Raw genomic sequence first — 50,300 nt, forward strand, 5'->3', positions numbered from 1 at the left:
GCGGGATCGGGGCACCCCGGCGGATCGCTCTCGGCCATCGATATCATCACGTAACTTGCCCATCAATTCTTCAACAAAAGCAAGATCGCCGAACTCTTTCACAGCCTCATCGAGATCGACAGGATTTTCTTCCCGCTCATCCCTTTTCTTATCGGAAAATGAGTCAGGTACGAATCCTTCTTCTGATTGTTCGGGGTAATCTGATGAAAAGGACATTTTTTTGCTCCGGACCCATGTACATACCGCACCTGTACATAGTGAAATTAAGCCAAAATTCTCACACCTGCAAGTGTTAATTGCATCCTCCGGTGTTTCCTGCCGTAACAGAGCGGACACTTTCCCCTTCGCGATACAATTATATCTGATTATATGATTTATGGAACGCGGATTTACACGGATCGGGCGGATTTACGCGGATTTGAAACTTATAAAATATCTTGGGGGGGTGTACTGTTGATAATTTCCAATAACATCATAAATAATATGTTATATCACTCTGCGTTTTGGGGGGAAATTCAGCTATTTATGAACTTCACGATTGAATGAAATTTCTCACAAATGCGAACTACTTCATTAACAAGGGAAATACCCTGGTCTTTCCGAGATAGTTTGCACACCTCTTCACGGTCAATCAGTTTTCTTATGGAGAAGTAGGGATATTGAAGACGATCTATAAGTGTTTCAAGATATTCGTAACTGCTGGAACCGATTTCACTGTGCCTCAAAGAACTCACTTCAATCTTTGAAATCAATCTATAATCATACACCATCGCCTGTATCTTTTTCCTTTCCTCGATTTGAATCCAAAGAGGATCATCCAGTTGAAGATCACTTAGAAGCTTTCTGAACTCGTCTTTGTTATTGCATACTTTTTCCTTAAGCTTATCGGTTGCAGATTTAAGCTCAACGTTCAAGAATACTTCAAGCCCTGCCAAATGAATAGCAATAGAAAGGTGCGCCCGTTGTTTGTATTCTTGGTCTTTTGGGCCAAAAGCAATCCATGAATGATTATGCTTTAGTTCAAGTCGACCGAGATCGTATCCATCATAAAAATGATCTAATTTATATAATTCTGGTTGGAGTACTTCACCGAAGCCCTGCATGGTATCGCGCACCCATTTTCGAATTTCTTCATCATCGTGAGCTATAAAATAGTCAAATACTTCAGGCTTGAAACCGGTAAACTCTGCCATACTGATATCCTCAAGATATTGTATAAACTGCGTTACCAACCATTTATTCTTGTCACTTAATTCAGGCAAGATACCAGCAAAAAATCGATGTACTTCTGCCCATTTTCGAACATCATCATGATCCTGCAGGTTTGGGTCGATTTGTAGTTTCTGACGGTGAAATCGCATCTGAACTGGGTCTAAATTCCCAACTACTTTACTTTCGATAAGGATAACATAATTGTCGCCGTAAATCCATGCATCTGGTCGGCTGTCTTCTCGGCTATCATTTTTGATGCCTTCTTTAATGTCTTTTCTATTGTCTTCTCTATCTGATATGTTTTCGCTTGTTGGTTGTTTTGCAGACTGTTCGGGGACAAGACCTAATAGAAGCTTTTTAGATTTCCCTTTTATTTTTGCATCACCAATTGTTTTGCGCTGTAATTCGAAATTCGTTTTCCCGATGGCGACAATGCCTAACCATTCTAAAAATTTTTGTAAAACTGTTTGACTGCAATGTTCCAGTACGTTTATCAGTGCTTTGGTTGTATTGTCTTCCAATTGCCGCTCAAACTCGGAATCTTCTTGCCTTGCACCTCGATAATAATAGAAAATGTTGTGATGAAAATCCGGCATGCTCAGGTTATCCAATCATAGAATGTTGTATACAGAACACACGGCATAACAAGTGTTTATACGGTTTCAATATAACACTTACCATGGTTCTGCCCGTCCGCATAACACGCACCTGTACCCTTCATCACAAGCTACCCATCAGGCTTTTTACGCCCAGTTCTCTTCGGTTGAGTACATGGGGGCCAAACCATCCTCATCCCCACCCAATGCGCTCCACAAATTCCTGGGCTTTTCGTGTTATATATCAATAAAGTAAAATTTATCCCCTGTCAAGAGAAATATGTTCAGTATGCAGTCACGGCTTTGCCCGGTATTGAAATACCGGTCTATTCCCGAAAAGTCCCTGTCGGGACTCATGAAAGCAGCTCTTTCCCTCTTTGTCCCTTTGTCTCTTTGTCCCTTTTCTTTCCCCTTCTGCCTTGTGCCTTATGCCTTATGCCTGTATTAAACTTTTCCGCGCAGCAAGTCCCTGGGGAGTCTTTTCGATGATTCCGAGGGCTATGAGGTCATAGACATCTCTCGTGAGGGTCTTGTATGTCCTCTTTGAATATGAAAGGGCAACATGCGGCAGCATCTGCTGGAGCATGGTCAGGGGCACCGGTTTGGATATCCGTGACAACTCGAGCGCAAGATACCGCCGACGGAGGTCCGCCGGGCTCGTTTTATCCCTGAAAACGTTATGAATGTAGTGCTCCCAGAGCGTTTCGGTCTGGTGCGTGCGGATGGTGGCGGTCAGGTCGATCAGAGAGTTTCTGAAGCCCTGCACCGCGTGCATGATGAACGGCTGCACCTTTCCCTCGGGGCTGCATGTCTTTTCGAGCTGGAGCTTGTATTCCGGGCGGTTTTGAGCGAAGTGTATGCTTATGAGCGGAGCCGCCGGAGCGGGAACGCCGGCTGCGGTGAGGATATGGAACTCCATGAGCTGAGCGGTACGGATGTTCGCGTCGCCGAACGGCCGTATCCATGCCATGTAGAGATGGGCGAGCACAGCCTTTAAAACGCCGTATATGACGCCCATGCCGCGGGGAGCTTCGAATGTGGCGCTTTCGAGCCAGCGGCAGAGGTTGTCGATGAGGTTTTCGCAATCTTCGGCGGGAGGCGGTTTGTACTGATCATCGCCGGAAACTCCGGGCGCAGTGCGGAATTCGCCGGGCACGATGTAATCGGGAAGAACGAGACGGTCGAGAGCGAGACGGTTATAATCCCTGATGATTTCGGGATTCAGGCCATCAGTATCGGAGACTGTCACGGTGTCGAGTATTCTCCGGTACCCTCTGACGATGTTGAGGCACTTCTGGGCTGCATGCATCTGCGAAGGTGGAAGGGTCAGCGCTCCGTTCATCAGCTGTATGACATGATCGACACCGAGCGACAGACTGTCGATGCCGGTCATGGCAAGTGCGCCCCGGGCGAGCGATACGGCTACGAGCGTGTCACGGTGTTCAGGGAGAAGAGGAGCATCCGCGGCGAACGTGCACATGGTTTTGCATTCTCCGAGCAAAACCCAGAGTTTCGCCGGTGCCTTGGACAGGTTTATGGTGAAGGTGATCCAGGGGTGGGACTGCTCGTACGCATGCATGGATGTCCTCGCTTATTTATGGAAAATCAATTATATGGGCTAAATATGTCCTGATATATGACTAAAATAAATGATCGCCAGGTTAATTTCAAGCATTTTCAGGAACACATGGAGGGTGGAAAAAAAGTGGATGTTCACGCATCCGATGAAGATGTATTATTTTTTTATACGAATAAATTATCGGGGATTCGTACCGGGCATTGACAGCTTATATTCACACATGCAGAAAATGAAAGGACCCACCTACCGGACAAACACGACCTTGCCGCGGGCGGAATGACTGCCTGCGACGAGACGGTAGAGGTATACGCCGCTGCCGACCAGCGCGCCGCCGGAATTTTTGCCGTTCCAAACCGTTTCGTGTCTTCCCGGGCTGACCATCCCGTCGAAAAGAACGGCGACTTCCCTGCCGAGAATATCGTATATCACCAGAGAAACCCGGCATTCTACCGGTATCTCGTAGCCGATGGTCGTTGCGGGATTGAACGGATTGGGATAGGGCGGATAAACCCTGAAAGACGAGGGAATCTGCTCAACATCGGTCGTGATGGATTCGTAACGGGCGGGAATCTTTTCACTTTCTCCCGTCATGCCTTCCGCGGATACCCAGTAAAAATAAAGCGTATCGTTGGAGAGGATACGGTCGTCAACAAATGAATTCACACCGGGTCCGACAGAGCCCAGCAGGATGGCATGCTGCTGTTCGGCTTTGGTCAGGGCTTCAGCGGAAGCGTATACGCTGATGGGTACAGGATTGGAGAACATGAAAGTCTGGGAACGGTAGATATTGTACTGCGTGACATACCGGTCGACAGCGGACAGGGTCCATGTGAGTTTCAGGCTGTATCCCTGGTCGCCGGGAACATCGGAGACGGTGACATCAGTCGGGGGATCGACAATATAGTCGAGGTGTATTGTCGTGGAAAAAACAGTGTTGTTCGAGGATTTATCGGTAACCTGTATCGAAACCGTATTATTCTTATTCAGGTCTTCGAGACCGGGTGTGCCCGACAGCTTTCCTTTCGCATCTATACTGAGCCATGACGGGGTGGTGAGCAGCGAATAAGTAAGCACTGAATCTTTTTCATCGACATCGCCGGCTATGACGGATTCCTGATATAAATGCCCGACACGGGCGTTTTTCAGTGTTTTCGTAAATATCACCGGGGAGGTGTTTCTCGATGAGGTCACCGTGAAAGCATAAGAACCGTAACCTCCGGAATGACGGTATACCTTGATGGTGGTCGCTTTGGTAAATGTGTAATACCACTCATACATGCCTTCAGTTTCCAAAACTTTTCGCGGGTCGCCGAGACCACAGCCGCATGTTTCGACTACTTCCACATCTATATCCACCGTCGGCTCGGAAACGAATTTATAGTAGAAATTGGCTGCCTCAGGTAATACAATGAGATAGTTATCGACCGAATCGACAACACCGCGGTTATAAAATCCAATAAAACCCGTATAGACAACATCTCTTTCGATTTGCACTGACTGGCCGGATTCATTATCCATTATTGTATCGCCGGTATAGCGGGCAGGGTTAATATATGAGGAAACCGTATAGAAACCGGAAGAGAAGTGTTTGGGGGACATCTTGAGATAATACGTTCCCGGTGCAAGGTGAGTATGATGGATTTTCTGTGCTGTGCCTTCCGGAAGCTCGGAACCGGCAAGGAGCGTCAAATCCACATCATACAGGCTCAGATCGATCACCAGAGTCGAATCCGATACGGTTGACAGCGAAAGCTCGCCGAACGATGGTAATCCGATTTTAAACCATACGGTCTGGAACATGACACCGGAGACGGAGCCGTCGAGCGGGAGGTCACGCGCTGTTCCGGGCGTATCCTGACTTTCAGCCGCTGCCGTAAACATGACCATCATACTCAATACAAGTGCCAGAAACAAATTTCTCGTTACCATTATTCAATACCCTTCAGATTTGTATATGATACCGTTCAGGATACCCTGTCCGGTTATTCGGACAGGGGGTAATCCATCATGATCCATTCCCTGATCCCGCCAAGCATATTATACATTTCCCTGAATCCGAGTTCCTGCATAATCTGCACCGCTCCGGCGCTCCGCGATCCGGCAAGGCAATAGACGAGATACATGTTGTTCTTATCGAGAGCATCGACATCGTTTTTAAATGTCTCCGATTTATAATCGATATTGATTGCCCCCGGGATATGCTCCGCATATTCGGCCGGCGTTCTTACATCGAGAATAACGAAGCGGGGATTTGTGTTGTTCTCCCCGATCATCGAATATGCCTGTCCGACAGTTACATTTTCAACTATCTGGCCGTAAAAAACAGCCCAGTACGGGTAGTGTTCCGATTCGAAGGCAATCGTGTGAGAAACGGTGTCGACCGTGCCCTTTTTACTGGTCCAGCGTACGCCATCCCAGTGAGCGGCAAAAAGATCGGTCTCCTCCGTATCCGCGCCGATTTTTGAGGGATCGTACGGCAGTGACAGCGTTTCGGCGCCGGTTACCGAAGCACCATGCAAATCAACGTTATATATGGAGCTTACAGGATGAAGATACGGGACAGCGTATTCGGGCGGCAGCAGTTCGGCGCTCAGGAATGTAACCGTGGTATCGTCAGTAAAAAAATTTTCGGAAAACACCACCCGCGCACCGTTCCCGAGCTCGATTTTTCCTCCCGCCGCCGCAGTAACCGTGGCGGATGTCCTGAATTGAAGAAGGGATACCGTGAAATCGAGGATATCCCCATCATTCATCGTAATTCCGCTCAATTCAAGGGGAAATAGTGCGTCGCCGGTTATTAAAACACGGAACGTTGGAGAATTTTCGGCGATTTTCTCTTGGTATTTCGGGGTTAGCTGATCCGGGAAAGCCTGCTTCGGCACAACCCCGCCGGTGGAAGGCACAACAGCCGATATGCCCTTCATGTCGCGGTTACCGCCATCGAGAAGCAGCATTTTCCTCGTTTTCATGAATCCGCCGCATGTAAGCCGGTATATATATACTCCGGCTCCTGCGCCGGTTCCCCTGTCATCCAGACCGTTCCATACTGCCATGTGCTCGCCGGGTGAATAATAATCATGGACGAGTGTCCGTATTTTCTGCCCGAGAACATTATATACGGAGAGCTCAACAAAACCGGGCCTTTCTAACGAAAACGGAATTGTCGTTGCCGGATTGAAGGGATTGGGATAGTTCTGATGTAAATCAAAATCCTCGGGAACAGCCGCCGTTTCAGCGTCCCTGTCCACGCCCGTCATGGTATCGGTAATCGTATATTTTCCGTTACTGTCGGTGACAGAGCTGTAATGAATACCGGTATTATTCTCATCGGTAAACAGGACAAGCGCTCCGGATACAGGATTGCCGTCCGGGAATGTTACCGTTCCCGTCACCGAGGCAAAACAGACCGATACGGTATATAACCATAATGCACCGAAAAACGATATGGCGCGAAGCCGCGGGATTCTCCGTTTCATGTGGTATTCCTCGTTTCATGTACAGATAATGATCTTTTCACAGCATAACAGGCTGCAATGAACAATATAAATAAAACATCCGTATATAAGAAACATATATCTGTTCAAGATATAATCTTTTCATGATTAAAAAAAGAACAATATTATAGTAATTCTATAGTAATTCTGATAATATTGAAAGGACAATCGGATTCTTTGCCCTCCGTACTCTCCACAATTCCGTTGTTAAAATCTTCAAATGTGAAGTTTTTCACAGAACGATAACCGGATATTGTTATATACCCATCGAAAAAGCTTGATGTATTCCTGTCTTCGATTTATTATGTATTGTTGAGCCAGAAAATATGTATCATCATTCCGCTTTACCCGTTGAAGGCAGTCCATATGCTGAAACTGACCCAGGAAATGAAACTGACCCAGAAGCTGGATTTCAGGATGATCCAGTCTCTTAAGCTGCTTCCTCTTACCACCATGCAGCTGACGCAGCGGATTTCCGAGGAGATCGAACAGAATCCCATGCTCCAGATCGACGAAACGGTTGAGCAGACTCCCGATATCCCCGAATCGAACGCGGATGAATCCGGCCAGATATCAACATCATCGGAATCGGACACTGGCAATGACGGGGATTTCACCGAGGCCGAGTGGATGAAATACATGGAGGATGGTTACGACAGCGAGTACAAGACATACCAGGAATACGATCCGAACATAGAGGAACGTGAGCCGACAAATACCTACACCATCACCATGTCCGATCATTTACTCGAGCAGCTCGGCCTGGTGGTGGAAAACGATTATGACCGTGAAATCGGAGAATTTATTATTGGCTCGCTCGATGATGACGGTTTCATCGGGCTCACCGATGATGAAATTGCAAACGATCTGAATGTTCCCATCGAGGATGTACAGCGGATTATCGAGATGATTCAGCGGTTTGAACCCCCGGGAATAGCTGCCCGCAATCTGCGTGAAAGTCTCCTTATCCAGCTAAAAGACCGTGATATGGAAAATACGACGGCATGGCAGATTATCGACCGTTACTTCGACGATTTCACCCGGAAAAAAAACAAGGAGATTTTACGGGCTCTCCAGATTTCCGAGAATGAGCTGAAAAGCGCGATCGAGGTTATATCCATGCTCACCCCGAAACCCGGAGCGGTTTTTTCCGATACGGGAAACATGGTGATTGTTCCCGATATCGTGGTCACAAAAATCGATGATGATTATGTCGTGATGCTCAATGACGGTTATGTTCCCCACCTTACTATCAGTTCTCATTATCGGCAATTACTCGATAAAAATTCAAAATCCAGCTCCGAAACACGCAAGTATCTTGTCGACAAGCTCAACAGCGCCCGGTGGTTTATCAATTCCATCGAACAGCGGCGGTCGACCATTCTCCGTGTTTCAACCGCTATCGTGGAACGGCAGCGGGATTTTCTGGAACACGGCGTTTCGCATCTCCGGCCTATGACACTCCAGGATATTGCCGAAAACATCGGTGTGGCAATTTCAACCGTTCAGCGTGTAACTTCCGGGAAATACATTCAGACTCCGCAGGGTGTTTTCGAGCTTAAATACTTTTTTACCCAGCGGATAGCATCTTCGGACGGCTCCGAGGATTTATCGGCCAAATCAGTCAAGGATAAACTGAAACAGCTCATCGAAAAAGAAAATCCTTCCAGACCACTTTCCGACCAGAAATTAACCGATATACTCAATGAGCAGGGTATCTCCATTTCGCGCCGCGCTATTGCAAAATACCGCGACGAACTCCAGATATCGCCTGCCCGTCTCAGAAAACAACTATAAATATTTAAAAAAAGTAATATTTTTCTATTGATTTACAAAAAAATTTTTCTCATTTTTAAATTGAGTATTATGTAAAATATGTTTATTATTATTTATTTTTTCAATATATTATTGTTGAACAGCACATATTAATATACAATTTCTTATATATTTTTTATATGACATTTACCTCTAACCACCTGATTCGTAAGCCATGAGATTATATCCTCTAAAAGACATAACCGAAGGAATGGTCCTCGGTAAATCAATCTACAATATGAACGGCACGCTTCTGCTCGGGGCCGGATTCCGAATAAATCTTGACATAATCTCAAAGTTGAATGCACGCGGTTATACCCATGTCTATATCATGGAAGAGGGTACGGAAGAAATTATTCCAGAGGATGTGATTTCCGAAGAACACCGCCTCCAGGCGAAAATGAAACTTGCCGACAAAGTCGAGGTTGTCAAGAATATTGCCAACTTCAAGAACCTGACGATAGATAAAGCAACGGATCTCATGGAGAGCGGTTATCTTGAGAAAGTAAGCATTTCCTTTGAGCTCAGAAAGCTGGTCAAGGAGATTCTCAGAGATATATCCGAAACCGGCTCAAAATTCATGAACACCATTATGATTAAATCCAAGGATTCATACTTTCTGGATCATTCCATAAATACCACCGTGCTCGCCATACTGATCGGTTCGAAGTACCGCTTCTCAAACACGGAACTTACCAGCCTCGCACTGGGAACGCTGCTTCATGATATCGGCAAGATTATCATCGAACAGTTAGATGAAACCAGCAAAAGTAAAGCAGGAGCCAATCTTTACAAGGAACACCCGACTTTCGGTTATATTCTCCTTAAAAACAGCCCCGATGTCACCATCCTGGAAACCCAGATTGTCAATCAGCACCATGAGTTCCAGGACGGCTCCGGATTCCCCATAGGATTGAAAGGTCAGAACCTTCCCCCGGTTAAAGACGAGAAAAAAAGAGAAAACGGCCATATTTTCAGGCTCGCGGAAATAACCTGTGTGGCAAATGCTTTCGATAACCTTGTTCTGAACCCCTTGCAGACGAAAAATCTTACACCCCAGGATGCGCTTGGTGAATTGATTATCAACGCCGGAAGCCACTTTAACAGGGACATTATCGAAACCCTTCACCAGGTTGTTCCGATGTTCCCCGTGGGAACGCATGTCAAGATCACCGATATCGTGGATCCTAACCTTATCGGATGTTACGGCGTTGTGGCTAAAATTAACGAGGCGGCTCTCAACAAACCGATTATCATCATTACCTCAAACAAAAAAAGGAAAAAAATCAAACCCATCATGATCGATACTTCACGATTGAACCGCATAGAACTCAAACTTATCATTTAGCGCAGAAAAGGCAGCCCGCTCGACCATTTCAATCCCCATCCCCATGTAATACTTTTTATTGCCTTGTTTTTTATAATTTTATAAACGATGGGGTATTGCCCGGCATTTTATTGGCATGTCCGTTATAACAGCATATCACCAAGGATATACTGGAGTCCGGAATAATCTGAAAATCCGGATATATATCATATGGCCATACTTATTCTCTATTTACTTATCGCCCTCACGGTTTCATTTATCTGTTCGCTTCTTGAATCGATTATGCTCTCCGTAACCCACGCTCATATTGCGGTACTGATTAAAAACGGGCACAAGAGCGGGCGTCTGCTCAGAACCATGAAAAAAAACATCAATCACCCGCTCGCCACCATTCTGACCCTTAACACTGTTGCCAATACCGTCGGAGCCGCCATGGTAGGTACCCAGGCATATTCACTGTATGGCGTCGAGTGGGCGGCATTTGTCTCGGGCATACTCACCGTGCTGATTCTCGTGTTTTCGGAGATTATCCCCAAAACCCTCGGGGCCGTGTACTGGAAAACCCTGTCCCCGTTTGCCGCATATTTCCTGAAAGCTCTTATGGTCATACTCTACCCCATTGTCATCTTTCTCGAGAAGATATCGAAATTAATCTCCCGAAAAGGACCGTCCGCCAGAATAACCCGTGAAGAGCTCCTCGTTCTTGCGGAAATCGGCCTGCGCGAGGGAATTCTCGAACACGATGAAGCCCGTATTCTCGAAAATCTCCTCCTGCTCAGGGAGATACGAACCGGAGATATCCTGACTCCGCGGTCGGTCATGCTCGCTTTTCAGAAGGATCAGACTGTCGGCGAGGTGGTCACTGCCCATCCGCGGATACGTTTTTCACGGATTCCCGTGTTCGGGGACGATATTGACGATATAACCGGCGTCGTTCTCAGCAGAGAACTCCTGGAGGCATATTATACCGGCAGGGAAAAGGAAACAATCGAACGCCTCACAAAACCGATTTTCGCCATACCCGATTCAAAACCGATTGCCGATCTCATCGAGGATTTTATCAACCGCCGTGAACATATATTCCTCGTTGTCGATGAATACGGCGGTACGGGAGGGATTGTGACGCTCGAGGATGCGGTTGAAACCCTCCTCGGTGTTGAAATCGTGGACGAACACGATTCGGTCGAGGACATGCGCGCCCATGCGCTCGAACAGTGGAAAAAACGCCGCCAGGAGCGGCACACGTTGTGATGATATATGGTTGCTGACGGAAAATTCCCATTTTGTTTCCCCCCATCTTCCCCTTGCTCCGCGCCTCCTTATCCATTACCTTTCTCTCCGTGGTCTCCGTGCCTCTGTGGTTAACTTTTATCTGTCGATTCCACCATATTTCAGGACATATCATGACAAAACGCGAAGTCATACGGACGGTGCTCGACGGCGGTAAGCCCCCGTACGTCCCGTGGTCGTTCTCGTTCACCGCGGAAGCACGGGAAAAGCTCGTCGCGCACTACGGTCACGACGATATCATGAATGCGACCGGCAGCCATGTGCTCGGTCTCGGAAGCGATATCGGTTTTTTCGAGGATATCGGGGACAGTTGCGTCCGCGACGTGTTCGGCGTCGTATGGGACAGGAGCATCGACAAAGACATCGGCGCTGTCCGGGGACAGGTGCTTCATGAGCCGACACTACGGGGTTACACATTCCCCGATCCGCTCGACCGTAGATTTTTCGAGGGGATTCCCGGCATGATCGGGCGGTACGGCGACCGGTTCAGGGTGTACCAGATCGGGTTTTCCCTTTTCGAGCGGGCGTGGACGCTCCGCGGCATGGAAAATCTCCTCATGGATTTCTACGACCATCCCGGATTCGTCCGCGACCTGTTCGAGGCCATCGCCGATTACAATATCGCGCAGATCGGGGAGGCGCTCAGGTACGACATCGACGCTGTCTATTTCGGCGATGACTGGGGGCAGCAGCACGGTCTGCTCATGGGGCCGGTCGTCTGGCGCGAGTTCATCCTCCCCGTGCTCGGGCGGATGTATGGCGTCGTGCGCGAAGCCGGGAAATATGTCATGATTCATTCCTGCGGCGATGTGGACGAGCTTTTCGACGATCTTGCCGGAATCGGGCTCTCCTGTTTCAACCCGTTCCAGCCCGAGGTGATGGATGTGGCCATGCTCATCGGCCGGTACCGTGGTCGTCTTGCCTTTTTCGGTGGCCTGTCAACCCAGCGGACGCTGCCGTACGGGACTGCCGATGATGTACGTCGCGAGGTAGGACGGCTCATCGGGCTCGGAGGGAATGGCGGTTATATCCTCGCCCCGGCGCATGCGGTCGAGGGCGATGTCCCTCTCGAAAACATGCTCGCCTTCATCGAGGCTGTCAGGGAACAGCCGGGATACCATGGATAACGGTTCACGGTTTGTGAGCGTACATGACTGTGCGGCGGGTTGTTGAAATGGATACATGAGGTTTTTCCAATGAACAACCGGAGAATTTGGTTTACGGGACTATGGTCAAGGGCTGCCGTTATCGTGCTGACTCTTGTTGTGCCGGGTGTTCTGTACGCAGGAGTTTCTGTTGCACAGGGAAGCGGCGAAACCGTACCGGCGGAAAATCATAAATCCGTCTCAACCATCGATACGGTCTTCATCTCGCTGTTTCTGCTTGTCGTGCCTTTTGCATTTTACCTGTACGCACTTGGCCGCAGAAAAATAAACCAGGACAGCATTACACCTTCCAGACATGGATTCAGTCATTTCCCACCGACCAAACAGAACACAAAACCTGCTGTGAGCGGCCAGACCCTGATTCTGGTATCGCTCATACTCATTATAGTCGGCGTTCTCGGGTGGGTCTATATCCGCGAGATATTTCAGCAGCTCATTAACAGAAAATAAAATGCAGGGGCAATTCATGAATCACCCCTGCAAATGATACATCGGTCAGATACGAAATCAATCCGTGTCAATTTGTCCGACCCGCGATATTCCGTGTTCCATACGGTTCAGTACCCGCGCTGTGTTGCGAGTGTGCCCATTTCCGCATTGTAAGCGTTCCCCCAGGTGAGAGCGCCATTGAAATGGATTGCCGGCGTGTTGCCCGTCCGCCGGATGATCTCCTCGGCAAGTTCTGTGCTCATCACCCAGAGAATCGAGGTTGCGAGAATCCCCGAAGTCGGGCATACCTTCTGTTCGAATCCCGGAATGGCAAAAAGACCGTACGTGTCACTGATTCTCCCCACATGCACCTCGGTTTCCTTGAACACGCACCGTCCCTGGGGGAGCGCATGGTTGCGCGATACCGGCCCGATCGAGGCGACTCTCATGCCGAGTTCCTTGAACGTGTCGAGGTTTTTGAGGTCGGCTTCGTCGTCCGGTTTGTAGGTTCCCATGATGACACAGTCCTTTGCAGTGATCTCCTTTATGTTACCATCGGCAAGCCCGCGGGCGAAGAAAAATCCGCCGCGCCGTCCCGTTGCCTCTCCCGCCAGGGAATCGAAATAACGGCTGTAGAAGTAAACTTTCCCGCCGCCGAGCAGGGTGTCGACCGCCATGTTCGCCATTTTCCTGATATCGCCCAGCTCGGAGCCCACGAGCTCCATCTGGCGCATGACCTCGTCGAAGTAGTCGTCCATGAGCGGCCTGTCGAGATTGACCCACGGCACCCGGTCACCGGACAGTTTTGGCTCATCGCCCTTGACCGCTGCCGATTTGCCGTTGCGGGCGAGGATACGGCAGGCGTCCGCGACCATCATCCACAGTATGGTGCCGTTGAGCGGGCCGGATTCCGGGCCGAGCGGCGCGGGCGATCCCGGTATATTGACCTGCGCACCGAGGTGGTCGACGTTGGTTTCGATCCAGATATCGGCAAACGGCCGGATTTTAAGCTTCTGGATGTCGGGGACGATGTTCTCGTAGCCCATGACATCGCCGCCCCAGGGGCATGGCCCGCCGACGATGAAGAGTTCGCGCCTGGCGATGTCCTCGATGTATCCCGCCGGCCAGGGAAAATTGGCAAGCACGAGGTCGCCGTCCTTGACCTTGTCCTTATCGTACCCGGCGGTGAGAATTTCCGGCTGGCCGTTACGGCCGGGGAAGAGGTCTGCCGCGTTCGTATGGCCGAGGTCCCAGCAGCTCCAGACACGGTGTCCTTTTTCCACCGTTCGGGCGATTGCATAGGCGGCTTCGAGAATGTTGTCGGACTGGGTTGCACGCACCCTTCTCAGCAAGTCCATCACTTTTCTCGTGTAGGTGAGCGAGAGCGGTCCCGGGCCCTCAAAACGCGGAGGAAGCGGTGGTTTGTCGAATGCGGAGGTTTTGAAGGATGTACCACCCATACCGGCAAATGCGAGCGGAATGAGCTTGAACGTTTCCCGTCGTTTCATGAGTTTGCTCCTTATAATAAAGGTTTATGACGGCATGGAAAGATAATATGTAATAATAAAACATTTTCATGGAACGGCAATGAAGTTTTCGCGGGTCAGCGATATTCCTACCTATTCACAGGATTCAATGGAACGCGGATTTACGCGGATTGGGCGGATATACACGGATTTGAATTATATTTTTTGTATCAGGTACGATGATTATATTCTTTTACTTTACGAATTCACAGTTTTAAGTATCAATAATGTCCCAGGGTCTATGGTAGCACATTCATATCATAGGTTTTTCCGGAATTTATTAACCAAAGGAGAGCTGTATGAAACGACGCGATGCATTCAGGCTTATCCCGCTTTCGCTGGCGGGTGTCACAGGAATGGCGGCAAAGCTTTTTTCCGACGATCTTCGTTACAATTATCCGGGCGTGGATGCCGCACTCCACGAAAAACCCGGCGAGGGAATGCACGTTCCCGGCCCGGAGCTTCCGATTCCGCTTGCCATCAGATATACCCAAAAAGTGCGCGACATGCTCTTGTGGATACGGGAGACCCAGTCGGAGAACCTGCTCGAAGCCTCGTATGCCATAGCGCGGACGGTCATGAAGAGCGGCACCTGCTGGTACAACTGGGACACGGGGCACAGCACCACTTTCGATCTGTTCCCCGAGCGCAACGGTGTTCCGAATATCTTCACCATAGGGTACGATCCTAAAAAATCCAAAAAGGGCGACCTCTTCCTCGTCAACATCTGGGGGGAGTCACTCGAGGAACAGAAGAAAAAGGGTGTTCTTATTATCGGGGCGCCGGTACCCTGGGGATCGGATGCGCGGAATTCCCACCTGATAGTCCGCGAGGGGGCGAAAACGAGAATCAGGCCGTACGCCGACATCTGGATCGACAACACCATGGACACGCTCGGCGCGATCATGCATGTCCCCGGCATGCCCGCTCCCATCGGGCCTGCTTCGGGCATTATCGGCATGACAACCTTCTGGATGATGGTGGGCGATGCCTGCCGTATTCTCGCCCGGGACGGAAAATCGCTCGATGTGAGCGGCGACGAACCCCCGCTGTCGGGCAATGCGGTCGAGTGGATAAGCCTCAACAACCCGGTCATGGACGATTACTTCGAACAGCTCGTGCTCCAGATCGAAATGATCGGCGCCGAGCTGGGCACCATTCATGATATTGCCGCAATGGCCGTGGATTCGGTCCTCAAAGGCGGCAAAGTCTACGTCTACAGCCGGTATGAGAACTCGCTTTCAGTGGAAGCCAACACACGGCGCGGCGGTCTCGCGCTGACACAGGGTATCCACATGAAGGACGGCAGGCTTGTTTCCCCCGATGGCGATTTCAAGGGGACTTCGAACGATCTGGTGATCATGGGAATTTTCGAGCCGGACGACGAAGTCGATCTCAGGAATCTCGACACATTCAGAAGCTGCGGGATGAAGGTCGCTTCCATGGGACCGATGACCCGTGACATCAAGATTCCCGAAGGACGCACCGTTCCCAAAGAGGCCGATGTCCATGTCGGGCGCATGTGCGATACCTACGGTCTCTATGCCGTGCCGGGATTCAAGCGGAAGATATGCCCGACCTCGGGCCCGCTCCTCAACCAGATATTCTGGGCGACCTGCATGGAAATCGTGGAGGAAATGCTGCGTCGTACCGGCGACGTCCCGGGTGTGTTTTTCTCCGCCGCGATCAGAGGCGGAACCGAACATATGCACCGTATGCATGAACTCTACCGGGAACGGGGATACTGATTCAAACATACATTCAGATCGACATAAATAATGTGCGACTTACGAAATACGGTTTGAATGAGTTTAAAAATCCCAAATCGTAAATCTAAAATCGTAAATAATTTGTAAGGCTTGACTTATTCAATAGCAACGTGGTATGACATACATGACAAGGGGTGGCTGCCTGAAGTCTGCACCACCCCTCGTCTATTCATGAAACACACATGTCAAGGTAAAACCTGCACTTACTCCGAGCGCACCCAGCGGAAAAGCTCCTTTATGCTCGGCTGTTTGCCGTACATGAGGATGCCGGTGCGGAAAACCTTCGATGCCGCCCACATTACCGCGGGGACTGAGAGCGCGAGAAGCGCTATGGACCCGATTATCTGAATCATCGGAAGATCGGGGCGGACCGCCATGCGGAGAATCATGACCATCGGTGTCGTGATCGGAATGAACGAGAGCACAACCGCCAGCATGCCTTCCGGCCTCTGGACAATGTAAAACCAGGCAACCATCGGGACAATGAGCGTGATTGTCACAGGCCCCATCAGACTCTGCGCTTCCTTGATATCGTTGCAGGCGGAGCCGATCGCCGCGAGTATCGATGAAACAAGCAGGAAACCCAGTATGTAGAACAGAATGAAATATAAAAATATGCCGGGACTCATCATGATATTCAAACCGCGGATATGAGCCGTGACAAAAGCGGTGACCGCGTAGATACTGACGAGCGTCAGCCCTACGCCCGACTGTCCGAGTATCTTGCCCGTCATGAGCTGGAACGAGCTTACCGAGGCAAGGAGAATCTCGATCACCCGTGACGATTTCTCCTCGATTACGCTCATGAGCAGACCCTGGCTCGTCGTTACAATTCCCATGAACATGAGGAACATGAAAAAGAACGGCATCATGAGGGCAACGAACTCGTTCTGCTTCTTTTCAGTTTTCGCCCGGAGATTGATCTGTTCCACAGGCACCCACCGACGCAGTTTCCCGATCAGCTCGGGGGACAGATTATTGAGGCGCAGACGGCTGTTGAACACCGCATCGTTGACAAGACGCTGCACGTTGGAAAACAGCTCGAAATCAGTAACCTTCACGCAATAAAACCGGACTCCGCCGTCGCCCTCGATAACATTCCCGTCGATGATGACATAACCGTCGATTTTACCGTCGAGCACGCTTCTCTTGAGATTTTCGGTCCTTGATTCGATAGTCTGATCCCTGACAATTTCCTGTTCAAAGAGCAGCTTTCGCTGTGGATGCGAGGCATTATAACCGCTAAACACGGTTTCGAGCTGTTCGGAAATCCCGGGTGAACTATTGAGCGCCACGATATGCCTGTCGGGAAGAGCGCCAGACCTGCTTTTCTCCTGAAGCTTTATCGATACGAGAAAAGTAAGCCCCATCAGCACAAACGTGAACAATATACCTATCAGGAAAGTCCTGGTCTTGACCGTTTCGATATACTCCCGCTGTGCTACTTTAAGAATTCTGTTCATGGCTGTTCCCCACAAGGTGAATGAAAATTTCATGGAGCGAAGGAACTTTTATCTCGAATGCACGGACACGTGTTCTTTCCATGAGCGTGCGGAGAAAGTCCTGGTGATCGGTCTGTTCCCTGAGAACGACTTCGATACGTCTGCCGGCCGGCATGGTTTTCATGACCATTGGAAGACTGCCGATAAAGGATGTGTCTCCCTCGATTTCGAGGCTTACGATATTGGAAGTATATCGTGAGCGGATTTCATCGAGTGTGCCGTCGATGACTTTTTCACCCTTGTTGATGAGCAGGATATAATCGCACAGCTTCTCGGCATGTTCCATCATGTGCGTCGAAAAGATAACAGTCTTGCCCGATTCGCGAATCGAGAGCATGATACCCTTGACGAGTTCGAGGTTTATCGGATCGAGCCCGGAAAACGGCTCATCGAAAATCACGAGGTCGGGATTGTTGATCACTGTGGCAATGACCTGAAGTTTCTGCTGCATACCCCGTGACAGATCGTTCACTTTTTTATCGGCCCACCGGGCGAGATCCATTTTCCCGAGCCAGTAAGGTATTGCCTGCCGAAGACTGTTTTCGTTCATTCCTTTGATGCTGCCGATATAGGAGAGGACGTTTTTCACGGTCATTTTGCGGTATAAACCCCGTTCTTCGGGCAGGTATCCGATTCTGTCCCGGATACGGTCGAATACGGACTCTCCCAGAATCGAAATACTGCCGCTGTCGGGGCGTATGATATTCATGATCATCCTGATGGTGGTCGTTTTCCCTGCGCCGTTCGGGCCGATAAAACCGTATATGCAGCCTGACGGCAGCCGCGCGCTCAGATTTTTCACTGCCTTGACACCATCGAAATTCTTCGATACATCGTCGATTACAAGGGCGTCTGTATTCACGGCGTCTGTGCCTCGCATGTTACGAGTTATTGGTTTTCTGAATTTATCAGATTTTTCGGTTCTCTAAATTCCAACTTTCGTTTTCTTTCGACGTTCTGCTGAATAATCACTTCTACCGCGTTCCGTCTACATATACAACGTAAAAGTGATCGATATTCATTTAAAAATTTGATTAATCACGAAAATATTTTTTACGCACGCTGTAAAACGTAACTGACAGTGGTAAAGAGTGGAGAAAATTTCCCATATAATACTCTTATTTACAGTAAAATGCAATACAAAAACGGGCCTGCGTTTCACGGCAAACCCGTTTTCGGTAGAATCCCGCCCTCAAATGATTTCCACCGGATATGGTTTCTCACCGGCTTATTGAACCGGTTATCCCGGAATCACCGTCTCTTTTTGAGCATCCCAGAGGAAGGTCTTGTTCTGACGGTACGATTCGACAGCCATCTTGATCGCCACCATGGTCGTACAGCCGAGGTCGACATTGCAGAAGAGCTTTTCGTCCTTACGGATGGCGTCGATGAAATTGCCCTCGAGGTCACGGGTGTTTTCGGCGTGTACGGTAACTTTATCGTAGCCGCCGTTCAAATCCCTGAACTCCTTGACATACGAGCCGTTCCCCTCCATGACGGGCATACCGTTGAATTCGATGGTGCCATACTGCCCGTAAATCCGTGTCGGTATCTGCGTATCGTTGGTGAGCACGCTTTCAAGGAACACGGTGTATTCGCTGGGGTAGTCGACGGTCATCATGAATACATCGGGAACATCCCTGCCATCCTTCTTGATATAGAGGCCCCCGCTCGCGTTGACCCGCCGCGGATACTCGCCGTTTTCGCCGGCAAGCGAAATGAGCAGCGGTGCGAGACGGTGATAGAGCAGATCGGTCGCCACGCCGCCGTTGTACCGGAAATACCGGCGGAACCTGAAGAAATGATCGGGATTCCAGGGGATTTTCGGGGCAAGGTTATACTTCCACCCGAGCCACTGATCCCAGTCGATGAAATTGTCTCCCTTTTCGTAGGGACCTGCGGCTTCGTTGATGGTACCGAGCGCCCCGAACGCGCCGTCGGACTTCGGATTACGGTTGTAGGTTCCCTGCGCCCAGGTGACCTTGCCGACACGGCCGTCCTTGATGACATCGCGGGCTTTCCAGAACTGATCGTCCGCCGTGTAGTTCGGGCCGACCTGGAGTTTCTTCCCGAGCCGTTTCACGGCATTGCGGACCTCGATTGCCTGCTCGACGGTCAGGGTCATGGGTTTTTCGCAGTAGACATGCTTGCCGGATTCCATGGCTTCAATGGATATCTTCGAATGCCAGTGGTCGGGAGTCGCTATGAGAACGGCGTCGATATCCTTGCGGTCGAGGAGCTTGCGGTAGTCGAGATACCCTTCGGTATTGAAGCCCTTTTCCTTGCATATGCCAACAGCTTTGTTGATTCTGCGCTGATAGCAGTCGGATATTCCGATAACCTGTATATTATCATCGGCGCTGCGCCCCACGAGACTGTTGACATGGCCCGAGCCCATGCCTCCTACTCCGATAACACCAAAATTGATACGGTCGTTGGCGCCTGAGACCGTTGAGGGGATCAGCCCGCCGAGAGAGAAAGCGCCTGCCGCTGCTGCAGCCGTTTTCAGGAATGTTCGTCGTGAAGGTTGTCGAGTCATGAACGGTTCCTTTCATTGTTTCGTATGAGTATGTGGATAACCTGTTGCTGGAACGGTCAATGGTTTAAATTAATCCGTGGGAAAGGTCAAGAAAACATGCTCCGCCTTCCGGACATTATTGCCCGAAAAACGGGAAGAGCTTTTTCAGGTCCTGCTCCGAGGGACGGCGTCCATATTCGCAGACCTCGAAGGCTTCCGCGGTCTTCACATTCTTTCCCTTTTCCTCGCCGTACAGTTTGGTCAGCAAGTCACGGTACTGATCGGCTGTTCTTACAAATCCCCGTCTGAAGCCGTCGCTGACACGTTTATATGCCGCCGCACGTTCCGTTTCGTTTTTCGGAATCATTGATTCGTTTCCGCTGACACCGGCTTCGACAAACTGAGATTCCATCTGGGCAAGCGCCGCGAGCTTCGTATCGATGACATCATCGGTAGAAACCACGATGTCGGGCTTGAAGGGAGCAGGCTTCTGGAAGCCGTCAGAGAAATACATGAACACGGGATTTTTGGTCAGGTGCGGCGTATCCGGGCAGAAAAAGGGTACGGTGACCATGAACGCGGCATCCTGGACAAGAATCCCCGTATACCGGTGATCGGGATGATAATCGTTCGTGCGGGGCGCCAGCACGATATCCGCTTTCCACTCACGGATGAGACGGGTGATGATCTTGCGGTTTTCCAGAGTCGGCATGAGCTCGCCGTCGTGGTTATCGAGCACTTCGGTCACGATGCCGAACATCTCCGCCGCCTTGTGTACTTCGTCGGCGCGTCGCTGCGCAAGGGGGCCGCCAGCCATTTTCCAGTGACCTATATCGCCGTTTGTCACCGATACGAATTTGACATGATGCCCCTGCTTGGCCCAGAGCATGGCCACCCCGCCAGCTTTGAGTTCGCAGTCATCCGGATGTGCACCGAAAGCGATAATATTCAGCTTGCCGTCATCGGGAGGAGTCGCCGAAGCTTTTTGCCCCGAAGCCGGAGCTGTAACGCAGAACACGAGCGCCATTACGAGGAAAGTAATGCCAATGAATGATGAACCATGCTTTCCCATCACCTGTCTCCTTGTGAAAAGGTTGAAAAATTATCAATAATACAGGATATGATTACACTGTCCGGTGTCATGATGACCAGTAAGTATTACAACTCTGATACGAATACAGTAAATAAACGCCGTGTGTTGAAAAACACAAGGGAAAACCCTTACCGGGAGTATCCCGTTTTCGAGAGATTCATACATATATGAATTATCCGGAGATAAGCCTGCGTTTAATTATCGAAAAATGTCTCCGTCACTAATCTGTCTCATCGCGGGTTTGAAAGAGTTTCGTCAGGGACTTCTCGAAAGCAGCACGGCATTTCAATGCCGGACATGAAAATATACACTTATTTTTTTATCTATTCGGAAACCCGGCTGCATAATATTCTATGAATGTACGGAAAAGGGAAAAAGTGGTCTCACACCCATTCGAGCGTCCGTTCGAGGTGTTCGTTGTGCAGTATCGATGAGGGACCGAGGCGAAGCTCGATATTTCTGCTTCCGGCGACAAGACGGCGCAGTTCGGTGGTCACAACGCGCATACGGTCGTAGGTTGCGACAGTGAAGCTCTGACGGCGTTCCTGAAACTGCCTTTTGTACCCGGGAGGAATATGGGCTTCTTTCCCGGAGGCCAGATCCGTTCGGTAGATAAGCGAGCCTTTCTCGAAAACGACGAGGTTTTTACGGCGGTGTGCGGAGTTTTCCGCTTCCCATGCAAGGGATGATTCAGAGAGCAGGCAGAACCACCGCGCGCGGCGGGCTGCATGCGCCCCGCGGATGATGACATGTTCGAGGGCATCCACTGTCGATTCCGATGTCCATGATGGCTGTTCGGCGGGTATCCCTTCATCGGCGGCGGCTGTTTCCATATCGGAGCCTGTGCCGTTTTCATCGGATTCTTCCGGAGATAATTCCCTGATCCGTTCTCTCCACAGGTGCGCCCCGAGACGAAAAAGCGCCTGTATCCCGGTCTTCTCCGAAAGCATATCGCTGTGACGGCGGAGAAACATATCGAATCCCGACCGGAAACAATCGATATCCGGGATGTACGGGGCCGGTATTCCGAGCGCCCCGGAGCAGGCCTGTTCATCGAACTGACCGTTCATACCGCCGTGTTCGACAAGCCCGGCAATCCGTGCGAGCGGCGCCAGTGATTCCTTCGCAGGCAGCGGCCCGACAGGATGATATTCGTCGGCCCGTTCGCTGAACTGCACGAGGTCGTCCGAGGAGAACCAGATTGTCCGGTCACGGTCACGGAGCGAGATGTTGTAGGGGGGCGAGAGACGTTTTATTTCGTCCGATTCGAGGACTGCGGCTTCGAGGGCCGATGCGGTGACGGTCACATCGATGTTTACCGCCTGTGTCAGCATCTCGAGGATATGTTCGCCGTGGCCGTTCCGTTTCTGAAAATAGCTGTTGACACGGCGCCTGAGCGAGCGCGCTTTACCGACATAGAGAACATCGCCGTTCGAGCGGAGCATCCGGTATACTCCCGGCACATCGGGTACATCGAGCCTGAGTCCGGGATTCATGGGATAGAATCTTCCCGACCGTGGAAAAGCTTCGGTATTGGACAGCCATTCGCGCAGTTCATCGAGTGTGGTTATACCGTGCTCGTCCTCGAGCAGGTCGAGCAGATTTTTCCAGATGAACGCGGTGGCGTCAACATGGTCGGCAGACCGCCGGAGCTCGGCGACCGAATAGCCGAAATAACCGGCAATCGCCCTGAGTCCTCTGCGCGGCAGGTAGGGAAGGAGACGGATCACAAGCTCGTGCGTACACACTATATCGAGGGGAAACGGAGTATGAGCGGAATTCTGCCCGTGAAGATGCCGCAGGAATGGTTCCTCGAACCGTGCAAAATGGATGACTGTCGGGCATGTTTTCAAACCACCGTCTTTTGCCACTGTATCTGCGGCTGCGTCAAGTTTTTCCCATACACCGGCAGGTGTATCCGCCGAAACAAGATCGGTACGGGTGATGCCGGTAATACGGGTTACCTGACGGGGTATATCGGCATTATCGGGCAGCGCGACGAGGCAGCTTTCGGCGGGACAGGGCGTTTCATTTCCCGTTTCCGAGGCCCGAAAGGGCGCCCAGCCGATTTCGAGCAGATGCCCTTTTTCGGGATTTGCGCCGGTTGCCTGGCAGTCGAGCACCAGGACTTCAAGGTCTGAAAGACGAGCGGACATACCAGATACTCATAGAGCGATTGATGGTGTAATCACGGTAAAACCGCGCCGGTCATTGTAATTATTTACACTCTCAGATAAAGTATAAAAAGTTTCATTATTTGTCAAGAAAAAAATGATCGCGAAAAAAATTTCCTTTGACAATAGTTCTATATAGAACTATCTTATATGGTACTGTTTTTAGCGCGCTCAATTCCACACCCGAATGCAGAGAGAGGAAACCATGAATACAACCTGGCACATGATACTGTTGTTAATCGCCGTTTTGGCCAGCAGCACGGTGTTTGCGGAAGTCCTCCATGTCGATGTCAGACACGGGAAAGATTCCAATCCGGGTTCGCCGCAGTTGCCGTTGAAAACAATCCCTCGGGCGCTTGAAATTATCGACAGCGCCCCCGGTCCCGGCTCGTCCGTCATCAAAATCGCCCCCGGAATATATTCGCTTGAGGAGCCTGCCACAATCGGGAATAAACGGGCATATTCCGAAAATGAGCGATTGATTGTCGAAGCCGCTGTTCTTCCCGGCGATCCCGGCTGGAAAGCCGAATCGATGCCGGTAATCGTTTCATCCGAATACCCTGAATTCTCGAACAACAAGAATCAGATGATCGAAGTGACCGGTTTGAAAGTGGCGGCCAGCCATGTCACCATCCGGGGGCTCAGGTTCACGGGAAGCCCCGCTCCGAAAATCCTGTACTATCCGATTTTCCGCGAGGGGAAAGACCTCGAAGACCTCGTCGTATCCCAGTGCATGTTTCTCTGCGACCAGCATGTCATCGCCTCGAATGTGGCGATATTGGCGAACGGTCACAGCCTTAAAGTGGATCACTGCGTGTTCTATCGCTGCTCAAATGCCGTGGTCTTCTGGAACGCCGGGGGCAATGTGAGCAGAGGGAATTCCATGACCCACTGCATCGTCGACGGCGGTTATACATCGGGAGTCTGGCTCTGTCAGACCGCCGAGGATTTTGAATTTCATCACAATATCGTCACCAATTGCCGGTTTGCATGGATGCGGAGCGAGGGAAACAGGAACACCTATCGACTCCATGACTGCATTATCAGTAATTTTCAATCCTATTCCGGAGTCTGCAAACCGGATTTCACTCTGAGCGACACAGGCCCGGAAATAACGTGGATCGAGGATAATGTCGAAAAAACAGGTCAGATAGAGCTCGAAAAAGGTCAGGGGCTCGATCTGGATATACCGTTCCGATATATGAACATCGTGAAAAAAACAACCGGATACGGGCTCGATGCGGGCCTGTTTCAGCGCAATCCCTGATTCTTCTGTATATAACCATGTAATCTCAACTATTCCGAAGAATTAATAGAACGCGGATTGACGCGGATCGGACAGATTTTCGCGGATTTGTTTTTCGTACCTGACCGATGTAACGTTGTAGGAGTAATTCATGAATTATCCCTACTCCGTGTTCTCCGTGTCTCCGTGGTGAAATAGTTTCTATGATGAAGTAGTTAATGTATTTTTTCAGATAACACCGGCTATGGTTAAAAAGAGGAGGAATCATGAACGAACGGACAATCAGGGAAGTCTGCCTTGAACTCATGGCATCCACTGATCTCGTGTATGTGTCAACCATCGATGAGCACGGGTATCCGCAGATTCGCGCCATGGGCAACCTGCGCAACAGGAGGCAGTTTCCGCGGCTGAGCGATTTTTTCAACCATCACCGGGACGACTTTTTAGTCTATCTGACCACAAACAGGCCTTCCCCTAAAATGCGCCAGATCGCCGTTAATCCGAAGGCCTGTCTGTACTACTGCAACTTCTCAGAAATTCATGGTTTATTGCTGGGTGGAACGATAGAAATAGTCGACGACCCGGAAATAAGGCACATGCTGTGGGAGGACAGCTGGATTCAGTTTTATTATGACGGCGTCGACGGTGAGGAATATAAGGTTTTGAGAGTCGTACCGTCCTTCGGGAAAGGCTGGCATAAAAGCTGCGGCGCATTTGAAATCACTTTCGGCGCATGATGGTAGTATAAACGGCGAGAAAATATTATATTCCCTGCTTGCGGGAGGGTTCAGCGAAAATCGGGGGATGAAATGGTAATTGAAGAAAACGACATGAAAAAGCAACGTCAGGGCGGTTTTCTCATGTCGAAAATCCATCACCTGTCGGGCCGGATTTTCAAACGCATGCTCAAGGAACACGGCATCGACGAGATCAATCCCGCTCAGGGAAGGATCATGTTCGTCCTCTGGAGTAACGATGGCATATCCATTCATGATCTGGCGAAAAAGACCTCCCTGGGCAAATCGACGCTGACCAGCATGCTGGACCGGCTGGAGAAGAACGGATTCCTCCGCAGAGAGCCCTCGAAAGAAGACCGCCGGAAAATTCTCATCTGGCGCACCGAAAAAGACAAATCGTTTCAGAAACTGTATGTGGAAATCTCACGGGAGATGACCGAGATATACTATGAGGGTTTTTCACAGGAAGAGAGAGACCGCTTCGAGGCTTTTCTCAAGCGGCTCCATGAAAACCTGAAGCGGTATGAGTAACGTCACACCCTCAGTGCGCTGGAACATGCCGGATAGCCTTCACCGGGCTGTTTTCATGGACAGTGCCCGCTCCAGAACGTTTCGAGCGCTGTACGGATATCCTGACCGTTTTTCACACATACCGTCTGCCATTCACGGGGCAGAAGTTCCCGGTAACGTGCAGTCGTGAAGCGCTCGTCGATGAGGAGCACGACCCCGCGGTCGGTTTCGGAGCGGATCACCCTGCCCGCCGCCTGCAGTACCTTGTTTATGCCGGGATACATGTACGAAAACTCGAAACCCGCTTCGAGATTGCCGTTGAAATAATCACGGATAAGCTCACGCTCGATCGATATGCCGGGCAGCCCGACACCGACTATGACAGCGCCGGTGAGACGGTCGCCGATGAGGTCGATCCCTTCACCGAATATTCCTCCCAAGACCGCAAAACCCGCGAGCGTTTCGGCATTGTCGTCTCCGAACCGCGCGAGGAAGGCGTCACGGTCATCCTCCGACATGCCCCGTGTCTGGATTACGGTGTCAATGCCGGGGTTTTTTTCGATGAACAACCCGGCGACGTTCAGCATATACTCATACGAGGGGAAAAACATGAGGTAGTTGCCTTTCCGCTGGCGCACGAGGGTTACCAGCATATCCGCCACCGGGGACATGGTTCTGTCACGGTTCCTGTAGAGGGTCGATATTCTGTCGGCGATAAGCAGGCAGAGGTTTTCGCTGGGGAAGGGCGAGGGAAGAATGAGTTCATCCGTCGTATCGCTGCACCCGAGAACAGTCCGGAAGTACTCCATCGGCACCATGGTTGCGGAAAAAAAGACCGCCGACCTGCACCGTCCGAGCGCTTCCCTCATCTGCGGGGACGGGTCCATGCAGAAGAGCTTCACGGTGAGATCGCTGCCGGTTTTTTCATAACAGGTGGCATAGCTTTTATCGTATCGTTCCGTAACACGGAGGAAACCGGTCACCGTAAAAAACAGGTTTATGAGCTCCTGACGGAATGGCGTTTTTCTGTTGAGTTTGAGCCAGTATTCGGCTTCGGCGACGAATTTCCTGAGCGGCTGACAGAGGTCGGCAGGGGGCTCGTGATCGGCGAGCGGATTTCCTTCTTCCCCGCACCGTTTCCGCGCCCGGACGAGACGGGTGTTGATGCTTCCGAGACGGGCGGCGAGACGGGGGATATCTTGCCGGACTGCCCGCTTCAGGTCGAGGAATGGCTGTTTGGTCAGTTCCGCCGAAAACATCTCCCGCGCCCTGTCGACGAGGTTGTGGGCTTCGTCCACGAGGAATGTATAGTCACCGCCCTCCTCGAAGAAAAACCGTCGCAGGTACACCCGCGGATCAAAGGCGTAATTGTAGTCGCAGATGATGCAGTCAAGCCAGAGGGCGCAGTCGAGAGAGAATTCGAAGGGACATACCCGGTGCTTGCCGGCGAGCTCGATGACTGTCTCACGGGTCAGGGCATCACGGGTGAAGGCATCGGCGAGGGCTTCGTTGACGCGGTCGAAATGACCGCGGGCGTACGGGCATTCATCACCGGTACAGGCGCTCCCGGGGCTGAAACAGATTTTCTCCTTGGCGGTGATGTCGATGGATTTCAGCCTGAGGCCGCGTTCACGCAGGACATCGAGCGCTTTCCCGGCAACCGTCTTTCCTGTTGTCCGGGCGGTGAGGTAAAAAATCTTCGAGGTGAATCCTTCGGCAATGGACTTGACCGCGGGAAAGAGCGCCGCCATGGTCTTGCCGATGCCCGTGGGCGCCTGCACGATGAGCTGTCCGCTGTCTCTGACAGCCCGGTAAACCGCTGCCGCCATGGCGCGCTGCCCGGCGCGGTAGGCCGTAAAGGGGAAATCGAGCGTCCGTATGGAATCGTCACGGGTGACACACCATGCCGCGATGGTTCCCGCCCAGGCAAGGTAATCGGCAACGAGCGCCCGGAAAAAGACACCGAGCTCATCCGTCCCGAACGAGCGGCGGATTTCATGTATCGTCCCCGTATCGATCCGGCAGTATGTAAGCTGTATATCGATGGATTGAAGATCGTGCTCTTCGGCATACATGAAGGCATAACACTTCGCCTGGCCCCAGTGGAGACGGTTTTCTTCACGCTCCAGTGTCTCGAAGCTCTCCGATGTCGTTTTTATCTCGTCGATGACGACACGGTCGGGATACACATAGACGCCGTCGATCCGCCCGCCGATATCGAGGATGAACTCATCGGTTTCGACACGCCTGGAGACGGTAACCTCGGCGATGTACTCCTTCTGCCGCGACCGCTGGATTCTCTGGTGGATACGTGTGGCTTCCACGGGATACGAGGAGGCAAAAGAGCTCAGATCGATATCGCCCGAACGGAGCGTGAATTCGACAAGCGCCCGCACCGGGACGCGGAGCATCGTTTTCACACGAAATCACCGGCCTGACCGCATGATTCACCAACAACCGTCATTTCTGGCCCTTGTACATATCGAGAATTTTCAGCGCATTTTTGTTGTAAATCTTTTCGAGCACATCATCGGGCAGATAGACACCGTAAATCATCCACCGTCCCTGACGATGATGCCCGCCCGCGGGGTCGAAGTACTCGTCGTCCGTTTCCAGAAAGCGGTAGTAAATCCGGTATGCCTCGGCATCACAGGGTGTGTCGGTGCCGAACAGGATGCGGTCCTGGTACTGTATAAGGAATTTACGGGCGGTTCGCGGCTGACGGCCGAGGTCGCTGATCCGGGCGCAGATGTCAACATAGAAGTTCGGGTAGCTGTCGAGCCACATGCCGACCTGGTGCAGCTCCTCCGGGAGCGTTCCCACATGCGCGCCGATGAATATGGTGTTCGGGTGACGGGCGAATACGCGGTTCCGCTGGGCGAGAATCTCCTCCTTGGAGGGGTACTGATCGCCGTAGAACGACCAGTCCGGATGGTCGCCTAACTCGTCATACCGCTCGTTGTATTTGTCCACGGGGGTAAAGAATGCCTTGGGATCGCTCACATGGATCATGACGGGGATACCCAGTTCGGCACATTTTGCCCACAACGGGTCGATACGGGGATCGTCCACCGGCACGAGCTTCCCGCTTTTGTCTTTGATTGTCAGACCGAGCGTTTTGAAAATTTTCATCCCGCGTACGCCGAGCTTGACCGCGTGTTCGAGCTTTGCCGCCTCTTTGATGCCGAAGTCCGGCTCGTCGATCTTACTGAAATCCGGGGAGAAAAACACGATGAACCGTTCTTTCGACACGCTCTGTGAAACGGTAAGGTGTTCACGGTAGAAATCCCCCTCGGACCGTCCGTCGAGGCTTACGCACTTCACCACTCCGGCTTTGTCCATCTCCTCGAGATATTGTTTGGTGTTTTTAAGCCTTCCGAGGTGATTGTGGATATCGATCACCGGGAATTTGGGACGGAGAATCGTTGTCTCCTTGACCACGAGCTGGCTTTTCGGCTGCCAGTCCAGAAGTTTGAGGTCGCCGCTCTGGGCATACAGCGCCGTCGTGACAAGGATAAACAGCGCGGCATAAACACCCGTCTTCCATGAACAGTTCATGTATGCATCCTCCTCTCAACATAAAAGTTCTCTATAAAAGTGTTATCATGCACTGAAAACATCCGACACTTTACCGCCGCGCCCGATCATCCGCTCGATGGCGAGCAGATTGAGCATGAGGTGCCGCGGGTGATGAAAGTTCTCCGCACGGCTGGCGTGACGCTCGAAAGTGACCTTTCTGTCGGCATAGTCGATCCACAGCGGGAACCCGTACTGCTTGAGAGGGAACTTCTCACGGACATAGGTGTAGGTCTTCCCGAACAGGTCCTTCGCCCATCCGGCGCCGGTGTGCTCGATGATGCAGAGCGCGCCGATGAGGATTTCCGCATGGAGATACTGCGCCTTGAACACCGACCATTCGTTCCTGTCCACGTTGACGAGCGTGTGGAGCGCGCCGCCGTATACATCGTCCCAGGCGACCTCGACATGACGGCGGAACCGGTCGGCAGCGGTATCGAAAAGCGTTTTGTCTTTACGGCGCAGCGCTTCGAACATGATCATCCAGCTTGTTTCCGTGCAGTGGCCCATGTCGACATACTGCCCGCAGTCTCCCGCGGGGCGTGTCATGTCATGATTGAGCACCTCGCTGTCGAGCCTGAATTCCGGGCTGTAGTGGTGGTTGAGAACGGCATCGACCGAGCGCCCGATGACCGCCTCCACCTCGGGGTCGGCTTTGAACTCGAGCATCTGCGTGCCGAGCCTCATGAGAAGCATCCAGTGCCCCTGAATGCGCGGCGCGGGGACAACGAGAGGTACATCGGCGTCCTTCGTTTTGGTCGGGTCCCAGCCGAAAATATCCTTCCCGGCGGGAGGATAATCGGGGCTGTCGTATATCTTCAGGCATTGGAGCATGATGTCCTTCGCCATGTTCCAGTATGTGTCATCGCCGACAGCCTTCGAATACTCGGAGAGGCCGTTCGCAACGAACAGATCGCCGTAGACACGGGTTTCCGGCCCGGAAAGGGGCTTCCCCTCCCGCGAGTACGCTTCCGGGAAGCGGGATTCGCCCTTTGGCTTGTTTTTGAGGGTGAAATCAACCGCTTTGCTGGCGATATCGAGAAATTTCTGGTTTTTGTCGACCTTGTTGTAGAGAAACGAGTAGACCCAGATGCCGCGCCCCAGATACCATGTCCGCTTCTCAGTGCTCAGACGGGTGCCGTCACGGTCGACGGTGACCATGAAACCGCCGTACTCGTGATCCACCACGAATTTGTCGTGGAATGGCAGGAAATCGTCGAAAAGGTCATAGCGGTACAGGCCGCGGAGTTCCTCGAGCGTATATCCCGCCAGTTTGCCGTCGCTGCCGGGAACCGACAGTTCATGCTGCGGCATTTTACCGGAGGTTTGCGGCGGTTTCGCTTCACAGCCGCCGAGTCCGGCGCATACTGCGGCGGTTCCCGCGGAAGCGCCGATGAACGAGCGTCTTTTCATATACCCAGCTCCAGTTTTATCAGTAGTTTTTACCTTCCTGGCGGATGGTCTTGAAGTCCAGGTTTTTCGTTATCCGGAACAGTTCTCCATCCCCCGGAGCGAGCTCGAATTCGACAAGCTGTTTGCCGCTGCCCTTTTCGGTCCACCGTTCGTTGATGTCGCGATAGGTGATATTGTCGCCGCCGGTTCTCTGGGAGTACATGTAGAAATCGTATGCCTGGGCGATCTTGTTGCGGCTCTTTTCGGACAGTATCTCGGTGATCGGGAGCGGTATCCATGTCCCGTTCTTACGGTCGAATTTCTCGATTTTCGCCACGGGGAATTTGCGGCGGATTTCCATCGCAACGATCTGTCTGCCCTCACAGTTGGTGTTGCACACCATGGCATAATCGATTTCCTTGTCATCCTTGAATGTGCCGAGCACAAGCCCCGGATAACCATGGCTGAAGACCTGAATCCAGTGCTCCTCCGGAATCGCCTTCGCGTCCCGCGGCAGCGGCTCGGTATGGAACACATCGACCGAGTGAAGTTTCATGAGAACCGGCCCGAGCACTTTGAGCTCGGCGTTGATGGCGGCGACATCCTTCCCGCATTCGTTGAGCTCCGATGTCCCCGGCTTGAACATCATACCGGCCCAGAACCATTCAACGCCCTTTATGCCGTACGCAAGCGCCGTATAGACACCCTCGCGGATTCGCTCGCGGTTGTCGGGACGGTAGGAAATTTTGCCCGATTCAGACCCCCACAGCGCTTCGGGGCTGCTGTCGACCTCGAAAAAGACAACGAGCGGTACTCCCGCATCGAGCGCTGCCTTACGGTACAGCTCCAGTTTCGTGAAATGGCCGTTGGTGCCCCACCAGTACTGGTAGTAGTCGTAGCTCAGGATTCTCGGTTGAATGGTTTCCATGTAGCTGCTCAGATACTCCCCGCCGAGGGAGATGAGATTGGAGTAATCGAGATGATCGGGGTCTGCCGCGCGGTAGGCGCGGTGAAGCTTGAGCAGCGCGGGCAGGTTATGGAGCGGCTCGTCGATGATATGGTATCCCCAGAGCGCGGGATGTTTTGCCGTGGAGGGCGCATCTTCGGGACTCACCCCGTGAACGAGGAGCTTGAGACCGTACTTTTTGCAGAGATCGAGCTTGTCCCTGTCGCCGTCGATGATGTTGAAGCCGGCATCGGCAATTGCCCTGATGCGCTGCTCGGCATCGGGTGCACGGTTATTCGCTCCGAAGAGGAAGATCATGAACTCGTCCATACGCCACTCGGCCCGGGCCGGGACAGCGAAAAACAGCACAAACACAAGAAAATATGCCACGTTTCTTTTCATATGACATCCTCCGCGGGATTCCTGTAAAACGTTTCAGCCCTGTTCCATATGGTGTATGAATAATCCATTCAATATTGATTATTATCTCCGTGTCCTCCGTGCTCGCCGTGCTGGCGAACCGTCGCAGCAGGTCTCCGTGGTTAATTGTTTCGGTGTCATGCAAAGGCTGACGATACCATCCCTCCACGCTGTATCATCCGGTCAAGCGACAGGATGTTGTAGATGAGGCACTGGGGATAGTGGAAATTCCCGATGCGTGGGGCGCTGAACACCGCCGGGGTATCCGCCCTGTCGCCGGTGCATGTCCAGGGGGAAAAACCGCTCTTTACCGGCTCGAATCTGTCCCTGATGAAATGGTAGAATTTCGAGTACCATGTTTTCGACCACGGCGAGCCGGTATGTTCCACCAGCAGCATACACCCGATGAGCGCTTCGAGCTGGAACAGGAGCACCACATCGAGCGTCCAGATATTTTTCATGACATTGTCGAGGGATCTGAACACTCCGCCGAATCCGTCATCCCAGGCAATCTCGACATGCCGCATGAACAGGTCCGCCGCGGTATCGAACAAACCGCTGTCCTTTCTGCGCAGCGCCTCGTCGAGCATGAACCACAGAACCTCGATGGCATGGCCGGTGTACGACCACTGTGAATACGGATTTTCGGGGGCCGTCCTGCTGAAATCATGGTTGAGCACCTCGTTGAAGAGTCCGTATCCTGGATTATAGTGGTGGTTGAGCAGTGCATCGATGCATCGTCCGGCCACACCTTCGACATCTGTGTCAGGCCCCGCTTCGAGATACTGGGTGGAAACCCGGAGCATCAACATCCAGTGGCCGAGCATGCGCGGAGCGACGATGTCCGGCCCGCCGGGCAGGAACGGTTTCCCCGGATAGTCGGGACGGTCGTACATGCGGAGGCATTTCATGAGAATCGCTTTCGCCTCGTTACGGTACCGTTCGTTCCCGGGTATTTTCGCGAATTCCTGAAGACCCATCGCGATGAAGAGATCGCCGTATATTTCGCCCTCCGAGAGCGGCTTGCCCTCACGGGTATAGGTCGCGGGCCAGAAAACATCTCCTTCCGGTTTGAGCGCAAGGATAAAATCCACCGTCCTGCGCGCCATTTCGAGAAACCGTCTCTCTCCCTCGATCTTGTTGTAGAGAAAGGAGTATAGCCAGATGCCCCGTCCCTCGTACCATGCCCGCTTGACCGTATCGATACGGGTGCCGTCGGGACGGACGTTGCACATGAATCCGCCGTATTCATGATCGACTGCATACCGCTCCAGATAGGGCAGATACTCCCCGAGCAGGTCCTCGAGGAACCGGTCGCGGAGAGCTTCGGGTGTCATGCCGGCGAGTGTGCCGTCATCGGAGAGGCACCGGCTGCTCCGGTCGGCGCCGGCCGTCCGCATATACGGTTTATTGAAGATACTGTGTTGTCCCATTGCCGCTGTCCCCGTCATTACTCATGGTGATTCGTTTCGCAGGGAGGGGCAATTCATAAAATCCCCTCCGATAAACAGTTATTGCTCCGGTGATTAAACAGTGAAATAAATTTCGAAAATTGAGCCATATAAAGGTGATTCGATACAATCTGTGTAATTGCGCACCAAGCCGTCATTCCCGCGAAAGCGGGAATCCATGTTTTTTTACTTCCGGTATCATTCTGTATTCGCCGGAGCAATAAATATGTTTTAAGAAAAACAATATTCGGTGATACACGCTGTCAGGGATCGGCATGAAGCGCCGTATTACATGCTCCCGGCAGCGAACGGACAATCCATTACGCCTCCGATTCGGAGGATGAGGCATAAAAAAAATATTCTTTTTCACCATATTCTTACAAATTATAACATAATTATTAATATTGTTATGAGCAATTATCAATAGTCATAAAAATAATTTGAAAAAAAATGGCTTGACAATAAATACATACAGAGATAGATTTACCGCTGTGTGTATTTGCGGACAGGAGAATAATCGGATGACTAATGTAGAACTGGGACGGATTCAAGTCAGAATCATGCAGGTGCTTTGGGAGAAAAAGCGTGCAACAGCCCGTGAAATAACGACCGTATTAAACGAGTTTGAACCGATAGATCACAGAAATGTTCAGACTATCCTCAGACGTCTTGAGAAAAAAGGTTCCATAGGGTTTACCGTCGAGGATCGAACGCATATTTACTACCCCCTGATCGATAACAACAGAGTGAAAATGAAGGCAATCAGTGACTTCATCAATCAGATGTTTCAGGGTTCCGTCAGTAATCTCGTATCGGCTCTGATCAGCCATGAACATATTTCTGTCGAAGAACTGAAAAAAATCTTCCGTATGTTTGAAAAAAAGGATAAGTAATCGTGTGGGGAATGCCCTTTCCTGAATGGTTACAAAATATCGTCAACGGCGCCGTCGTTACCGGGTCCAACCTTTTTGTTCAGTCCACCATCATCGTCACGACTGGTTTATTCGCTGCATATGCGATGAGAAAAAGGGGCGCGGCGGTTCAATCGGTCATTCTTCGCATCTTCCTGACAGCCGTGCTTCTCTCGCCGGCGCTGTCGTTCATTCTGCACCGGTCAGGTATAAAAAGCGTAACATTCGATGTTCCCCAGATTCACGTATCGAAGAAATCCATACCTGCTCCGCGGACACGGCTCATACAGAAAACTTCCGAAATCCCCGGAAAGAAAAGCTCCGACACAATCGTTTATGAAAAAAGAAAAGAGAACGCGACCGTAAACACATTGAAACAGGAGAGCATCGGATCGACCGTGTTCGACAGGAACAGGGAAAAAACATCCATTCCTCATAAAGAAACTGCCGCTGTTCCCCGGCATATCGCCCCTGCTCCGTTATCCCGCAAAACTGTTCACGGCATGGATTCCCGTCAGGCATTGCGCGCCGCGGTATATATTCTGATGACGATGGTGTGGTCAGCCGCGTCGTTTTTGTTACTCATCAAATTCTTACTGGAAAATCTCTACCTGGTATATCTCCGGAAATCATCGGTGGAGGCAAAACAATCCTACCTTGATACCTGCGGATCGATAGCCTTCGAGCTTGGTATTCAAACCCCGATTGTCCTGCAAAATCCCAATACGTCGAGTCCGTTCGTCATGGGATTGTTCAAACCCCGCATAATTCTGCCCATGGGAAAACACGAGCGTGCTCTGCCGGAAAGAGAAGTGTTTTTACACGAACTTGCCCATTTGAAGCGGCACGATCCGTTATGGAATCATCTGTCGCGAGCGAGCAAAATAATTATCCCCTTTCAGCCTCTTTTATGGATACTTGCCCGGAAAATAACCGAAACAAGCGATTTTGTATGCGACGATTATGTGATGAATTCGGTCAATAATCGCCGGATGTATGCCCGTCGGCTCGCTCATCTGGCAAAGCGGTATCATCCGCGGGGATATGAAATCCGGACGACCGGAGTCGGATTCATTTCCTTTACCTCATCCCTCAGACGCCGTATCGAGCGGATACTCGATGTAACACATACGCTTTCGCTGAAAGCCGGGATGCGGATTGTTCTGTATATCTCCTGTATCTGTGCACTGGTCACTTTCGTGACCGGCCTTATCGGGCTGCGGGGGAAAAGTTTTGTCAGCGAGAGTTTTGCTTCCGGTAACATTTCAGGCAGAAACAAGAAGAAAAGTACGGATAAAATCACAGAAGCGGATCGATCTGCCGGAGACTTTTCATTTAAACCGGCAAGTTCAGCGGATTCACCGCCGAAAACCGTTTCCGATCCGGTTACGGACACGCCGGTTATCGAACGGGCCACGCCGACCGATACTGAAACCATCGGCGCCGTAATACCGACCGTTTCTGACGATATTCATGCGGCAACGGCTTTCCGGCTTCCGCAGACGACTGAAACCGACGGGGAAAATGAAATTCCGGAAAAAATCCCTGAAACGGTAACCGACAACGAAACCGGCGCGGACAACACTGACGGAATAACCGCAATTGGCCGGAGCATCGATCAGCCCGGTGAAAACGGTGATGACATCATATCGGCCGACCATGAAAATAATACAGTAATTTCCGGAGATTCCGGGACCACGGATGGTTCCACACATACGTCACTCACCCGATTTGAGCCGGTCAGTCCGCTCGGGGCCGCCATGGTTGGTGAAAACGAAAGCGATGTTCCGACACCGGTTACTGTGCAGATATCATACAATTACAGGGATGCCGACAGGAACAATCCGGACGAGAGAAAATGGAGCGACATATACCAGGCGGCAGACAGAAACCAGAAGTGTCCCATATGGTCTCCTGACGGAAACCATATCGCTTATTCGGACCCGAGTTACGGCATCTGGATGATACCGTGCGGCGGCGGCGAGCCGGTTCTGGTATACGACAATTATCAAAATATCCGGCTGCCGAAATTCAATTTTACTCTTGCCGGTCTGGAAACGTTGAGTTTCTCGCCGGACGGGCGTGAAATAGCGTTCACTCTCGAAGTGTTCGACCGCGAAAAGGGAACCGATTTCGATTTTCTTTACGATTCCCTTCTCAACAATAAATCATACCCCGACTACGACCCGTTCCATATCATCGCATGTGTGAATATCGAAACCGGAGAAAAACGTATTATCGCCGAGGACACCCGATCCGGTTCATGGAGCCGTGACGGGCGGTATTTCGTGTATGTCAGGGAATCCAGTCCGGAACTTCATGTCATGGATTTGAACTCAGGGGAAGACCGGGTCATCATGAACGGTTCGGCTCTTTCACCCTGTTTTTCCGATCAAAACCGGGAAATATATTTTTCACGCGAATCCACCGGCGGCTCCGTTGAGATTTTCCGCATCCCCAGGGAGGGAGGAACTCCCGAACAACTCACGTTCCCCGGGAAAGACAATCCCGTCCAAACCCGTATTGTCACCGATTGTTCTCCGGACGGGGAATGGATTCTCTTCACCGGGATTCGGGCCGAACGGTCCTTTCTTGGAGCGTTCAACACGCTGAGCGGCTCACTCCGGGAAATATTCCCCGGTGAACCTCTCTCACAGTGTTCCGGGAAATTCTCTTCCGATGGTAAAAAGATTTGTTTTTACATCTCCACCACCGACAGGCTCGGCCCGGTACAGAAACTCTATCTGTGCAAAAACACCCTTCCTTCGGAAGCTTTGAGAATCCCCTCGGCGGAAGCGGATACAGCGCCGGATTCTTTTACGCTGACCGGAAATTTTCCCAATCCGTTCAACGCATCGACAACCATACAGTTTACACTCCCTTCCGGCGGATTCACCCGTCTGACCGTTTATAACGTGCTCGGACAGAAAATCCGCGAGCTGGTCGCAGGCGAGATGCAGCAGGGGACATACTCGATTGTATGGAACGGGAAGAATGACTATGGAATGACAGTATCGAACGGGACATATATCTCTCATCTTCAGTTGGGCAACTTATCAGCCACAAGGAGGATGATGCTCATTAAATGATGAATCCTCATGTATGCTGCCGGTACATGAGGGATGAACATGAATCGCCCGCGGAAAGGGTTCCGCGTTTTGGGGACGGGGATTAAACGGCGATTCACCGGATAGGACTACGGATCACGGGAAGTTCCACCGGATGAATACCTGAGAAAATCTTGAACTGTTGATTGTCGGTGGAGCGTTCCCCGATAATACGTCAAAAAACGGAGACAGGAAATGAAAGCATTGAATCTCTTTCTTCTTGCAATCATGTTGTTCGCCACAACCGCTGCCGCGGCGGATTTTATTCCATCCGAAAAGGTTGAGGTAATCGACAATAACGGCTATTCATGGGGATACATCCCACCGATCGAAAATGTCGGTTACATGATGAATCACTTAAAATGGAACCCGATTCTGTCCTCGGATGGAAAGTGGATGGTTTTTCTGGGAAGAAGGAACAGAAAGCTCTGGCTCGTTCCTTCGGAAGGCGGTACTCCGGTTGAAATTTTTGACCTGGAGACCAAGCCGCTGCCTGAGGGTTCCCGGGGACAAACCATTGATGAAACGACTCTTAAATTTACTCCCGATGGTAATGAATTATCGTTCACCATAGTGTTTGAAAATGAGGACATGGGAAGTTACGATGTTTACTCGGATGCGGATTCGACGTTTTCCAGTCCGAGGAATCGACTGTATTCCATCATGACATTCAATCCTTCAACGAATGAATACCGGGAAGTTGTCAAGAACGGAATACATTACGACTGGAGCGCCGATGGCAGGTATATCTGCTATATCAATATCGATCCCCGTGCGTATTACGATCCGGCGAATGCCGAGCATCACTGCGCTCCTGCGATCTATGATACACAGACAGGAAAAACCCGCTTTCTGACGGATGAAAACTGGAATCAAAACATACTGAACCAGACGAAAATCTGCAGTCCTTACATTGGAACGACATTCAGCCCGGACGGTTCGCATATTGTCGCCAGTAAATATATCAACGAGAGCCGTCAACTGGTGAAAATTCCGTTCGAGGGAGGAGAGCCGGAACAGATCACCTTTGTCGATCAGAAGGCTGTTTGCTCATATCCCTTCTGCGTTTTACCCAAATATTCTCCGAATGGGGATTGGATCCTTTTCAATATAGAGCGTACCATGGTTATCATGAGTACCAAAAGCGGGGAAATATATGATTTCTACAGCCGGAAACCATTCAAACTTACCGGTGCTCCGATCGAAACCCCCATTTTCCAGATAATGGATGCGTACAATTACAGTTGGTCGTTTGACGGGAATAAAATTACATATAACCTCTGGGCCATATGGGATACTTTACAGAACAACCTGGCTTTAGGCAGTCAGTACGGAGTATTTAACCATTACATAGTGATTTATGATTTCAAACCTGAAACATTCGAGAAGATCACCTCGGTGGAAGAAACACAGCCCGAGGAGTTCTCCATAACCGGCAATTATCCCAATCCGTTCAATCCGGCCACTACGATCGACTTTACCCTGCCTGAAGCCGGGTATGCCGATCTGGCCGTCTATAACGTCGCGGGACAGAAAATATGTGAACTGGTCTCGGGAATACTTCCGGCAGGGAGACATTCGGTGGTTTGGGACGGCCGTGACCAGAATGGCAAGTCAGTCTCGTCCGGGGTATATATTACCCGCCTGATGATGAGAGATAAGGTAACGACGAGATCGATGATGTTACTTAAGTAACCGGCCTCCCATTTTTCTTTAAAGGGCATTCCGTTCACAGGAATGCCCTTTGATCTTTCATGGAAAGAATTCCTCAATGCTTGCATCGGAATAAAACCACTTCGGTACTTCTTTTTAGACCCCCCTCTCCTGGATATCCCGTCTGCCCCAAGACCACAGCATGGGGGCTTTCCCACGAATCCCGTCACGCTCCGAAGACACCCGAAACCTTTCCGCCCCGTTTCATGATGCGCTCGACTGCCTCCATGTTGAGCATGAGGTGACGGGGGTGATGGAGGTTTTCGGCGCGGCGGCCCTTATCACCCTTCACGAAAACGGCTTTACGGTCGGTGTAGTCCTGCCAGAGCGGGAGGCCGTACGGTTTCAGCGGGAAATTCGCATACACCCAGGTATGGAGCTTGTCGAACCACTCCTTCGCCCAGTCGGCGCCGGTATGCTCGATGATGCACATGAGCCCGTTGAGGTCTTCCATCTGGCCCCAGCCCGCTTTCCCGACATCCCACTTGTTCTCATCGACATTTTCGAGCATGATGAACACACCGCCGTACACATCGTCCCATGCGACTTCGAGCGTCCGTCTGAACCGAGCCGCGTTCTCGTCGAAGAGCGCCTTGTCCTTTCTGCGGACCGCTTCGTACAGGGTCATCCAGAGCATCTCGGAGGAATGGCCGAGACTGCCGTACTGGGCGAGCCTGTTGTTCGGCCGGGTGAAATCGTGGTTGATCTCCTCGTTGTAGAGGCCGTAATCGGGATTGTAGTGATACTTCATCTGAGACTCGATACAACGGTCGGCGACCGCCTTGAGCTCGGGATCGTCCCTGTTTTCGAGCATCTGGGTGATAAAATGGAGCGTGATGAACCAGTGCCCGAGGGAACGTGTTCCGTTCGGGGTCAGCTCGGTTTTGTTGTATCCCGGCTGGTCGTAGAGACGCATGCACTTTTTCATGATGTCTTTGCCTATGTCCCAGTACTGCTCGTTGCCCTTCGCCTTCGAGTATTCGCAGAAGCCGGTGGCGATGAACATATCGCCGTAGATGTTGACCTCGCGGTCTCCGGCTTTCCCCTCGCGGGAATAGTAGGCGGGGAAGAATACATCCTCTTTGGGAAGATGTTTCATGACGAAATCCACCGATCGTTTCGCCGCTTCGAGATTCCGCGGGTCCGGATCGATTCTGTTGAAGAGGTGCGAGAATGTCCACGTTCCACGGCCCTCGTACCACGAGCGCTTTTCCCAGGAAAGCGGGGGACCGTCCCAGTCCGTATGGAGGCAGAATCCGCCGTACTCCTTGTCCACGACATACTTGTGCTGAAATTCCTTGAACTCGTTGAGGTCTGCCATGTAGCTGCTGCGGAGCTCCTCGAGGGTCTTTCCCGCCAGTTTGCCATCCGCACAGACAGCCATCGGCTGCTGAGGCTGTGTCTGACCGGACTGCCGGGGCTGTGTCTGACAGCCGCCGATTCCGGACAGCGCCGCGGCTGTTCCCGCCGTTGCGCCGAAAAATGATCGTCTTTTCATTGCCGTTCTCCCGGGAAATACATGGTTTGTACATGGGGCAGATTGTGTATGTGACTTGAAAACAGAATGCTTAACGGTTTTAACGATGTACAGGGAGTTTCTCTCCCCCGATTATACCGGTTTATATATACGTATTTTAAAAGCCGGTGTCCAAGAAATTCTGTTTTTTCTTTGCAATTTCCGAATATTTCGTTGATACTGCTGTATGAGCGCCGGAGATTTACTGTATTTCCTCACCCTTTGATTCCCTCCCTCCTTATACCATAGTGACTCCCATAAATGTGAGAGGGGCTGTTCCACGAGTCCGGATCAAGGCTCTCCCTCGCCCTGAGCGTGTTTCAGGGAGATGGAGCCAGCAGGGTGATGGTTTATGGGTACGGAAACACATTACCTCGTAATCCCCCAAAATCCACGATGAATTGTACTGTAATACATTGGTTACAATGAGAATATAGACCATTAAGCCTGTGAATTTATAAACCCGTTGAAAAGCCCCGCGGTCACAACCGGTTTTCGGAAAAAGAATGGGTGCTGTCCGAGCGAGCCGAAGGCTCGTGAGTTCACACATTCCCGAAAAACGGTCCGTGACCGGGGAATAAGGCTTTTCACGGGGCGCCCTTTCCTTGGTTACTTCCTTTGGGCACACAAAGGAAGTAACATCTAAAAAATATTCTTAAAAAATGGGGAGTGTCATCAATGTATTACTCCTTGACACCTCTGTTGATTATACTATATTGTGTTCATTATATCATTATTTCAGGTCTCGCCTAAAACCATATAATCATCGATTTATACCGTCATTATCATAGTAATCGGGGACACTGATATGGCCGATAAGATTCTCATCGCATATGCGAGCAAGTACGGCTCGACAGCGGAGGTGGCTGCTGTCATCGGAGAGGTTCTTTCGCAGGCAGGCGCGGATGTCGATATCGTTCCCGCGCGGAAGGTCAGGGACATCGGCCCTTATGGGTATGTAATCCTCGGCACACCGATCTTTATGGGAAAACCACAGAGAGCGTCGATTGCCTTTGCCAGAAAACATCGTACAGCGCTCGGCAAAATCCCGGTGGCGCTTTTTTCTCTCGGTCTTCAGATGATGGATGACACGCCGGAGAACAGGGAAAAGGCGCGGCAGTTTCTCGCGCCACTGCTGGCAATAATCGGCGAACCCGTGAGTCTCGGGCTCTTCGGCGCAAGGATAGATCACAGCAAATTCGGGTTTATTCTCCGCTTTATCGCCTCACGGGATAAATCCGGGGTCATGCGCGGAGGCGACTGGCGCAACTGGGATAACATACGGGAATGGGCTGCCGGTCTGACTGCTCTCCTGAGCGGACGGTGATCGATGCTCTTATTGTTGGCAGGAAAAGCATTGTGCAAAAGATAAAGAAATGTGAAAGTTTCGAGTTTAACGCGGGAAACAGGGTTAAACGGCTGATATACCTTTTATGCGCCTCAATATCCATAATCATACCGCATCGGGTTTTTGCCGAAAAAGCATGGTCGAGCTTTGTACATGAGTGTTCGGGTGTATTTTCCATGGCTGTACAGGGCGATTATCTCTGGTATTTCACCGGGAGAAATGTCACCAGGCTCAACATGAAAACGCTCATGTCAAAGGTCTTTACTCCCGAAGACGGTTTGGTATCGCCGTTTGTGGACAGAATTGTCGCCGGGCCCGATGGAACGATCTGGTTTGCCTCGGATGAGGGTCTGTCAAGATTCGACGGTGTGTCTTTTACTACATTTCCCCGGAAATTGAGACCGCTATGGGGATTTGATATCGCTCCGGATGGCATTGTCTGGGTTGTTGATAACACATATAAAAAACTGAACCGTTTCGATGGTGTCGTGTGGACTGAATATTCCGTGGGTGACAGCCTGGCCTACGATTATGTCTCTTCTCTTGCGGTAGGCCGTAACGGCGATGTCTGGGTGGCAACGTTTGACTCGGACAGGGAAGCAGGATTAGTAAGCAGATATGATGGTTCGATATGGCAAACATATTCTCCAAAAAACGGTTTTCCGGGCAGTCATGTGACTTCCATTACGGTTGGACCGGATGGTGTCGTATGGTTCGGAACAAATGACGGACTCTACCGGTATGACGGCATAACATGCAGACATTACACCACCGCAGACGGTTTGGGCTGCGTCCTGGTAAAAAATATTACCGTGGCCCCGGACGGGATTGTCTGGATTGGTGTTGAAGCCAATATCATCAATGTAAGCCGTGACAACGGAGCTACCCTTGATGTTATATCCAATGAACATAAAGCAGACTGTATCGCATTTGATTCCAATAATGTAGCATATATCGGTAATGGCATAGATATATACCGCTACGGTGAGCCGCGTCTGCCCGGTCGGGAGCCACCGCAATTAGTCAATCCCTCCGATATGTCTGTTCTCCCATACAGCGAGGAAACAACGTTCATGTGGACCTCTTTTCCGGGTGCCGAAGCGTATGAAGTTCAATTCTGGTCCTATAAACCCGACTATAACAGACAAGGCGGGACAGTGGTATACGAGCCGTTTCTGACCATGACCATGAACGAGCTGTATACCGAAAGCGAGCCCGCATGGTGGCGAGTCAGGGCCCGTATCGGCGACGAATATAGTCAATGGAGTGAAACATTGCGTTTTTCTACAGCACTTCCCCCGGTCAGGCTGTCATCTCCTGCAGACATGGCACTGGTGGAAAAAAACACAGTAATAACGTTTTTATGGGCTGAATCCGAGTTTGCTTATCTGTACGAGGTTCAATTTTCGGATACCCCTGATTTTATAAACCCTAAGCAGCACCAGGTAACCGCGAACAATATTCTTCATGGTACCGGGGAGGGATACACCGATCTGGAACCGGCATACTGGCGTGTCCGCATCAGGAGGAACGATCAGTACAGCGATTGGAGCACGGTATTCCGGTACTATACCGAACGGCCAGAACTACAGAATGATTTTTCACGTTACAATGCGGAAAACGATATCCATGCCCTGCTATACCTCGACGGATACATCTGGTGCGGGACATCGGCTGGACTGATCCGCTGGAATCCACATGACAGGACTTACAAGCGGTTTTCCATGACAGACGGCCTTGTTCACGATACGGTAACCGCGCTGACCATCGATCCGGAAGGCCTGCTGTGGATAGGAACAAAAGGCGGCGTATCAAAATTCGACGGCAGTTCGTGGATGGGTTGGACAACGGCAGACGGGCTTGCGGAAAATTATATCACCTCGGTAGAAATCGGTATGGACGGCTGTTTGTATGCGGGTACATGGGCTTATGGTCTTTCACGGTTCGACGGCAGTACATGGATCACATACCGTGAAGGTATTTATGGTTCACAAGTTCTGCGAAGCAACAATATAGGGTGTCTCGACTACGATCCGAACGGTGTGCTTTGGATAGGAACCCGCTTCGGCCTTACGAGATTCGATGGCGAGAAATGGCAGACTTATTTTGCGAGTCCGAGCGGTCTGGGAGACGATGAGATTCATGCGGTAAAAACAGGAGACAACGGTGAAGTCTGGGCTGCCACACGTGGCTCCGGTGTGTGTTGTTTTGACGGAAAAACATGGAAATCCTATACAGAAGAAACTTCGGGTCTTCTCAGTAACTGGGTATCAGCAATAAATATAGGGCGCTCCGGCGAGATATGGTTCGGCGTGCTGAATGGTATATCAAGGTTTGACGGTAAGGGGTGGAAATCGTACAGCAGCCGTACTGGGGTTGATATCCCAAGGAATGTTGCTGCCCTTGAAATCGATCCCGAAGGTACGGTGTGGGCAGGTACGCCATCAGGGCTATTCCGTCTAATCAGTGAGGTATGGGAGCCGCTCTATACCGAAATCGGTCCTGTAATTCTTTCCGGGCCGACGGATATGGCGTATGTCGAGCGCAATAAGGAAATGAGCTTTTCCTGGGCATCTTCCCCCGGAGCCGTTACTTACGAAATAGAGATTGCCGATAACGGTGATTTCCTTGACAGTGATCGACACCTTGTGAAAGATGCATCATTCTCATGGACACCTGACAGAGCGGCTGTTCAGAACACCCCCATGTACTGGAGAGTTCGCTTCGAGCGGATGGACGGCATCACGAGCGGATGGAGCACGCCACGGCGTTTCTATACTCAGAAAGAAGGAACATGGAGAGTATACAACACGAATAACGGCCTGATAAACAATAATGTTAACTGTCTGGCCATAGGACCGGACGGGTCTGTCTGGGCTGGTACGGAAGCAGGTCTGTCGGTTTTCGACGGAGAAACGTGGACCAGCTACACCGCGGAGAAAAACGGCCTTTTGTCCGATTATATACAAGCCATAACGGTCGATCGTGACAACGTCGCCTGGATAGGAACGCAATCCGGAATAAGCCGATTCGACGGTTGCACATGGACCACTTATACCATGTTAAACGGTTTACCAAACAATGACATACGTACATTAGCATCTGCCGGAAACGGGGATGTCTGGGCCGGAACCATGGGCGGCGGTGTCAGTAGGTTCGACGGTACAAAATGGAATAATTTCAGTCTTAAGAACAATAATGTGAACGAGCTCGTAATTGCTCCGAACGGTGATATCTGGGTAGCGACACATGGAGGAGGCATACAACATTTCGACGGGGTAAGATGGTCCGACCATTCCGAGGACACCGACTTACTCGGCAATTTCATCTACTGCGTGTGTGCAGCACCGGATGGAACAGTCTGGGCATCGATCAGCAAAACTGAATATTACAGTGATGCTCTCGGTATATTTTCATATGATGGCAGGAAGTGGACCCGTCATCTCACCGAAAGAGCAGTCGAACTGGTATATGGACCGGATGAAAAAATCTGGGCTCAGCTCGCCTACGGGAAATTGATGAAATATGACGGCAAAACATGGACATTCGATGCCACTGTTACATGGGAAGCCACCAGGGAAATGAGTGGTAGCCCAGTCTTCAGCCCAATTGTGTTCAGTCCTGATAATTCCATGTGGGGAGCCGCATGGGCAACTCATTGGGAACACGGGCCTTTTGGCGCAGGTATTTATGTGTATGACGATTATATCATGACTCCGGTCACCGAAAAAGACAGCACGGCTCCTTCCGCCCTCCTCATCACCGGCAGCTATCCCAATCCGTTTAATCCCTCGACCACCATCGAGTTTTTCCTGCCCGATGAAGGTTTTGCCAATCTTGTTATTTATAATATCATGGGCCAGAAAATCCGCACCCTTTTATCTCAGCCTGCGCAGGCGGGCAGACATTCGATCCTGTGGGATGGTACAAACGACCGGGGTGAGACGGTTTCCTCGGGAGTGTATCTGGCGAAACTGAAAGCAAGGTCGGGAATTACGTATCACCGCATGCTTCTTGTACGATAAAAGGTATTCAGGTATTATGATGATAATCCGTCAGGAATTTCTATTCATACGTTGAGGTTGGCGATGGCAAAAAAAATCGTAATGTGCATAACCGTAATAATCCTCGCTCTCATGGCAATAGTTACTCTTTTCTGCTCATCGGGCAATATATCCAAAAAAGGCACCGGCCCCGACTACCTCGCCATCGTCAGGAGCTATGCCGATGTCATGATCGAGCACGGCCGTGATGTCTACGGCACCGAGCATACACCGCTCTTCGCAGTCGCTCTCGACCGCAGCACGTTCCGTGTCCCCGAGGGCGACAAACTCAGGGAGATACTCGCCATCGAGCGCGCGGACTGGGGAATCAGGCCCCATGACCGGACAGTGCAGGGCGCCAATCCCATGCAGGACCAGAATCTCTACCAGGTGCTCTATGCCCTCACCGAGGTGACCGGCGACAAAACGTATACCCGTGAGGCGGACAAGGCACTCAGGTGGTTCTTCACACACTGCCAGAGCCCGGCGACCGGTCTGTTCGCATGGGGAGAGCACATCGGCTGGGATTTCACCACCGAAACCATCATCGACAAGCTGGCGGGCACCACCCACGAATTCGCCCGGCCGTGGTTGCTCTGGGGCAGATCATTCGAGCTCGCTCCCGAACCCTGCCGCGATTTCGCCCTCGGCCTCCGAAATCATCAGATCGCCGACCTGGAAAAGGGCCTGTATTCCCGTCACGCCCGCTACGATGTGCATGGCCCCGATACGGGCTCGGAATACCCCCGTCACGGCGGATTTTACATCGCAACCTGGGCCGCAGCCTACGAACACACGAAAGACCCCGTATTCCTCGATGCGATCGACAAGCTCGTCACCGCCTTCGAGAACCGCCGCAACAAAACGACTGGCGCGCTCATGGCGGAAACCCAGAGCCCCGATCTCATGTGGCCGCAGAGCAACCTCTCGCTTGCGGTCGATCTCTGGGACAGCGCGGAAAAGGTGCCGTACTGGCTCGCTGACAAGATGCGGGCATGCGCATCGAAAACGGACGAGGTGTTCCTGAAAATCCGGCACGATCTCTCTCCCGGCGGCAAAGGATTCATGATCCATACGGTCACCTCGACACTGGAGCCCGGCTGGTGGCGCGGCGGAAAACCGGACGATTCCATGCGCCATTTCACCGACACATGGGCGACAGGGTACGGCGACGCGACGGATGCACAGATAGCCATGCTCTGCTACCTCCGGTACGAACAGGTGCCGCTCGAGGGCTACCGCAGGCTCGTGCTCGATACCGCGGCGCGGTACTTGACGAGCGAGCCGGACACGACCATCGCGCTCTATCCCGGAGCGCTTGCCGATGCCATAGCTCTCCTGCTCTCCGTGTACCGTATGACCGGCGAGCAGCGGTATCTCGACCGCGCCGATGTATTCGGCAGGCGGGCGGTGGAGATATTCTTCGGCGATTCACCGCTCCCGCGGGCAAGCTCGAAGCACGACCACTACGAGGCGATTACACGGGGTGACACGCTCGTCATGGACCTCCTGCTCCTCTGGATGGCGGAAAACCGCACTGTCGTGCCCGAAGAGAAAAGGAGAGACTGGCGGAATATCTTTCTCGTGTACAACGAGCGGTAGTATGAGGGGATGTGCCGATATTATCAAAGTAACATACTATATTTGCACCTTATTTTGAATAAGACAGGTTCGAGCTGTGATCAACAAGCATGGCCTCATCCATGAAGAGGAGTAATGATGCATAAATATGAAATTATCCTTTACTGGAGCGATGAGGATGGTGTTTTTATCGCGGAAGTCCCGGAGTTGCCGGGGTGCACTGCACATGGACATACTCATGATAAGGCCCTTGCCAATTGTAACAGTGCCACACAATTATGGTTGGAGACAACCCGGGAATACGGCCGTCATATCCCCGAACCCAAGGGCAGACGTCTCATGTTTGCCTGAACCGGAAACCGATAGACCTATTTACTGCATCTGACAGTACAAACGATATTTTTCTCAACTGCAGCGTTAGACAATGTGGCGATCATTGATATAAAATGCGATTTCCCTTTCCTTCCCTGCACAATCACCCCATCCGTTCCGAAAGCTGACGGTGCCGTGCCCGCAGGATGAACCAGACGATAAAAAAGAACGAACAGAACAACAGACTGAATGCCGCGGGTATAAAAATCTCGGAAATCCCGGCAAGCACTACCCTCGGATCGCCGGTCCCTGATGATGCAACCGCTGAATACGCCATGAACATACCAAAAATGGGTTTAATGAAGGTAAAAAAGAGAATGAAAAAGTTTACCAGCAGTATGATGTCAATCATACGATCCATGCCTTTGAACCGATCCGGGCGTATTTTCACAAACAGCCCGAAGGCACACCAGATCGATACTGCAAGATTGAAAATACCGAATACGACGGTGAGCATACCGAAGAAGCCTAATAGATACAGTATTTCACGCATGGTTTCCTCCCTTTCTGAAAAAACAGCGTCAGAACCGCAAGCCTGTTTATCCGTCACATCCTGAGCGCCTTACGGTATTTATCGATCACCTCGTCCGGGTAGCTCCGCGACAACCCCTTCGGAAATCCGGCATCCCAGGTTTCGGGTAGCGATGCGACCTCGACAAGAGCGCCGTCCTTAGCGAACACCGAATGGAGGAGCGACAGGAAGATACGGCATTTCGCCTCAGTGTACTCGGGCGGCTCCGGCGATGTGCGCGTCCGTATCATGCGCTCGATGGCGTGGATCATCTCGATATAGGTGAAGATGTCCTTGTGCCACACACGGCCGTCCACCGCGCAGGTGACATCGAAATCCCCCTTCGTGCCGTACGGGTGCACCGAGCACATGATGTCCTTGAGCTGCGAATGGTGAATGGAGCCGTAGAAGATTTTGCCGTTGCGGCGGTGTTCGAGCGTGGTGAGACCGGGAGCGTTCGCCGGATCGACTGTCCGGTGGCTGATGCGCTCGACATCGACACCCATCGTTTTCAGGGTGAACCAGAGGCCGTGCAGAACGTACATGTAGACCGTGCTGCCCGTATTGCGGGCTTCGTAGGCGGTGATATCGCCGATGTCCTTGAGACGGAGCAGGGCGACCTCGACCTCCTTGAGGTACTCGTACGCCGAGGCGACCATGAACGGCGTTCCGGTGCGCTTCGATGCGTCGATCACCTTTCTGACCCCGGTCATGCTGCTCGCCATGGGACGGTCGAAGTAGCAGGGGACACCCGCTTCGAGATAGGGCAGCGAGAGGTCCGGCATGAAGGGTGTCGCGAAGAAATCGTCGATGAACATCCCGTCCACGAGCTTGGTCATGCCGTCGTAACGGTCGACGAGCTCGGCATCGTACCGTTTTGCGAGACGCTCGCCTGCTTCACGGTCGACGCACCAGAGATGGGTGATACGCATCCCCGTGGCGCGTGCATAGCCTTCGGGTGGATTGAAGTATTTCCACCATGACGAGCTCATGTGGCTCCAGAGCCCGAATACGCCGCCAATTTTCAGGAGACGCTCGTCCTTTTTACGGATTCCCGGATCGGCGTTCCATGATTCCGCGCCGGGGAGATTCGGTTCCTGCGCAAGGCCGGAGCTGGCTGTGTGGAGTCCTGCGGCGAGTCCGCCGAGCAGGAGAGATGATCGTTTGATGAGCTCTCGTCTTCCTCTGTTCATGGATGCCTCCCTGTGGTGGAGTATTACGTATATGATTATGGTACCTGTTTTCCCTGTCCTGTCGGATTGTATATGTCCGCGTCATATCTGAATAATATAGCATACTTTTTTCAAGAGAAAAAGTAGCAAAGAGACAAAGGCACTGAGGGAGACCCCTCACGGCTTCGCCGTGTCCCCCGGGATGTCCGAAGGACAGGAGGATCTATTCTTTTCTCCCTTCTCCCTTATGCCTTGTGC

General features: G+C 51.5%; 35 protein-coding genes. 16 read left to right on the forward strand and 19 right to left on the reverse strand.

Annotation, left to right across the window (positions count from 1 at the left end; translation table 11 throughout):
* The 5 genes from LLG96_13515 to LLG96_13535 form a co-directional block, all read right to left on the reverse strand.
* A partial coding sequence (locus tag LLG96_13515) for a hypothetical protein (GenBank protein ID MCE5251229.1) occupies positions 1-216 on the reverse strand: 216 nt, incomplete at its 3' end.
* Between the two features lie 299 nt (positions 217-515).
* On the reverse strand, positions 516-1,808 hold the full coding sequence (locus LLG96_13520) for a hypothetical protein (protein ID MCE5251230.1): 1,293 nt from the start codon (positions 1,806-1,808) through the stop codon (positions 516-518).
* A 433-nt stretch (positions 1,809-2,241) separates the two neighbouring features.
* Positions 2,242-3,387: a Fic family protein gene (locus tag LLG96_13525; GenBank protein ID MCE5251231.1), complete on the reverse strand. Its 1,146-nt coding sequence runs from the start codon at positions 3,385-3,387 to the stop codon at positions 2,242-2,244.
* A 243-nt stretch (positions 3,388-3,630) separates the two neighbouring features.
* Complete coding sequence (locus LLG96_13530; protein MCE5251232.1) at positions 3,631-5,316, reverse strand: T9SS type A sorting domain-containing protein; 1,686 nt, start codon at positions 5,314-5,316, stop codon at positions 3,631-3,633.
* 53 nt (positions 5,317-5,369) lie between these two features.
* Positions 5,370-6,863: a T9SS type A sorting domain-containing protein gene (locus LLG96_13535; protein MCE5251233.1), complete on the reverse strand. Its 1,494-nt coding sequence runs from the start codon at positions 6,861-6,863 to the stop codon at positions 5,370-5,372.
* A gap of 384 nt (positions 6,864-7,247) precedes the next feature.
* On the opposite strand from LLG96_13535, the gene rpoN reads away from it, so the two are divergent.
* From rpoN to LLG96_13560, 5 genes are all read left to right on the forward strand, one after another.
* Positions 7,248-8,678 carry an RNA polymerase factor sigma-54 gene (gene rpoN / locus LLG96_13540; protein ID MCE5251234.1) on the forward strand — a complete coding sequence of 477 codons (1,431 nt, stop codon included), beginning with the start codon at positions 7,248-7,250 and terminating at the stop codon, positions 8,676-8,678.
* Positions 8,679-8,871: 193 nt separating this feature from the next.
* A complete protein-coding gene (locus LLG96_13545) occupies positions 8,872-10,044 on the forward strand; it encodes an HD domain-containing protein (protein MCE5251235.1) in 1,173 nt (390 codons plus the stop codon).
* Between the two features lie 189 nt (positions 10,045-10,233).
* Positions 10,234-11,274, forward strand: coding sequence for a hemolysin family protein (locus LLG96_13550; protein ID MCE5251236.1), 1,041 nt, complete (start codon positions 10,234-10,236; stop codon positions 11,272-11,274).
* A gap of 152 nt (positions 11,275-11,426) precedes the next feature.
* Positions 11,427-12,440, forward strand: a complete 1,014-nt coding sequence (locus tag LLG96_13555; protein ID MCE5251237.1) for a uroporphyrinogen decarboxylase family protein — start codon at positions 11,427-11,429, stop codon at positions 12,438-12,440.
* A gap of 69 nt (positions 12,441-12,509) precedes the next feature.
* Positions 12,510-12,929, forward strand: a complete 420-nt coding sequence (locus tag LLG96_13560) for a hypothetical protein (protein MCE5251238.1) — start codon at positions 12,510-12,512, stop codon at positions 12,927-12,929.
* A gap of 107 nt (positions 12,930-13,036) precedes the next feature.
* Here the strand turns inward: LLG96_13560 and LLG96_13565 are convergent, their stop codons facing one another.
* Positions 13,037-14,416 (reverse strand): hypothetical protein, encoded by a 1,380-nt coding sequence (locus LLG96_13565; GenBank protein MCE5251239.1) that lies wholly within the window; start codon positions 14,414-14,416, stop codon positions 13,037-13,039.
* A 317-nt stretch (positions 14,417-14,733) separates the two neighbouring features.
* Here LLG96_13565 and LLG96_13570 point away from each other — a divergent pair, with 317 nt between their 5' ends.
* Positions 14,734-16,182, forward strand: a complete 1,449-nt coding sequence (locus LLG96_13570; protein MCE5251240.1) for a hypothetical protein — start codon at positions 14,734-14,736, stop codon at positions 16,180-16,182.
* A 224-nt stretch (positions 16,183-16,406) separates the two neighbouring features.
* Here the strand turns inward: LLG96_13570 and LLG96_13575 are convergent, their stop codons facing one another.
* The 5 genes from LLG96_13575 to LLG96_13595 all read right to left on the reverse strand — a co-directional run bounded on the left by LLG96_13575 (position 16,407) and on the right by LLG96_13595 (position 23,472).
* On the reverse strand, positions 16,407-17,666 hold the full coding sequence (locus LLG96_13575; GenBank protein MCE5251241.1) for an ABC transporter permease: 1,260 nt from the start codon (positions 17,664-17,666) through the stop codon (positions 16,407-16,409).
* Positions 17,650-18,567: an ATP-binding cassette domain-containing protein gene (locus LLG96_13580; GenBank protein MCE5251242.1), complete on the reverse strand. Its 918-nt coding sequence runs from the start codon at positions 18,565-18,567 to the stop codon at positions 17,650-17,652. Before LLG96_13580 ends, LLG96_13575 begins: the two co-directional genes overlap by 17 nt.
* A 378-nt stretch (positions 18,568-18,945) precedes the next feature.
* Positions 18,946-20,244 (reverse strand): Gfo/Idh/MocA family oxidoreductase, encoded by a 1,299-nt coding sequence (locus tag LLG96_13585; GenBank protein ID MCE5251243.1) that lies wholly within the window; start codon positions 20,242-20,244, stop codon positions 18,946-18,948.
* 115 nt (positions 20,245-20,359) lie between these two features.
* Positions 20,360-21,295, reverse strand: a complete 936-nt coding sequence (locus LLG96_13590) for a PIG-L family deacetylase (protein MCE5251244.1) — start codon at positions 21,293-21,295, stop codon at positions 20,360-20,362.
* Positions 21,296-21,699: 404 nt separating this feature from the next.
* Entirely contained in the window at positions 21,700-23,472 is a 1,773-nt protein-coding gene (locus LLG96_13595; GenBank protein ID MCE5251245.1) for a GIY-YIG nuclease family protein, read from the reverse strand.
* Positions 23,473-23,695: 223 nt separating this feature from the next.
* Here LLG96_13595 and LLG96_13600 point away from each other — a divergent pair, with 223 nt between their 5' ends.
* From LLG96_13600 to LLG96_13610, 3 genes are all read left to right on the forward strand, one after another.
* On the forward strand, positions 23,696-24,757 hold the full coding sequence (locus tag LLG96_13600; GenBank protein MCE5251246.1) for a DUF1565 domain-containing protein: 1,062 nt from the start codon (positions 23,696-23,698) through the stop codon (positions 24,755-24,757).
* A 245-nt stretch (positions 24,758-25,002) separates the two neighbouring features.
* Entirely contained in the window at positions 25,003-25,473 is a 471-nt protein-coding gene (locus LLG96_13605) for a pyridoxamine 5'-phosphate oxidase family protein (protein ID MCE5251247.1), read from the forward strand.
* Positions 25,474-25,545: 72 nt separating this feature from the next.
* A complete protein-coding gene (locus LLG96_13610; GenBank protein ID MCE5251248.1) occupies positions 25,546-26,004 on the forward strand; it encodes a MarR family transcriptional regulator in 459 nt (152 codons plus the stop codon).
* 53 nt (positions 26,005-26,057) lie between these two features.
* Here the strand turns inward: LLG96_13610 and LLG96_13615 are convergent, their stop codons facing one another.
* The 5 genes from LLG96_13615 to LLG96_13635 form a co-directional block, all read right to left on the reverse strand.
* Positions 26,058-28,394 (reverse strand): ATP-dependent DNA helicase, encoded by a 2,337-nt coding sequence (locus LLG96_13615; protein ID MCE5251249.1) that lies wholly within the window; start codon positions 28,392-28,394, stop codon positions 26,058-26,060.
* Between the two features lie 49 nt (positions 28,395-28,443).
* Entirely contained in the window at positions 28,444-29,541 is a 1,098-nt protein-coding gene (locus LLG96_13620; GenBank protein ID MCE5251250.1) for an amidohydrolase, read from the reverse strand.
* A gap of 45 nt (positions 29,542-29,586) precedes the next feature.
* Positions 29,587-30,972: an AGE family epimerase/isomerase gene (locus LLG96_13625; protein ID MCE5251251.1), complete on the reverse strand. Its 1,386-nt coding sequence runs from the start codon at positions 30,970-30,972 to the stop codon at positions 29,587-29,589.
* Positions 30,973-30,991: 19 nt separating this feature from the next.
* Positions 30,992-32,299, reverse strand: coding sequence for a hypothetical protein (locus LLG96_13630; protein ID MCE5251252.1), 1,308 nt, complete (start codon positions 32,297-32,299; stop codon positions 30,992-30,994).
* Between the two features lie 155 nt (positions 32,300-32,454).
* A complete protein-coding gene (locus tag LLG96_13635; protein MCE5251253.1) occupies positions 32,455-33,750 on the reverse strand; it encodes an AGE family epimerase/isomerase in 1,296 nt (431 codons plus the stop codon).
* 539 nt (positions 33,751-34,289) lie between these two features.
* On the opposite strand from LLG96_13635, the gene LLG96_13640 reads away from it, so the two are divergent.
* The 3 genes from LLG96_13640 (at position 34,290) to LLG96_13650 (ending at position 39,481) form a co-directional block, all read left to right on the forward strand.
* Positions 34,290-34,661 (forward strand): BlaI/MecI/CopY family transcriptional regulator, encoded by a 372-nt coding sequence (locus LLG96_13640; protein ID MCE5251254.1) that lies wholly within the window; start codon positions 34,290-34,292, stop codon positions 34,659-34,661.
* Positions 34,662-34,672: 11 nt separating this feature from the next.
* On the forward strand, positions 34,673-37,768 hold the full coding sequence (locus LLG96_13645; protein MCE5251255.1) for a T9SS type A sorting domain-containing protein: 3,096 nt from the start codon (positions 34,673-34,675) through the stop codon (positions 37,766-37,768).
* A gap of 213 nt (positions 37,769-37,981) precedes the next feature.
* Positions 37,982-39,481 carry a T9SS type A sorting domain-containing protein gene (locus LLG96_13650; GenBank protein ID MCE5251256.1) on the forward strand — a complete coding sequence of 500 codons (1,500 nt, stop codon included), beginning with the start codon at positions 37,982-37,984 and terminating at the stop codon, positions 39,479-39,481.
* A 184-nt stretch (positions 39,482-39,665) separates the two neighbouring features.
* Here LLG96_13650 and LLG96_13655 read toward each other — a convergent pair whose 3' ends face one another.
* The gene (locus LLG96_13655; protein MCE5251257.1) at positions 39,666-40,997 is read right to left on the reverse strand and encodes an AGE family epimerase/isomerase; all 1,332 of its coding nucleotides are present in this window, start codon (positions 40,995-40,997) and stop codon (positions 39,666-39,668) included.
* Between the two features lie 826 nt (positions 40,998-41,823).
* Between LLG96_13655 and LLG96_13660 the strand changes: the two genes are divergently transcribed.
* The 4 genes from LLG96_13660 to LLG96_13675 all read left to right on the forward strand — a co-directional run bounded on the left by LLG96_13660 (position 41,824) and on the right by LLG96_13675 (position 48,338).
* A complete protein-coding gene (locus tag LLG96_13660) occupies positions 41,824-42,342 on the forward strand; it encodes a hypothetical protein (GenBank protein MCE5251258.1) in 519 nt (172 codons plus the stop codon).
* 197 nt (positions 42,343-42,539) lie between these two features.
* A complete protein-coding gene (locus LLG96_13665; protein ID MCE5251259.1) occupies positions 42,540-46,388 on the forward strand; it encodes a T9SS type A sorting domain-containing protein in 3,849 nt (1,282 codons plus the stop codon).
* A gap of 63 nt (positions 46,389-46,451) precedes the next feature.
* Positions 46,452-48,008 carry a hypothetical protein gene (locus LLG96_13670; GenBank protein ID MCE5251260.1) on the forward strand — a complete coding sequence of 519 codons (1,557 nt, stop codon included), beginning with the start codon at positions 46,452-46,454 and terminating at the stop codon, positions 48,006-48,008.
* Positions 48,009-48,125: 117 nt separating this feature from the next.
* On the forward strand, positions 48,126-48,338 hold the full coding sequence (locus LLG96_13675; protein MCE5251261.1) for a type II toxin-antitoxin system HicB family antitoxin: 213 nt from the start codon (positions 48,126-48,128) through the stop codon (positions 48,336-48,338).
* A gap of 124 nt (positions 48,339-48,462) precedes the next feature.
* Here LLG96_13675 and LLG96_13680 read toward each other — a convergent pair whose 3' ends face one another.
* Both LLG96_13680 and LLG96_13685 read right to left on the reverse strand, forming a co-directional pair.
* Positions 48,463-48,852: a hypothetical protein gene (locus tag LLG96_13680; GenBank protein MCE5251262.1), complete on the reverse strand. Its 390-nt coding sequence runs from the start codon at positions 48,850-48,852 to the stop codon at positions 48,463-48,465.
* A gap of 53 nt (positions 48,853-48,905) precedes the next feature.
* Complete coding sequence (locus LLG96_13685; GenBank protein MCE5251263.1) at positions 48,906-50,063, reverse strand: hypothetical protein; 1,158 nt, start codon at positions 50,061-50,063, stop codon at positions 48,906-48,908.
* Between the last annotated feature and the right edge of the window lie 237 nt (positions 50,064-50,300).

The organism is bacterium, from assembly GCA_021372535.1.
In the GTDB taxonomy this organism is placed as follows: Bacteria; Latescibacterota; Latescibacteria; order Latescibacterales; family Latescibacteraceae; genus JAFGMP01.

Excerpts from the sequence above, each read along its gene's own strand:
- LLG96_13630 (MCE5251252.1), bottom strand. The coding sequence starts at position 32,299 with ATGAAAAGAAACGTGGCATATTTTCTTGTGTTTGTGCTGTTTTTCGCT.
- LLG96_13620 (MCE5251250.1), bottom strand. The coding sequence starts at position 29,541 with ATGAACTGTTCATGGAAGACGGGTGTTTATGCCGCGCTGTTTATCCTT.
- LLG96_13640 (MCE5251254.1), top strand. The coding sequence starts at position 34,290 with ATGACTAATGTAGAACTGGGACGGATTCAAGTCAGAATCATGCAGGTG.
- LLG96_13680 (MCE5251262.1), bottom strand. The coding sequence starts at position 48,852 with ATGCGTGAAATACTGTATCTATTAGGCTTCTTCGGTATGCTCACCGTC.
- LLG96_13685 (MCE5251263.1), bottom strand. The coding sequence starts at position 50,063 with ATGAACAGAGGAAGACGAGAGCTCATCAAACGATCATCTCTCCTGCTC.
- LLG96_13590 (MCE5251244.1), bottom strand. The coding sequence starts at position 21,295 with ATGGGAAAGCATGGTTCATCATTCATTGGCATTACTTTCCTCGTAATG.
- LLG96_13520 (MCE5251230.1), bottom strand. The coding sequence starts at position 1,808 with ATGCCGGATTTTCATCACAACATTTTCTATTATTATCGAGGTGCAAGG.
- LLG96_13555 (MCE5251237.1), top strand. The coding sequence starts at position 11,427 with ATGACAAAACGCGAAGTCATACGGACGGTGCTCGACGGCGGTAAGCCC.
- rpoN (MCE5251234.1), top strand. The coding sequence starts at position 7,248 with ATGCTGAAACTGACCCAGGAAATGAAACTGACCCAGAAGCTGGATTTC.
- LLG96_13625 (MCE5251251.1), bottom strand. The coding sequence starts at position 30,972 with ATGAAAAGACGCTCGTTCATCGGCGCTTCCGCGGGAACCGCCGCAGTA.
- LLG96_13525 (MCE5251231.1), bottom strand. The coding sequence starts at position 3,387 with ATGCATGCGTACGAGCAGTCCCACCCCTGGATCACCTTCACCATAAAC.
- LLG96_13600 (MCE5251246.1), top strand. The coding sequence starts at position 23,696 with ATGAATACAACCTGGCACATGATACTGTTGTTAATCGCCGTTTTGGCC.
- LLG96_13595 (MCE5251245.1), bottom strand. The coding sequence starts at position 23,472 with ATGTCCGCTCGTCTTTCAGACCTTGAAGTCCTGGTGCTCGACTGCCAG.
- LLG96_13575 (MCE5251241.1), bottom strand. The coding sequence starts at position 17,666 with ATGAACAGAATTCTTAAAGTAGCACAGCGGGAGTATATCGAAACGGTC.
- LLG96_13645 (MCE5251255.1), top strand. The coding sequence starts at position 34,673 with ATGCCCTTTCCTGAATGGTTACAAAATATCGTCAACGGCGCCGTCGTT.
- LLG96_13650 (MCE5251256.1), top strand. The coding sequence starts at position 37,982 with ATGAAAGCATTGAATCTCTTTCTTCTTGCAATCATGTTGTTCGCCACA.
- LLG96_13550 (MCE5251236.1), top strand. The coding sequence starts at position 10,234 with ATGGCCATACTTATTCTCTATTTACTTATCGCCCTCACGGTTTCATTT.
- LLG96_13530 (MCE5251232.1), bottom strand. The coding sequence starts at position 5,316 with ATGGTAACGAGAAATTTGTTTCTGGCACTTGTATTGAGTATGATGGTC.
- LLG96_13615 (MCE5251249.1), bottom strand. The coding sequence starts at position 28,394 with ATGCTCCGCGTCCCGGTGCGGGCGCTTGTCGAATTCACGCTCCGTTCG.
- LLG96_13635 (MCE5251253.1), bottom strand. The coding sequence starts at position 33,750 with ATGGGACAACACAGTATCTTCAATAAACCGTATATGCGGACGGCCGGC.
- LLG96_13565 (MCE5251239.1), bottom strand. The coding sequence starts at position 14,416 with ATGAAACGACGGGAAACGTTCAAGCTCATTCCGCTCGCATTTGCCGGT.
- LLG96_13585 (MCE5251243.1), bottom strand. The coding sequence starts at position 20,244 with ATGACTCGACAACCTTCACGACGAACATTCCTGAAAACGGCTGCAGCA.
- LLG96_13560 (MCE5251238.1), top strand. The coding sequence starts at position 12,510 with ATGAACAACCGGAGAATTTGGTTTACGGGACTATGGTCAAGGGCTGCC.
- LLG96_13545 (MCE5251235.1), top strand. The coding sequence starts at position 8,872 with ATGAGATTATATCCTCTAAAAGACATAACCGAAGGAATGGTCCTCGGT.
- LLG96_13570 (MCE5251240.1), top strand. The coding sequence starts at position 14,734 with ATGAAACGACGCGATGCATTCAGGCTTATCCCGCTTTCGCTGGCGGGT.
- LLG96_13535 (MCE5251233.1), bottom strand. The coding sequence starts at position 6,863 with ATGAAACGGAGAATCCCGCGGCTTCGCGCCATATCGTTTTTCGGTGCA.
- LLG96_13670 (MCE5251260.1), top strand. The coding sequence starts at position 46,452 with ATGGCAAAAAAAATCGTAATGTGCATAACCGTAATAATCCTCGCTCTC.
- LLG96_13605 (MCE5251247.1), top strand. The coding sequence starts at position 25,003 with ATGAACGAACGGACAATCAGGGAAGTCTGCCTTGAACTCATGGCATCC.
- LLG96_13660 (MCE5251258.1), top strand. The coding sequence starts at position 41,824 with ATGGCCGATAAGATTCTCATCGCATATGCGAGCAAGTACGGCTCGACA.
- LLG96_13610 (MCE5251248.1), top strand. The coding sequence starts at position 25,546 with ATGGTAATTGAAGAAAACGACATGAAAAAGCAACGTCAGGGCGGTTTT.
- LLG96_13665 (MCE5251259.1), top strand. The coding sequence starts at position 42,540 with ATGGCTGTACAGGGCGATTATCTCTGGTATTTCACCGGGAGAAATGTC.
- LLG96_13655 (MCE5251257.1), bottom strand. The coding sequence starts at position 40,997 with ATGAAAAGACGATCATTTTTCGGCGCAACGGCGGGAACAGCCGCGGCG.
- LLG96_13675 (MCE5251261.1), top strand. The coding sequence starts at position 48,126 with ATGCATAAATATGAAATTATCCTTTACTGGAGCGATGAGGATGGTGTT.